The following is a 57,671-nucleotide window of genomic DNA, read 5'->3' as shown; positions in this document are numbered from 1 at the left end:
GACGAGCAGCCGGGCATTGCGGCAGCCGCTGCCAAAGCGTCGGTAGTGACGATCACGTCCGACCAAGCCTGCGTGCAGGCTGCGCGGTGCGTTGTCGGCATCACCAGTAAGCCACGCGTGCAGATTACCGTCAGCAAGGCTGCTGCCCGCGCCACCAAGATCCGGTTTGGAAGCGCTTTTCTGATGTTGGTGAAGGAAATCTAATCATGTTCTCCCGATCCTTCACCGCGCTTCTTTTCGCCGGCGCCGTAGCACCTTCTACTGCCGTAGCGCAGGCTGTGGACTATTCGGCTCTGAGCGAAGTTATGGGCGAGCCCGTAACTACTAGTGTCACTGGCAAACCTCAGCGTGCGTCCGAGCTGCCCGCCAGCACCGTGATCGTGACGCGCGAGCAAATCGCGCGATCACCGGCACGCGATGTGCCCGGGCTGCTAAAGAGCTATGCCGGTGTAGACGTGAATCGCTGGACGGCGGGCCAGAGCGATGTCGCAGTAAGGGGCGGCGTACAGACCTATAACGCCCGGCTACTGGTTCTGGTCGACGGACGACAGGTTTATCTCGATCATTATGGCATGACCAACTGGAACTTGCTTGGCGTGTCTCTGGAGGACATTCAGCAGATCGAGCTGGTTCGCGGACCAGCGAGTGCATTGTTTGGATTCAACGCGGCCAGTGGTGTTGTGAACATCATCACGCGTAAGCCGAAGAACGGCCTTATGCTGAATGCAAGCGCCGAGCTGGGCAGCCACGACTATAGCCGATTTGCGGGAACGCTGATGGTGCCAATCACCAATCAGGTTAGCATCAAGCTCGATGGGAGCCGATTGCGGGAGGACGAGCGTGACATATCGGCTCCTCTGCTGTCGCCCAACAATGTGCCGGACGTTCAGGCGCATCACGTCTCCGGAGCTGTGATTGCACAGCTAGACCGGACGGAATTGACGCTGGACGGAGGCTACGCTGACAACCGTCAGATCGAGTATCTGCCAAGCCAGTACCTCTCAAACCAGCACTATCAAACTGGGCATGTCGCAGTAGGCGCACGGCGCGACACTGACTGGGGTGGCTTGTCATTTGGTACGTATGCCAACTGGCTAAAGGCGGACTATGGCTTGAGCGAAGGCGCGCCAAATGGGGAGCTGGATCCAGCCCAGGCAACATCGTTCGACAACCGGATCATCGTGGCTCAAGGCTCGGCGCTGATCCGTCTGAACGGTACAGATACACTACGAGTGGGGGGCGAGTACCGCAACAATCGCCTTCGGTCTGCAGCGCAGTTCTCCGAGGTTGTCTCCTACGACGTAGGATCGACCAACTTGATGGTTGATCTCCATCCTATCGAAGCAGTGGCAGTAACGCTCGCCGGGCGGTACGAACGTCTTTGGCTTGGGCAATCCGGTAAGATCGCACAGCCGGCCTTTGACAATGCTTCACATTTAGATCGAGCCTTCTCACGCTTCAGCTTCAATGCTGGAGTGGTGGTACAGGTTGGCCTAGGCGGGCAGCTCCGGGTAAATGGAGGCCGCGGCTACCAACTGCCGCCGCTCGCCGATTATGGCTTGCGTGTCCCCATACAGACGCCGTCTCCAGTACCAGTCTACATCGCGGGCCGGCCAGAGATCCGCCCCGTTCCCGTGTGGAGCGCGGAAGTTGGTTTCAACCGATCGATTGGCGCAGTTGAATTTGGCGCGACCGGTTTTTGGACCCGGACGGAGGATGCGATCGCCACGCCAGGCGACGGCCTACGTCTTGACCTTTTGCTGACGCCCGCACCCGTGCTGATCTCCCGCATCAGCGCTGTAGGCCATTATACGACCTACGGGGCGGAAGTGGCTGCTTCTGGCAGCCACCGCATGCTGAAGTGGCGGGCTAACTACAGCTTCACGCACACCGATCAGTCACTACCCCCGATCACTTCGCCTAGCCCGTTCGCCCTTTCGCCAGAAGCGACGACGCCGCGCCATAAGGTTAATGTGGAGGTCGGCTATGATGCAGGCGCATGGTACCTCACTGCGATCGGCAGATACACCTCATCCACACGGCAGTTTGCATTTACGAGGGCACCTCAGCTGCTGCTTGTCGAGGTGAGCGATGCGCTGGCCGTGGACGTGAGGTCTGGGGTTCGGCTGAGCACAGGTCTGGAGCTTTTCGCCTCGGCCGAGAACCTCACTCTCACTGGCGGTGCTGCTGTGTCACCGATACCTGCCGACCGGCGGGTTCGAGGCGGGCTGAAGATCGCGTTGTAGAATGCTGACCAGGATTTCTGACGCGCTGGAGCGTCGCTTTCGCCTTTCGGATCGACCCTTCGTGGTTAAGGTAGCGGCGGCTCCGGTCCTGATGCTCGTGCTGTTCGTCATCCTGGCGGCCTTCAGCACAGCGGGCCTCTTACTGACAACGCGCAGTATAGATCAGATCGTAAGCCGTGACATGCACGAAGTCGCGCGCGTGAATGCAGTAGCGTCCCGCTTCGAGCAGGCCGAATCCGACCTTTACCGCCTACTCGTGATCAAGGCGGCCTCGCCAAAGATCGACGTGTCGTCGCAATCGGACATCGTCAAAGCCCAGCTGCAAACGGTTCGGCGGGAACTCTCCACGATGCGCGACGCTTCAGACTCGTCTATACGACTGCCGCTGATCACCGCGCTTACTGAACTAGATCATTACACAGCATCGGTGGACGTGGTCACCTCAATGCTGGAGGTCGATTTTGCAAGCAGCGCAAACATGCTTGCGCCGTTCCGCGCCAATGCCAGAAAGATCGAAGCTCAGATCAAGCAGGTTTCAGAACGAGGTGTGGAGCGTGCGAATGCCAGCGCCGCAAGCACCGTATCCAGAACACAGTCTTTCCTGGTCTTGCTCATCTTTGCGAGCATTGCCGCCACGATTTTAGGCCTGTTCACAGCCTATGCCGTGGGCCGAAGAACAGTACGTTCAATCTCGAATATCGCAGAAGCGACTGCAGCCGTCATGCGCGAACAAGAAGTGGATTTCGGTCCTTTGCGGCGCCAGGACGAGTTGGGTGGGGTGGTTGCCGCACTAGAGGCACTGGTAAACCAGAGGGACGAAACGCGTGCGCTTGAACAACGTACATCCGCCCTACAGCACGGGGCTCAGCTTGAGCAGCAGCGCCGCGCAAGTGCTGTCGAATCGGCGCGCAGAGATGCTGAGCAGGAGCGCGAGGCTACGCTGAAGGCTTTGGCCGACGCTTTTGATCTCAAGCTTGCAGCGGTCATTCGTTCGGCACAGGAGGCAGTAGCTAATCTGGAGAACAACGCTGCGACGTTGGACCACACGGCTGTAAGCAATCGCGAGCTATCCGAAGAGTTGGACGGTGCCGCGAATTTCTTCGCGCGTGAGATGCAAGAGGCGAGCGTAGCCGCGCGATCTTTAGCCGGGGCGTTCCAGGATATCGATCGCGAGGTGGCTAGTACCAGTCAAACAGCGCATTCCATCCACGTGCATGCGCAAAGTGCCAGCGAAGCAGTGAAGCGGTCGCAGGATCAAGCGGCGGCTATTGAAAAGATCGTGGACGTGATCGCCGCTGTAGCACAACAGACAAACCTCTTGGCGTTGAACGCTACGATAGAAGCCTCCCGCGCTGGCAAAGACGGTTCAGGATTCGCGGTAGTGGCTGCTGAAATCAAGCAGCTGGCGAAGCGCACGGCATTGTCGACGGACGACGTTCGTCGGCAAATCGAAGCCGTTCAGCGGCAGATTGAGAATGTCGTCTGCAGTACTACGAGCCTAAGTTCACTCATCACCAGTATGGACAGCGCGTCCGAGCGCGTCGTACAAAAGTCCCGTGCTCAAGCCGGTTCGACAGATCAACTCGATGGCTTGATTAACGATGCCTATGATCGCAGTCAGACACTCGCGCGGGCTAGCAGCAGCATTAGCGATTCTGCACAGCAGAACATGATGGCGGTGCAACACGTGCGCAGAGCCAGTGCCCACCTCAGTCAAACACTGAGCCAACTCGCAAGGGACGCTCAGGATTTCACACGGAAGCTGAAGGCAGGTTGAGAGCGCGCTCAAGTCTCTGTTCCCGCTAGCTAGGTAAGTTGCTACTCCTGGAAGAAAGCGCTGGTGCCAACGACGCTCTGCCACGGGCGCACAGGACCAGGGCCGGATACCGCCCGTTGTTGCAATTTTGAGCTGCTCGCCCGCTCCCCCGGAGCCCTGATTTGTTCAGCGTACTCGGGCTCGTTCTTTCAGGCTTCAAGTCTCCGTCCATCCTCTGTCCAGCCCGGAGGAAATTTTGCGCAACATGTTATGTGGCAAGCACAGGGGCCCATGCGGCAAGCTGCCGCCAGCGAAGAAGCGCTGCTTCTCTCCGCTGAGAACGATCGTTCCTCGACTCGGCCCTTTTGGCCATGGAGAACGAGGATGGGAACGTCGCAGTATGATCCACGCCCGCCTGATCGGCGTGCCTGGAACTCAGGATGGAAGGTCGGGGCCAAACGAGCGCTCAAACCAAAGCAGGTGTGGGCGATCCGCTTCTTCCTGGACCAGCACCACCGGATCCGAAATCGAGCACTGTTTGACCTTGCGATCGATAGCAAGTTGCGCGGCTGCGATGTGGTGAAGATAAGGATCGGAGATCTGGTAGCCAGCGGGCAAATCCGCAGCCGCGCGATTGTGGTGCAGTCCAAGACTGGCAAGCCCGTGCAGTTTGAATTGATGGCTGATGCTCGTGCAAGCCTGCTTACGTGGCTCGAAAGGCGCGGCGGCACTCTAGCCGACTACGCGTTCCCAAGCCGTCTTGACTACAAAGACCACCTGAGCGCGAGGCAGTATGCCCGCCTCGTTCAAGAATGGGTGATGTCCATCGGCCTCAGGCGTGAAGAGTACGGTACGCACTCGCTTCGTCGCACCAAGGCTTCGATCATCTACAAGGCGACCGGGAACCTCAGGGCCGTACAGATACTTCTTGGACACAGCAAAATCGAGAATACGGTCAGATACCTTGGCGTTGATGTTGAGGATGCGCTGGCTTTGGCAGAGAACACCGAGATCTAGGCTCTTTTCCGGTCCGGCGCTCTTGCGCTGGACCGGGCTGATAAGGACGTGAGTGGGGCGAGGATTGGCCGCGAAGCGCCAGTATCTGCCCTTCGGAGGCAGCACGCGCGCTTCCCGTTTCCTGCCGTTCGTTCACCTTGCCACCCGGCAGGGGCCATTCTGTAGTGATCGCCGATCAGCTACTAAGTGCAGCTGAGGGACACGGGCGCGGAAGTTATTCTGACGTTCGAAATCGGAAAATGGCGTCCGCGGTTACCTACCACTGGCGCCGAAGCGTTCGGAGACCGTCCAGGCTGTCGATGCGCGCGCGACGCGAGCCTTCCTTCGGCAATGCCGCAGGGGACGGGGTGCGATCCCTTATGGAAACCTGCCGAGCAAAAACGAAATCCGACTTGCTGTAGGCGCCTGCGCCCTCACTCCCGACTGAGGCTGGTGAACCTTGGCTCACCGCGCGAGAAGATGTGGGTAGAACAACCCGAGCGACGACATGCGGGCGCGCTCCTCGAGAGGCAACCTCAACGCGGGCCCTAGACTGCTCTGTGGGCTTTGAAGATTTTCGACCGATCCGTGCAACATGAGGATGGGAGGAGTTGCTGATCGTTTGCTTCGTTGTTCCCGCTTCGCGTACGTTGCCTATCGGGGGGCTGCGTGCAATCTGGCTGTCGTTCAGCCCCGTTAGTTTGGCGGCTGCCACGTCATTGTTTCCTTCGTTGCGGACGATCAGAGGAAATCGATGTGGAAGAAGGCAATCGGATAGCGCTTGAAGCGCTGACGCTTGAGAGTGTCGCCTTCGATGTCGAGCAAGCGGGAGATGCCGTGCCGCTGGGGGCCACGATGCAACGCTGACCGGGTCAGATGCGGGATCGACGGCCGCAACGAATACAGGCAGTCGTCCAGCGACAGCAGGGTGTGCCCCCGGAACGCCACAACCATTGCCTGCGCGGCTTCGGTCAAGGTTGTCGAAATGAGAGGCCTTTGGCCCGATCTTCAGATCCTCGACACACTCCGCTACGGTCTTCGGGTTGATCCCCAGTACACGGCTCAGCGTCGCGAGCGAAGCTTGTGATCGCTGTATTGCTGCTCGGACGCGTGCGTGGCCGTGGCGCTCCCGTAACGCACCTCTCCCAGACGGCTTCCTTTCATTTCGACGAAAGGAGTCGCACCATCAACCTTGGATCAAACACCTAGAGGGCTGCCCGCCTTTTCAGAACGATCAGCCTGATGATGATTCCCCGAAATGCCTTCAAGGGCGCCGGATGACGATCTGCTTGCCTTGGTACACCACCGCCTGGACGCCAGCTTCGAAGCTGAGCGGCATCGCACTGCCCGGTCCATAGAAGCGGACCGAGATGGTGCGACGATCCGGCATTGCAGGATAGCGCCCCTCACGGGTTCCGAGCGTGAGTGTGCCGCTCGCATCGTTCCATCGCACGGGTATGCGTGCGAACCGGCCCTTCTCGTAGTCGCGACTGGTGCCATCATCCTCGTAGATCGAGAACTGGCCGTCCGCGCCAGTATAGACGTGGAGCACCAGCGGCCCGCCCTGGTTCTGCGCCGTATACTGGATGTCCGGTCCGGTCGGCACGATCGCACCGGCACGGACGAACACCGGCATGCGCTCGCGCGGCGCTTCCGCGGTAATGGTCTGCCCACCCTTGTAGAAGCGGCCGCTTTCCAGAGCGTACCAACCTGTGCCAGCGGGAAGATAAACGCTGCGCGTACGCGCCTGGAACGCCGTCACAGGCGCGATCAGCAGCGATGGGCCGAACAGATACTCGTCGTCGATATTCCAGACTCGGCGATCCTGCGGGAAGTCCATGACCAGCCCGCGCATGATCGTGCCGTCCTTGAAGTGCGTGTCGGCACCTACCGTGTAGATATAGGGCAGTAGGCGGTAGCGCAGCTTGTTGTACCAAAGCATCGAGTCGTACATCGCCGGATCGCCCTTCGCGATCTCGTAGATCTCGCGGAACGGCGTTTCGCCATGGCTGCGGAACAGCGGCGAAAAGGCGCCGAACTGGAACCAGCGCAGGTTGAGCTCGCGCCATTCCGGCACCGCCTCGGGCAGCTGCTTGGTATAGCGCTCCTCGACCGAGAAACCGCCAATATCGTGAGTCCAGTTGGGGATACCCGACATCGACAGGTTGACGCCCGCCGAAATCTGGTCGCGGAAATCCTCCCAGCGCGCCGCGACGTCGCCCGACCACAAAGCCGAGGACGCACGCTGCGTGCCGGCGAAACCGGAGCGAGTCAGGATGAAGGGGCGCTTGTTCGGCTCGGCCTTGCGCAGCCCCTCGGCAAAGCCATCGGCATGGACCAGCGGGAAGGAGTTGAACAGCTCGGCACCCGGGCCGATCGCCGTCGGCCCCATCCGCTCCTTGCGCTGGTCGATCGAGAGGTTGGAGTGGATGTCGGGCTCGGTCGCGTCCATCCACCATGCGTCGAAGCCTTTGCTTACCAGCTTCTCACGCACCTGGCGGAAATAGATCTGCCGCGCTTCCGGCGCATAGGGATCATAGTCGGTGTTCTCGTACCCCGGGCCGACCCAGTCCTTTTCGCGCGCATCTAGATTTCCGCGATACAGGTAGCCCTTGGCTGCCAGCTCCTTGGCATTGTCGGTGTTCGGATAGAATTTGGGCCAGACCGAGATCATGATCCGCGCGTTCATCTTGTGGACGTCGTCGACCATCTTGTCGGGATCCGGGAAGCGCTTCTTGTCGAAGTCGTGGCTGCCCCACTGGTCCTCGGGCCAATAGAACCAGTCCTGGACGATGTTGTCGAGCGGGATCTGGCGACTGCGATATTCGCGCACCACGCCGACCAACTGGTCCTGCGTCTCGTAACGCTGGCGGCTCTGCCAGAAGCCGTACGCCCATTTGGGCATCATCGACGCCTTGCCGGTGAGATCGCGATAGCCGGCGATCACGTCGTCCATGTTGCGGCCGCCGACGAAATAATAGTCGATCGAATGCCCGACTTCCGACGACATCCATAGCGAGTTGCGGTCCTGCTTGGGCAGCGGATCGCTGTGGAAGAGCGCGAGATAGCCTGCGTTGGGCTCCCATTCGATGCGCAGGTTGACGGCCTTGCCCTTGGTCATCGGCAGGTCGATATTCTCGAACCAGGGGTTCCAGTTCACCCGCCAGCTGTCATAGACCAGCTTGTTGTCGGCAAAGACCTTGATGTAGCTCGACGAATAGAGCCGGAACTTGTGAACGCCAGTGGCCTCCGGGTGGATAGTGCCGGTCCACACGACGTTCTGCTTACCGACGACGACGCCAGCCGTGTTTTGTCCTGCATTCGCCGAAGCGACCGTCTTGGCCTTGGCCGCCGCAGGCCAGTTGGCCTGGTCCTTGATGAACTGATAGTCGATGAACGCTTCCTGGCGGGTGACTGCGGGCTTGCCGTCCAGGAAATACTCCGCCTTCCAGCCCGGCTTGCCGCCGCTGGTGACCTTCAGCCCCTGCCCCACATGATCATAAGGCCTGGGATTGCCGAAGCGCGTGATCGAGTTGTTGTCCCATAGCAGCCCGTAATTGCGCGTGGACACCAGGAACGGGACGGCGATGTCCATGTTGTGCTGGGCCAGTTCGACGTCCTGGCCGTTATAGTTCATCTGGCGATATTGATGCTGGCCCAGACCGTAAAAGCCTTCGTCGGTGCCGCGGTTGAACTGCTGGTGCGTGGCGACGAACGGCTTGTTCTCCACGCTCACCGGCGTGAAGCCACGCTGGGTCTCACCGAGAACCACCGTGCCGGCAGCATCGCGGAACTGGACATGGCCGTCGCGCAGCCGGATTTCGGCGGAAGCGCGCGCCGCCTTCACGGTGACCATGCCGTTCGCTTCGGTAACGCTATAGTCGCCGTGCGGCTTGGCCACGACCATCAGGCTGGTGGGCAGCTTCAGCTCCTCGGCGGGCGACGCCGTCACGCGGAAGCTGTCCTCGCCATACACGAGCACGCGGACGCGCTTGGCCGCGCCTTCCGCCGGGGTCACCAGCACGCCGCTCGGCACCCGCTCGACGCTCTGCGCGGCGGCGAGACCAGGGGCCAGGGCAACAATTGCGGCAGCGCCGAGGAACCAGTGCTTCACGTCTTCAAACTCCTTCGTTCGTTCCATTCGCCGGCCAATCGGCTCAGCGATAGGTCCCCATCGTCACCTTCAGCAACACGGGCTTGTCGGTGAAGTTGAACCCATAGTCGATCTGGTCGCCATTCCAGCGACGCGACATCCGCCACTGGCCACCGACGAAAGTGCCTTCCTCGGCGCTGACGATCTGCGTAGCCTGCTTGCCCTGCGCCAGCCCCAGCCGCATGCGGACATGGCGGCCGGTCAGCAGGAAGGTGTCCGGGCCAAGCTGCGCGACCAGGGCGCCGCCCTCGGGCTGGTCGGCCATCGGGTGCGGGTCCTGCTTCAGCCAGGTCCAGCTCCTTTCGCCCATCTGCCAATGGCCATATTGCGCCGTGACGCGCCAGCGGCCCAGCACCTGCGACTGGTCCTTGCCGTCGCTGCCCTTGGTCGTGCCCCAGGTCGGGTTCTCGAACGCGATTCTGGCCCAGTCGCGCGCGATCGGCCGCAAGAGCCCATAGGGGTCGGCAAAGGCGGCGACGGTCTTCTCGTCAAAGCTCTTGGCGCCCAGCGGGTAGTTGAAGAACCCGGTCTCATCCATGCCGAACGGTGCAAAGCCGATCGCGCCACGGCCCAGCGCCGGCCACAGGAAGCGCCCATATTCCGCGGCATTGCCGATCTCGGGCACCATCAGCGCGTTGTTGGGCTTGGCGTACTGGTCGAAGAAACCGGTCACCTGCTCGGGGTTGCGGTTGTAGATGTCGGGTGCGATCAGATCGAGCGCGGGCGCCGCCGCTTTCCAGATCGGCATCACGTCCCAGTTGGGACCGCCGGAGGGCCCTGCCCCTTTGGCCGGATCGAACGCGTCGCCCAGTGCCGCATTTACATACATTGGCAGCGGCTTGACGGCTTTGCCCGCCGCGGTGATCTCGCCAATATATTTGGCGTAGTACCAAGTGTTGAAATAGCGGTCGGCATTGGTGCCGAACACCTGGCTCCAGCTACCCGGCTGCTTGTTCATCGCCTTCAGGAGCGGTGCAGGAACGGGTTCGGCGAACAGCTTGCGCGCTTCCGGCGCATGATCGCGGTCCAGCCCATAGCTGCCGCTTTCATTCTCCGGCTGCACCATGATGACGGTGTTCTGCGGATCGATGCGCTTGAGGTGCGTCATCAGCGCGACGAATGCGCGCTTGTCGGCCTCCAGCGTAGCCCGGCCATGCGGGCTAATCACATAGTGCAGGCTGCCATCGGGCTTCTGCATGCGGGCGAACCGGCGCGTGTCGGATTTTACCCAGGCCGGGGCATAGGTGTTGCCGGTGTTCTTCCAACTGGCGAACCACAGCAGCACCAGCCGCATGTCGTTGGCGCGCGCCTGCTCGACCAACGTGTCGACGAACGAGAAGTCGAACTGCCCCTCGACAGGCTCGACCTGCTCCCAGGCGACCGGCATCTCCAGCGTGTTGGCGTGGATCCGCTTCAGGAACGGCCACACCTTGGGCAGCGCGTCGGGATAGTTGCTCGAATTGTTCGCCTGTGCGCCGAGCATCAGGAACGGGGCGCCGTCGACCATCAGCGCATGCTTGCCGTTGCGGTTTGCGATGCGCGGCACGTCCTGCGCCGCCGCCGCGATCGGTGCGGCGGCGAGCACCAGAGGAAGAAGGGCCGAGCCCAGGCGATAGAAGGACTTCATCAACTGGGCTCGGCCTTTTTTTAGTTGCGGATGCGGAAGGTCAGGCCCACCCGGCGATCTTCCAGACGGATGAAGCGCGGGTTGGTCTCGACATTCTGGTAGCTCTCCTGCCGCTGGCGCAGCAAGTTCACCGCATCGATCGTCAGCGACACCTTTGGCGAGAAGTCGTACGAGATCGACGCGTCGAGCTGGCCATAGGCCTTGCGGTAGATCGGCACGCCGCCGGTGCCGTTACCCGCCACCGTCTCGAGATAGTCGTCGCGCCAGTTATACGCGGCACGTGCGGTGAAGCCGTACTTCTCGTACATGCCGATCAGGTTGTAGCTCCACTTGGAAAGCCCCTGAAGCGGCGTCGAGACGCTCTCGCCATCCTGCAACGTGCCGCCGCTGCCCGGCGCATCGGAGTCGGCATAGGTCAGATTGGCCTGCACACCGAAGCCAGACAGTGCGCCCGGCAGGAAGTCGAAGAAGGTGTTGCCACCGATTTCGAAGCCCTTGACTGAGCCATTGGTGCCGTTGAGCCGCCCGGTGTTCTGGAACGTCACGGCGCCCTGACCGGGAACGTCATACGTAACCGGGAAGACGCTGTCGTAGATGAAGTTGGTCAGGTCCTTGTAGAACACGGTACCGTACAGCAGCGTGCCTGGTTTGGCATACCATTCAAGTGCCGCGTCGAGCTGCTTGCTCTCTTCGGGCTTGAGGAACGGATTGCCGCCCGATCCGGTCTGGTTATCGTTTTGCCGGTAGCCGAGCACCGCGCCAGTGGCGGCGTCGGTAACCTGGGTGTAGCTCAGCGACAGCGAACGGATCGCACGGAGGTCGTAAAAGGCAGGCCGGGACATGGCCTTGCCTGCCGCGAAGCGCGCTTGCAGCGTGTCGGTGATGTGCGCGCGCACGTTCAGCGTGGGCAGGACCTTGGTATAGTCCTGATCGCCACTGAACTCCTGATCGACCGTCAACGGATCGGGACCCGGCAACAGGTTCGGACGGTAGGTCAGGCGGAAGCTGCCGAGCGCTTCGCTATGCGTCTTGATGACCCGCACGCCGATATTGCCGTCGATCGGACCTGCTTCGAAGCGCGCCATGACATAGCCGGCATAGGTCTGCTCTTCCTGCGTGTTGATGTCCTGGGGGCCGTAATCGGTCAGTCCGCGGCCGACCACGCTTTGGAACAGCCCGGCTACGTTGCTTTCGTTCAGCACCGACATGCCGACGAACGGCACGTTGCCAACGCTGGTATTGTCGCCGTGGAAGAAGTCGCCAGCGTACGGATTGTTGATCGCGTTGAACCGCGAATCATCCAGCCCGGCGGTGCCGACCGCCCCCGACCAGCTGTAGGGCGTGGCACGGTTGATCGCGCTGCGGTCGGTCACGCGCCCACCCACCGAGATGCTCTTCAGAAAGCTTTCCTCGAAGTCCCAGGTGAGGTCGGCGCGCGCGGTCTTCTGCTCCGCGTCGCTGTTCTCTTTGCGATCCATCAGCGCGGTCACGCGGTACGTGTTGATGGCGCTGAGCGGCGCAGACCCGGGCAGGCCGCCAAAGGTGATCTGTGGCATGTCACCCGCCAGACCGATGGCGTAGGATGCGAGGTCCCGCTGCGCAAACGCCGTATAGCTGCGGTTCTCGAAGTTTGCCTTCACATACTGAAGGTCGACGTTCAGCCGCAGCCGATCGTTGATCTTCCACTTCATGCCACCCGCGAAATCGGTCGTAGCGCTCTGGTTGTACGAAACCTGGCTGTTGCTGGCGACGTTGAGCTGGTTGCGGTTGTCGTAGGGATCAATCGACCAGTCCGGTATGAAGCCCGAGAACCCACCCGATTGGAACACGCCGTCTTCGTCGAATTGGAAGCCCGGCAAAGGTGCAAGGCCGGCGAGGCCAATCGCGTCGGTACCGCGGGTGACGAACGAGGTGTAGTTCGGCGTCTCGATATAATATTCCGAGCGCAGGCCGGTGGCGTAGAACTCAAGATCTTCGTTCGGTGCCCATTGCAGCGCACCGTAATACCCCTTGCGCTCGCGCTCGCCATAGGTGACGCCGATACCGGCGCCCACCGGGACCGAACGGCTGGTGCCATCAATCGCGGTCGTGCTGCGATACGGCTCGACCACCAGTTCGTCGGTGCGAAAGGCCCCACCGAAATAGGATGCATCGAACAGGATGCCGATGTCGCCGATCCCGGTGTTCCAGCGCTTGCTGACCAGGCCCGAGGCATTGAACTTGGTGTCGTCGACCAGGTCGTAGTTGTTGGCGCCCATGGTGACTGCGACCAGCCAGTCATTGCCGCGCTCATCGAACGGCATGCGCGTACGCAGGTTCACGGTGCCGCCGATGCCACCCTCGATCAACTCGGCCGAGGGGTTCTTGTAGACGTCCACGCCGGCGAGCAGCTCCGAGGGCACATCCTCGAAGCTCAGCGAGCGGCCGCCCGAGCCACTGAACGCGTCGCGGCCGTTGATCTCGGTCCGCACCTGGGTGAGACCGCGGATCGCAATGCCGGAGCCTTCGCCGCGGTTGCGGGTGATCTGAATACCGGAAATGCGCTGCAGCGTTTCAGCGACGTTCTTGTCAGGCAATTTGCCGATGTCGATCGCGGTGATCGAGTCGACGAACTGGTCGGCATTCTGCTTGATCGCCTGCGCGGACTGGAGCGACGCGCGAAGCCCCGTGACGACGATGTCCTGCTCTTCGCCAGCAGCTTCTTCCGCGGCTTGCCCGGTCTGCGACGGGACGTCCTGCGCCCATGCAGCGGGTGACAGCCCAAGCGAGAGCGTCGAAACGCCCAGCATCAGCGCGCGGCGAAGCGCGGTGTTCATCGAAACAGTGTCGGTAGCGGCAACGGAGCCGATCATGAGCTAACCCTCCCCAGTGCTCAGGCCCGCCGCGGTCGGCAGGTCCGGAGACAGATTGAAAGAGAAACGAGCGGCCTTGCGCGTGCGGCCGCTATCAGGTGCTCGCCTCTCCTGCCCGCTTTCTCTCTCAGCACGACGACGTGCAGCAGCGGAAAGCTGGGTTAAGGGGAGCGCTAACATGCACAAAAAAAGCCGTCTACAAAAAACAGACACAAATATGAAAATTGACGGCGCAGGTGGCGCTGGGCACAACCACGACGAAAGGAGAGGATCATTGGGCGTCGCGCCGATCAACAAGCTGCTCATTGTCGGCGGCGGCACCGCCGGCTGGATCGCCGCCGCCAGCTTCGCTCAGTTGCTCCAGTGGCAGGAATGCGAGATCCACCTAGTGGAGTCCGACGACATCGGGACGGTAGGGGTCGGCGAAGCGACCATTCCGCCGATCATGGACCTCAATCGGGTGCTCGGCCTGGACGAGGACGAATTCGTCCGCCGTACTCAGGGGACGTTCAAGCTGGGCATCGAGTTCATCGACTGGAAGGCGCAAGGCACCCGCTATTTCCACCCCTTCGGAAATTATGGCGCGGACGTCGGTCATGTCGACTTCGTCCATTACTGGCGGCGCCTGCGGCACGAACTCGGCGAGACGGCGGGGACGCTGGAGGAGTACAGCCTCTCGACTCTCGCAGCCAAGGCCGGCAAGTTCATGCGGCCCGATGCCAACCCCCGCAACGTCCTGTCCAAGATCGCCTACGCCTTCCATTTCGATGCGGGGCTCTATGCGCGATACCTGCGTGAGTACGCCGAGGAACGCGGCGTCATCCGGCATGAAGGAAAGATCGTCGACGGCGTGCTCGACGATCGTGGGTTCGTGGAAGCGGTGCTGCTCGACGATGGGCGCAGGCTGGACGCGCAGTTCTTCATCGACTGTTCGGGCTTTCGCGGCGTTCTGATCGAACAGCTGCTCAAGACCGGGTATGAGGACTGGAGCCATTGGCTGCGCTGCGACCGGGCCGTCGCCGTGCCGTCCGGGAATGTCGGCCCGCCCTCACCGTTCACCCGCTCCACAGCGCGCGAGGCCGGCTGGCAATGGCGCATCCCGCTTCAGCACCGCACCGGCAACGGGTATGTCTATTGCAGCGACCATGTCAGCGACGATCAGGCGATCGCCACGCTGCTGGGCAATCTCGAAGGCGCACCGCTGGCCGATCCGCGCCTGCTGCGCTTCACCACCGGCAAGCGCCGCAAGTTCTGGAACAAGAACGTCGTCGCGCTGGGACTGGCGAGCGGCTTCATGGAGCCGCTGGAATCCACCAGCATCCACTTGATCCAGACCGCGGTCACCAAGCTGATGACGATGTTCCCCGACACCGGCTTCGCCCAGCCCGACATCGATCACTACAACCGCGTCACGGCCACCGAATATGAGCGCATCCGCGATTTCCTGATCCTGCACTATGTCGCCAATCGGCGGCATGGCTCGCCGTTCTGGGACGAATGCCGGACCATGCCGATCCCGGACACGCTTGCCGACAAGATCGAGCTGTACCGCAGCCGCGGCCGCTCTTTCCGCCTCGACGACGAGCTGTTCACCGCCACCAGTTGGCAGGCGGTATTTGAGGGGCAAGGCGTTGAGCCTGAGGGGTATGACCCGATGGCCGACGCGGTGCCGTTCGACAAACTGCACTCCACGATGGACCGTATGCGCGAAACGCTGCTGCGCGGCGCGGGAGCCATGCCGACCCATGCCGATTTCATCGCCCGGCATTGCGCCGCCCAACCTGTCCGGACCTGACATGCGCCCCCTTCGCGTTCTCGCCGCAACGCTGGCATTGTCCGCCCTGGGCGCCGCGCCTGCGTCCGGTCCAGTTCCCTATCGCTGGCAAAACGTCGTGGTTGGGGCCGGCGGCTTCGCGCCTGGCATCGTGTTCAGCCCCGCCGCGCCCGGCATCGCCTATCTGCGCACCGACATGGGCGGAGCCTATCGCTGGGAGGATAGCGCCGGCCGCTGGGTGCCGCTGATGGACGGCTTTGGCGAGAGCAGCTTCTATGGCGTCGAAAGCATCGCCGCAGACCCCCTCAAGCCGAACCGCGTCTATGCCGCGGTGGGTATGCACGCCCGCGGTGCCTCCGCCATCCTCCGCTCGGATGACCGCGGCACCAATTGGGCAACCTTCCCCGTGCCGTTCAAGATGGGCGGCAACGAAGACGGCCGCGGCCTTGGCGAGCGGCTCGCCATCGACCCGCATCGCTCGGACACGCTTTTCTTCGGCTCGCGCCATGACGGCCTGTGGCGGAGCGACGATGCCGGAGCGCATTGGGCTAGAGTCGCCGCCTTCCCCTATGCCGGTGCCAGACTCCCCGCCCCACGCACCACCCATGGCGGCGTCGGCTTCGTGTTGTTCGATCCGCGCCCGGGTTCCACCCGCCTCTTCGCCTCGGTCGCTGACAAGGGCGTGCAGGGCCTCTACCAGTCAGCCGATTCAGGACGCATTTGGACACGCGTCGCGGGCGGCCCTGCCGAGCTGCTCCCGATAAAGGCCGCGCTCGACGGCGCGGGCACGCTCTACGTCACCTATGCCGATGCCATTGGTCCCAACGGCGTGCTGCGCGGCGCCGTCTGGGCACTTGATGCCGAAGGCTTCCGCGACGTCACGCCACAAAAAGGACCTGACGCACCGGAGGGCGGCTATATCGGCGTGACCGCGGACCCGCACCGCAGCGGCATGGTCTATGTCTCCACCTTCAACCGCTGGCAGCCAGGCGACACCATCTGGCGCTCGCTCGATGGCGGAGCGCATTGGCGCGACCTCGGCCCGGCCAGCCGCCGCGACACTCGCATCAGCCCCTTCCTCAAGTGGGGCAGAGCGGAGGCGGAGTTCGGCCATTGGATCGCCGGCCTCGCGCTCGATCCGTTTGCGCCGACGCGGCTTGCCTACACCACCGGCGCCACCGTCTACGTCACCCGCGACGCGCCGCGCGCGCGGCTAAACTGGTCGCCCTGGGTGAAGGGGATCGAGCAGACCGCGATCATCACCCTCACCAGCCCCACCGGCGGCGCACACCTCGTCACTGGCTTCGGCGACCTGGGGGGCTTCGTGCATAACGATCTCGCCAAGTCGCCACCGGGCATGCACCTCAACCCGCGCAACACCAACACCAACACGCTCGATTATGCGGGCGCGACGCCGCGCGTCCTCGTGCGCAGCGGCAATGTTCACGCCGAACAGCATTTGGAGGGCGGCCTCGGCTGGTCGCAGGATGGTGGCCAGCATTGGCGCCCGCTTCGCACCCCCCATTGGCGCGGCGACGGCAGCTCGCTGGAAGAAAATGGCCGCGCCCCAATCAGCGTTTCGGCGGACGGCACCCGCTTCTATGTCGCCGCGGAACGGCCGTTGCTTTCACGCGATCAAGGTGCGCATTGGATTGAGATATCCGGGCTGCCGGCGAACGCCCGCGTGACCGCCGACAAGCTGGACCCGCGCCGCGCCTGGGCGATCGACTATAGCGCCAACAGGCTGATGCGGAGCATCGATGGAGGTCTCCACTTCAAGGCGGCGCCCGCGCATGGAGTTTGCGACAATCTGGGAGCGAGCCGCCCGCGCAACCGCGAAAGCCAGGCCGCACTGCTCGCTTCACCGTTCGCCGCCGGCGACCTGTTTCTTCGATGCGCCGGCGCACTCTACCGCAGCAGGGACGGCGGCGATCGCTTCGCTCGAATCTCCGCCGATCTCGACATCGCCTTGTTCGGCTTGGGGCGCGGCAGGGTACAAGGCCAGCCAGCGATCTACGCCGTGGCGGCGCGCGACGGAGTCACTGCGATCTGGCGAAACATCGACGGTGCGCGCTGGCAGCGCATCAACGACGATGCGCATCGATGGGGCAACCGCTTGCGGGTGATCTCAGGAGACCCGCGTCTCTACGGACGCGTTTACATCGGCACGGACGGACGCGGCGTAATCTACGGCGACGAACGGCCATGAGCCGCGGCTCGCCTCCGACATGCTCTCGCGCTAATTCATGAATACGGCTTTCAGCAAAGTTCGTTCGACTTACAGTGCCCCAGATACCGTTATGCGAGCGACGCGCGAGGTTCAGGAGAGCGATACCATGACACGACAATACGTCCCCTGGAGGGCGCTTCTGACGCTCGCAGGTCCTGTCGCGGCGCAGAACATGGTCCCGGGTGAACCCTACGCCACGGATCCCGTCGGCATTGTCGCAGATCCCTGCCCCAGCCATTCGCCGCCGGCCGGTGGTGATGGAGGCTGGTAGATGTGGAACCCTCAAGTGCTCACGCGCGATTTCGGGCAGCTTTGCCGCTATCGCGACCAGAATGCCGAGGTGAAGGCCCAGAAGGTCCGCATCGTCTTCATGGGCGGTCCCATCACCGGAGGTTGGATCAACTTGGATGGGGGCTTCTTCGTGGTCGGCCTGGTCTATCGCGGCATTAGCGGGCAGACCACGCCGCGGATGCTGGTCCGCTTCCGCCAGAACGTGCTCGAGCTGAAACGGCGCGCGGTGCACATCATGGCCGGCACCAACGAAATCGCCCGCGCAAACAGTATTAAGGTGATCCTCGCCTCCATCCCGCCCGCCGGCGCGTTCCCCTGTGCCAAGGACGAGCGGCCGGTGCCGAAGATCTCGGCGTCGAACGCTTGGGCACGCAGCTATGCGCAGGCGAATGGCTTCACCTTTGTCGGCTATCATGCCGCGACGGCGCAGCCGGGCGGCGCGATTGAACCGGGGCTGTCCAGCGACGGCATGCATCCCACCGCACCGAGCTATGCGGTAATGCGGCCGCTGGCAGTCGCCGCCATTGCCAAGACGCTCAGTAAGTAAGGACATGCCCATGCAGATCGAACGCCGCGCCTTCCTCGCTAGCGCTGCCGCGGCCGGCATAGCCCGGGCAGCCCGGGCGGCCAGCCCCATGGGCCAGGCACGTGGGCCGGTGCAGGCGAACTGGCCCTCGCTGGTCGACCACTATCGCTATCCCGACTGGTTTCGCGACGCCAAGCTCGGCATCTGGTCGCATTGGGGACCGCAGGCGGTGCCCGAGCAAGGCGACTGGTATGGCCGCTTCATGTACATGCAGGGCCACCCGATGTACGAGCATCACGTCCGGACCTATGGCCATCCATCCAAGTTCGGGATGAAGGACATCCACAATCTGTGGAAGGCCGAGCGCTGGGACCCCGAGGCGCTGATGAGCCGCTTCGTGAAGGCGGGCGCGAAATACTTCATGTCGCTGGGCTGCCATCACGACAATCTCGACTGTTACGACAGCCGCTACCATGCTTGGAACGCCACTCGCGTCGGGCCGAAGCGCGATGTGGTCGGCATCTGGGCAAAGGCCGCGCGAGCGGCGGGGCTGAAGTTCGGCATCTCCAATCACGTCGCGCATGCCTGGCACTGGTATCAGCCGGCCTATGGCTATGATCCGGTTGGGCCCCATAAGGGCGAGCGCTACGACGCCTTCCGCCTGCGAAAGGGGGATGGTGCCGGGCAGTGGTGGGATGGGCTGGATCCGCAGGAGCTGTACACCGGCCCGCACGCGGTGATGCCGAACGGCATCGACAGCGTCGAAGCGATGAACAAGTGGCACGACGCCAATAACGGGCAATGGGTCGAGCACGGCCCACCGGGCGATACCCGCTTCGTCACTAACTGGCTGCTGCGCCAGACCGACATGATCGAGAAGTACCGGCCCGACATGGTCTATTTCGACGATTACGGCCTGCCCTTCGGTCCCGTAGGGCTCGAAGCGGCGGCGGATTACTACAATCGCTCGATCCGGTGGCACGGCAAGATTGACGTGGTGCTTACCGCCAAGCAGCTGAAGCCGCATGAGCGGTTCGGCGTCGTGCAGGATGTCGAGCGCGGCTTCACCGATCGGCTGTGGGATGAGCCCTGGCAAACCGACACCTGCATCGGCGATTGGTTCTACAATGTCGCGCGGCTGAACGATCGCAGCTACAAGACCGCTGAAATGGTGATGCAGCGCCTGTGCGACGTCGTGTCGAAGAACGGCAACCTGCTGCTCTCGGTGCCTCAGCGCGGCGACGGATCGATCGACAGCGAAGAGGACAAGATCCTCGACGGCATGGCTCGCTGGATCGCGATCAACAGCGAAGCGATCTATGGCTCGCGCCCATGGCACCGCTATGGCGAAGGCCCCACGGTGCTCACCCCGGGCATGCAGAACGAAGGCAACGCTTCGGCGTTCAAGGCGCAGGACATCCGTTTCACCACCAACAAGGGCGCGCTCTACGCGGCGATGCTTGCCTGGCCCGAAGGCCCGGTGACCATCGCTTCGCTCGCCCGTGGCAAGTGGCACGGCGAAGTCGGGGAAGTCACGTTTCTTGGCGGCGGGCCGGTACGCCACCATCGCGATGCCCGTGGCCTCCACCTGACTCTGCCGAGCAAACCTATCGGCGGCTTTGTGCCGGTGGTCCGTATAGACGGTCGCGGGCTCTAAAGTGTTGGGCTAGGAACGTCAGGACGCGATGAGTGATGATCGGCGGGAACATATTTCGCAGCGCCTTAACAACTGGATTAGCAAAGACGTACTAGGACACTCATGGGTCTAGCGATAAGACATCGATGCCACTGAGGTAGGTGCCTATCTTCGCCATGCACGCGCGCCATTTTGTTGAGTCTGCGGAGCGGGTTTGAGGGTGTGCTCTGCCCGGCACTTGGGCTGAGTATGCCGCAGGGGAACACTGGGGTAACTCCGCGGAGGCCGCTGGCAAGGGCCGATGGTAGCTAAGCGCCCGAGCGTGTTGAAGAAGTCGGTCGTGGCTGGGGACCAAGGCTGTGGCTGGGTGGCACTGAAGAAGCCCTGACCGGCTCAAGCGAGTCGCGGTGGCGCCTGCATAGGGATCAGCTTGGCGAGCTTGCGGAGGCTCTGGGCGGTAGGGCGAGGTAGAACTCGTCTTTGGCGCCATTTGGTCCTCTCAGGCGCAAGCGGTCGAGCTTGAGGATGCGTTTGAGGTGCGCGAACAGCATTTCGACCTTCTTCCGCTGGCGGCGTGAGGTGACGTAAGCGTCGGTGGTGGCGATGTCGCGCGCGAGATCGCGGGCGCCTTCGTGTATTGAACGCGTGACCTTGCGCGCCGGCATGTTTGGCGTGCAGCGCTGCCGCAGATCGCAGCCGGCGCAGTCCTGCTGGCGGGCGCGGTAGCGGATGAAGCCGCCCTGGCCGACATCGCTGCGAGGGTGGGCGAAGTTGCGGTTGCGCGGGCGCAGGCGGTTTCCGCCGGGCAGACATAGCTGTCATCCTGGTGGTCGTAGGTGAAAGCGCTGCGCTCGAACGTGCCGTCGCGCCGCGCCGACTTGTCGAACACCGGGATGTGCGGATGGATGTCGCGCTCGTGAACCAGCCAGGCCAGGTGCCCCGCATCGCGATAGCCGGCATCTGCCGCGAGCCGCTCAGGCCACAGGCCGAAGCGCTCGTGCGTGCGCTCGATCATTCGGCGCTCGGCAGTGACCTCGGCCTGGCGGATCGCCGAGGTTGCCTCCACATCGACGATCACGGCATGGTCGAGATCGATCAGGTGTTTGTCGAGTAGGCAAAGAACGCCCGCTCGCGCGACGGGCGGTCCAGCGTGCGGCCGGATCGGCGACCGCCAGCTGCTTGGGTGTGACCGGCGTGGCAGTCCCGAACGCGGCATCGTCGAGAACGGCGAGATACTCGCGAACGGCGTGGCTGCCGCTTCCCGGCAGCAGGTCGTCATGGCGATCAACCGTGTGCTGTCGGCTGACATCGGCCCGGATCAGGCTGGCATCGACTGCGAAGCCCTCGCCGCCGACCAGACCTTCGGCCATGCAGCGCGCCACCGTGGTCTCGAACAGCGCGCGCAGCAGATCGCAGTCGCGGAAGCGGCCGTGCCGGTTCTTGGAGAAGGTCAAATGGTCGGGCACATCGCCCTCCAGTCCCAACCGGCAGAACCAGCGATAGGCGAGGTTGAGATGCACCTCGTCGCACAGCAGACGCTCGGACCGGATGCCCATGCAATAGCCGATGATCAGCGTCCGAATCATTAGCTCCGGATCGATCGAAGGTCACCCAGTTTCGCTGTAAAACGGCCGCAGCTGCTCGCGAATATCTAACAGGTCTACGAACCGGTCGATCGAGCGCAGCAGATGATACCCCGGCACATGCCGCTCCAGCCTGAAGCTGTAGAACAGCGCCTTCTGCGCTACCGTCCGCTCGCCCATCATCGGCTCGTCTCCCGTATCCTCGGGATCCTTGAATCAGTAGCCAGCGACTACTTCAAGCCTGCCTTTTCCAACACAATCGGGGCTGAAGCTGCCACAAGCAGGGCTGCTGAGCGCCAACAGCTGCCGTTCAAAGGGCCTGAGGCTCTTCCCAAAAGCTGCCGTAGGTTCATGCCCCGACGCATCCAAAGACTTAACCTCGAAGTGGTATTCAGCTGCTGCGGGGCGGGCAAATGGACGATTGTTTCAGTGAAATGCGAGCTTGATGGAAGCGTTGAGGCGCTAGGTCGCTACGAGCAGATGCTCGAGAGTTCTGCAACTGCCGCTATCTGTGCCGGACCAGATAACCTCATCGTCGCGTGGAACACGGCAGCCGAAAAGCTCTTCGGGTTTAGTGCGCGGGAAGCTCTAGGGCAGCCTCTCTCGATCATAATCCCCAAGAGGCATCGTGCGGCTCATGTCGCCGGGTTGGCACGCGCAGTGCTTGTGGGGCGTGCCCGACTGGCTGGGCGGTCGGTGGAGATGTTGGCACTGCATGCGGATGGTAGAGAGCTCCCAGTGGATCTGTCACTGTCCATGTGGTTTGAAGGCGGGCAGCCGATGTTTGGTGCCCTTCTTCGCGACATCACAGACAGGCAGGCGGCTGCCCAGCGTCTTGAACATCTGGCACATTGCGATACGCTCACCTCACTGCCGAACCGCAATGCTCTACGCGCGAGACTCGCGGCGGAAATTGAACGTGGAACCTGTTCACTCCTCCTGCTTGACCTTGACGGGTTCAAGCACGTGAATGACACTTTAGGTCACTCTACAGGCGATGAACTTCTGGCATCAGTGGCCGCGCGGCTTGCGGATGCAGTCGGCACCGGGGGCTATCTTGCGCGCCTTGGCGGAGACGAGTTCGCCATCCTGCTCTCCAATTGTGGTGATCCACTCCAGATTGACGACCTTGCAGGTCGGATCTTCAAGGCTCTTCAGTCCCCGTTCGAGCTCGCCGGCCAGCTAGTTTACGTTGGCACCAGTATAGGTGTTGCCATCTCACCCAAAGACGGGGCGAACGTGGAACAGATGCTGTCCAGCGCGGATCTGGCATTGTACAGCAGCAAGAATGACGGTGGCGGTATGCGAACGTTCTTCGCGCGCGCTATGCAGAATAAAACGGAGCAGAGGCACCGCCTTGGAATCGAGCTGCGTTCAGCTCTGACACGCAACCAGTTCGAGCTCTGGTATCAGCCACAGATATCCTTGGCAGACCACGCATTGGTGGGAGCTGAGGCCCTTTTGCGGTGGCGGCATCATGACCACGGCCTTCTCTCTCCCGAGGCATTTCTGAAAGTTTTGGAGGAGACCGCAATCGCAGAGGAGGTCGGAGACTGGATTGTCGATCACGCCTGCTCGACTGCGGCCGAGTGGAAGAAGGCTGGACTTGGGCGCCTCAGGGTGGGGGTCAACCTGTTCGCAGCTCAGCTGCGCTCGGGGAGACTATTCTCCGTCATATCATCCGCCATCGAACGTCATGGGCTTTGTCCGACCCAGCTAGAAATCGAGATCACGGAGACAACGGTTCTTCGACACAGTAATCAGTCGACGAAGGCTCTCAGAAGGCTGAGATCCCTGGGCGTCGGAGTTGCCTTCGACGACTTCGGGACCGGTTTTGCTTCCCTCAGCCTTCTGCAGAAGTATCCGCTAACGCGCTTGAAAATCGACCGGAGCTTTGTTGCCAAGGTCGACCGCAAAGTCGGCGATGCCGCCATCGTCCAAGCGGTGATCGCAATGTCTCGTAGCCTAGGTCTCAGGGTGATTGCAGAAGGCGTAGAAACGGCAGAGCAAGAAGCGACTCTTGCAGGTCTGGGCTGCGACGAAGCTCAAGGATGGCGGTACGGACGTGCCATGCCTGCCGCCCAAATGGCTGCTGCTTTCGTTCAGCGGCGTCGAGTCGGTTAGATGGAGAGGTCGCCTAAGCGCCAATTGGTGCCTTTGCGGGTATCCGCCGCGCCCCCTATGGCCTGCCATTCATTCATCATCTGCTACGAGTGGGCGCTAGAGGAGTGCGAGCCCACCTCGGCCGATCCGCACCTTTGACGGGTCTACCCCCAGCAGCTCTCGCAAGTAGCTTCCGCCTGCGCGGCGCAAATCGGCGGAGCGGGCTTGGGAAGGGCGTGCTTTGAGCGCTTCGCGGGTGGCTGCAAGATAGGTGGCGAGTATAGCCATCGTGACCTGCGCCTCGATCGCCGAGCTCTCAGTTGCAGCTGCAGCGACCGGCGCACGCATCTGAGCATAGAGGCTGCGGAACTCAGCCTCACCAAGGTCGGCGTTGGCGTAGGCCATGTAGCTCGCTGCGATGAGGGCAGCGGTCGCACCCGCGGGATCACTCGGACGGACACCTAATTGGCGTTCCAGCTGGTCATACTTGGCATAAAGCTCGACAAAAATGCGCCGGGCCTTGTTCCGGTCGTCGGCGGCGAAGCTGCTGGATAGCTGGTTGGCGATCCTCTGTACCTGATCCTGCGTTATCTTAGGTGCAGGCGGAAGAGGCGCGTCGGGAGGCTGTCGGCGGCGCAGTGTCTTGACAACGTCCCCACGGAAGATTTGCTTCTGCGAGCGGCGCAGCATTTCAGCAGCCTGATTATTGAAGGCCCAATTGTCGAAGTAGCCTGGTGCAAACCATGCCTGCGCATTCGCCGGAGTGCTTGCCAAAAGCAGCGCTGTGATCGTTGCCAATCCTGCTTTCAAGCTAAACGCCTCCTTTGGCCCGTTCGCTACCAACGCGTTAGAGGTACGATGTGTCTGTGCTTTGCAAGCCGAGAACCGGCGAAGCGTGGTGCGAGCGCGTCAGTCGTTGATGTGATGTCGTGTGAGGTGCCGAGGGCGGCACAGAATGGCTCGATAAGCCTCAGTAGGTGAGGCAGTGGTAGCTGAGCGCCAGCAGCTGCCGTTCTGAGCGACTATGGCGCTCCCCAATACCTGCCCTCCGTTCATGTTGCAGGACCAAGAAAGCGACGAACGGCAGCGTCGAAGGTAGCTATCGGAGCCATAGTACTATCCGAGTCTTTGACGACGCGAGCCGTGTATCCGCCGAAAATGGAAAGTTTCGGTGGATGGGCTAGACGGCTGGGTGTCTCAAAGACGCCCGATGCGGCCGTCGGCACCTCTAATCGCCTACTCGAGGCGGTTTTGAATTCTGAGGGCCAAGGTAGGCAGAAGAAGCCCAAGCAATTGGTGCTGGCGTTGCACTCGCAGGTGAAGCGCGTCGCATCACCTGCATTGGCAGTTGCCGGCTGGAACCATCAATTGTGGAGAGCTGTTTTTGATGCTTAGCGGGGCCTCTGGTCGGCCGTACGACCGCGTCTGTCGGTACCTCGAGGGCGGGTCGACGAAGGAGATGTTTGTTGGAGGCGTTATCCAGGTCAGAGTTCGAAGAGCCGGAGTGGAATGAAGCGCAGCTAAGGCTGGCGATCGAGTCTGCTGGCGTTGCGCTGTGGTCCTGGAACGTCGAGGACGACTGCCTGCTCATGGACGGGCGCGGGTATGCGCTGTGGGATCTCCCCAATGGCAGGAGGGTGACATTCGCGAAACTCTCCGAAAACATCCACCCGGCAGATGCTGACCGCGTTCGAGCTGCGTTCGCCGGCACGCGTGCTGTACCAGGAAGCTACGAGATCGACTTCCGGATCAAGCTCGGCGACGAGGTGCGATGGATATCTGCGAGGGGCAAAGGTGCCGACGAGGGCATGTCTAACGGTGCTATGTTTGGCATCTTTCTGGATGTGACGGATCGCAAGCTGGCGCAGGAGGGAAGTGAGCTGCTCGCAGGAGAGATGAGCCATCGCGTGAAGAACCTTTTGGCGATTGCTGGCGGCCTGACCCACCTCTCGTCACGTTCCGCATCTTCGGCGAAAGAAATGGCCGGTGAACTGACGAAACGGTTAAGCGCTCTGGGCCGAGCGCATGACCTCGTGCGCCCTCTACCGGGGGAGCAGGGGACGGCTGCATTGCTCGGCGACCTGCTGGCCGTCCTACTTGCGCCGTACGATGATACCGCTGCCTTCAGCGGCCGCATTCGGGTAGCAGTTCCGCGCATGGGCGTCGGCGAAGCCGCCGCCACGACCTTGGCCATGGTCGTGCATGAACTCGCGACCAACTCTGTCAAACATGGCGCGTTGTCGTCGGACTCGGGCTCGCTCGATATCTCCAGTCGATGCGACGGAGACGACTTGAAGCTGATTTGGGCAGAAACAGGAGGCCCGGAGATCGGCGACGAGCCGCAGATGAACGGCTTTGGAAGCAAGCTGATCTCCCGTAGTATGGCAAACCAGTTTAGCGGTGATCTACACTATGAATGGAAGCCCAGCGGACTTGTGGCGACGCTTCGTATGCGGACGGACCGTCTCGCCACTTGACGACCTTCGGCGGATTCAGCCCTCGGCAGCAAAGCGCCGAAGTTTGCCAATCCAGAGTGATCGAGCGCCTTCGATAGCTGCCCTCCGTTCATCTTCGGTGCAGGCCGAGGTTCCTGTAGCATTCTGGTGAAGCGCGGAACGGCCTCTTATAGGTCGGAAAACCGGAAAGCGGTCTCTCATTCAAAAGTATCATCGGACCAGCCTAGTCCGAACGCATGTAAGGGTGCAGAAAGCTTGGCCGAGCTATGTTGGGGGCATGGACCACCGTTCTCTCCTGGCCGCCGTGAAACAGCGGATGGACCGCACCGCTGCGGTGATAGAGCAAACGCATCACCCCATCGCGTCTTCAAAGAAACGCATGGAACAATGTGAGGAGGTAACGCATGTTACCTTCGATGAGCCCCGAGAGCCCCGGACCACCGCCCGAGAAGGCGAACCGACCTAAGCCGGGTGATACGGCGTGGGAGGAAGAGCGTCAGCATCGCCGGGGTGCCTCCCGGCAGCGGCGACTGGCCGCTATCGCTGCGTCCGCGCGCGGTGATGCACTCATCCGACAGTTCGATGTTCGAGATCTGCGTGCCGGGCATGAACAGCTGTGCGTTGGCCAGGGACCATTGGCTCTGCGAGCGATACCCCGTGTAGAGCCCGTCGGCGTAGACCTGCAGACTGTCGGACGCCTGCCATTGTAGCGAGGCATTAGCCTGTGGCCGCTCATACCAACCATAGTCGGAGTGGCTTTCGACCACATTTGGCAGCAGCACACCCGGCATGTTGAAAGGGATGCCGGTGCCCTGCGCCGAGCGGCGAACGCCTTCGCGGGTTCTGGGATGGTTGAAATGGGTCTTCGACCAGCTGACGTTCACTAGCGCGCCGATGTCGCCGATGCCGGTTTGCCAGGTGTCGGTCGCAAGAATGCTGAGCTGCGGATCGAGACGTTCGGCCTTGAGGCCGTAGTTGCCCCGCGCGTTGACGACCACTGTCGGGCGCTTGAAGTTGAATGGTTTGTTGAGCTGGAGGTCAATGATGCCAGCAATACCGCCCTCGATAAGCTCGGCGGTGTTCGACTTCACAACGTCAACGCGCGCGAGTGCGTCGGCCGGAACGTCCTGCATCGAGAAGGTGCGCCCCGTGGTCGTGATGATCTCCCGTCCATCCACGGTGGTCAGGATGTCGCCAAGACCGCGGACGCGGACGTTGCCGATCTCGTTCGAAGCGGTAACCGAAACCTGCACGCCTGGCACGCGCTGGAGGGCCGCGGCGGTAGTCGGATCTGGGAATTTGCCGATGTCTTCGGAGACAATGGAGTCGACGATCTGCGTGGAGTTTTGCTTGATTGCTGCTGCCTTTTCCAGGCTCCGGCGGATGCCGGTCACGACGACCTCTTCCTGGGCGTCGGCGGGTTCCTGCATAGGCTCAGGCCCGGCGCTTGGAGCTTCCGAGGTCTGGGGAGCGGCCTGCGGGGGCCGGGCCTGACCGGGAGCCGATGCATGGGTGGCAGGGGGCAGTGCAGCCAGGATGCGCTGTGCGCCGCGCCGCTTAAGCACGATCTTCGATCCCGAGGTGGTCGGCACGATGTCTGTGCCCCGCAGGAGGGTCCGCAGTGCGGCCGACACATCCATGACGCCGCTGACTCGGTTCACGGCGACGCCATCCACCGCTTCACTCGTTACTAGGATCTGCACGCCGGCCTGCCGAGCGAACTGCGGAATGCCGGTGCTTGCAGGCTGTGAAGGAACCTCAAACCGGCGGACCTGCGCGCTTGCCGGCGTCGCGCCGCAAATGATCGCTGCGCTTGCGAGCAGCCAAGTCTCTCCTGGACGCATTTCATCCTCCCCTAAGTTTTGTCGGCGCCTCGTATCGGCGCTCTAAACTCTAGGAGCTGGCTATCGGCGTTTTCCGTCAGCTGGCGCGTCGATTTTTCGCGCTATCCGGATTTCTGCCGGGCTCACCGTCACCTCCACATCGAGCGACGTGCTTAGCATCGTCGCGAAGTCTTCAGGTTTGTCGATTTTGAAGAGCCCCACCAGTCGTTCGTCGGCCAGTGAAGGATCGGTAAGCACCAGGCGCTGACTGTTGTAACGATTGAATTGTTCGATGGCGTGCGAGAGCGTCTCGTTCTCGAGTGATATCTCGCCGTTGCGCCATGCCAGAGCACGTTCGATCTCGTCGGGTGCCGAGCCTACGACCGGAGCGGCCGCAGGGGCGCGAAAATTGGCGAATTGACCAGCCTTTAGGATGGCCATCAAGCCGTCAGAGCCGCTGGGCCATACGGCAACGGTTCCCTCAGTGACGGCGACCTGAACCCCGTCCTCCCCACGAACCACGGAGAATGCCGTTCCGATCGCCCGCGCCTGGGCAATGCCCGCATCCACGATGAAAGGTCGAGTTCGGTCCTTGGCTACCTGGAACCACGCCTGGCCGCGCGCGAGTTCGATGCGCCTGCCGGCAGGGTTGAGGGAGATGCGCAGTTCGCTGCCGGTGTTGATGGTCGCGATCGAGCCGTCTTCCAGAGGAAGACGCCGTATCTCTCCGCGCGAAGTGGTGACGTATCGGCCGCCGAGCCGCTGCCACCCGAACGTCCCAGCCACCGTCGCTGCGATCGCCCCCCCTGCCGCCGCGATCACCCGACGCCGATTGGGCCTTGCCGGTAAGGAAGATCGGGTCGATCTTTCCGACATGTCGGACGTGAGTGCCCGCTCTACCGCACTCAAACCAGCCATCGCCCGCAGCAGGGCGCCTGCATGGCGCGGATCGCGCCGAAGCCATGCGTCCATCTCGGCCTCTTGCCTTGAGTCGAGCGGGTGACGCACGGCCCAGATGCTGGCTTCCTCCTCAACGTGATCTTGCATGGCGGCCTCCGACGGACAGGTCCTTAGTCATGTTCGCATCGGTCGCGTTCATTACTTTCAGCACGGTTCGAAGGCTTCGGCTTGCGTCGTTCTCGACCACGGCTTCGCTAACGCCCAATGTGCTCGCGATCTGCCTCTGGCTCATGCCGTCGATCTTGCGCATCACGAATATTCGCCGTGCGCGCTCGGAAAGAGTTGCCAGCGCTGCCTGGAGTCGAACCACCTCTTGTCGACCAGCGGCGATCCGCTCCGGACCCGGCGCGCTGCTCTCAAGCTGCTCCTCGAGCACTGCCGAGTATGCCTCCAGCCGCACCACCGCCGCGCTTCTGCGTTGCTGGTGGACAAGATTGCGCGCCATTGTGAAGAGGTAGGCGCGGGGCTGGGTGATGTGGGACACCTCAGTGAGCTGCGCGAGGCGACAGTAGCATTCTTGAACAATGTCTTCCACGTCCGCTGGTGTTATGAGCCGCCGCTGCAACCATGTGCGCAGGTCGTGCTCATGCGGCAGGATCTCCCGGCCCACCCACTCCGCTAATGCCGCTCTGGGATTGGTCATTTTCTCCTCACATTCCCTAGAGCACGTGGATCAGCATTTCCTTCAAGCCCTTCAGAGATATTTCGGATGGCGTTGCCAACGACATGGGCTCGGACTGCTCCCAAGGGGCGCAACCGGGTCCGGTCCGCGCTCAATTGATGCCGTTCCGGGCTTCTGCTTCGCTTCCGCCAATCTGCCGTTCATCCAGCTAGAAAATCTTGCAAGTCTGACGTCGCATTCTGCCGAAGGGGTAAGCTACCAACTTGTACTGGCGGTTGCCGTTGGCGGTAGTAGATTATTGCACGCAGGCCTGGCGGCTGGCAGACTCGTGGAATGAGCTTCTACCGTCGTGCGTGCGTCATCACCACCGCCCTAGCCGTCACCTTCTTCGGAGCTGCGAACTCGGATGTGACTCCGCGTAATCCCATCGTCGCGGGATGGTATGCCGACCCGGAGATCCGCCGGTTTGGCGGGCAATACTGGATCTACCCCACCACGTCCGAGGCTCCTAGCGACGCCCCCCAGCCAAATCTGAACGAGGCGCAGCGCAGGATGCGCCTCGCGCCGAACATTCGGCCTGCCTTTCTGACGCAGACGTACCTGGACGCCTTTTCCTCACCGGATCTTGTGCACTGGACCAGGCACTCGCGTGTTCTCGACACGAAAGGTGTTCGGTGGGCAGCGTACGCGATTTGGGCACCTTCGGTAATCAGCGCCAATGGGCGTTTCTACCTGTTTTTCAGCGCCAATGACGTCCACGAAGGCGAGACGGGCGGGATCGGTGTCGCTGTAGCGAGCACGCCGCGGGGTCCATTCCACGACCTGATTGGTAAGCCGCTTATTGGCAGCATTCACAACGGTGCGCAGCCGATCGATCAATTCGCCTTCCGCGACGATGATGGCCAACTCTACCTCTATTACGGCGGCTGGGGACATCTTGACGTAGTACGGCTCTCACCGGACCTGAAGAGTCTCATGCCGCACTCCGATGGTACCACCTTTCGCGAGATCACGCCGCCTGGCTATGTCGAAGGGTCATTCGTCGTGAAGCGGCGCGGAATCTATTATCTGATGTGGTCTGAAGGCGGCTGGACCGGACCGGATTACCGCGTCGCCTACGCTACTGGTCCGACAGCTCTCGGTCCCTTCACCAAAAAAGGTACGATACTCGCACAGGACAACCGAGTTGCCCGTGGAGCAGGGCACCATTCCGTCATCAAAGAGCCGGGCGTCGACAAGTGGTGGATTGCTTACCATCGTCGACCACTCAGTGAGACTAAGGGCGACCATCGGGTACTGGCCGTTGATAGGCTAAACTTCAGCGCGGACGGTACGATTGAGCCGGTAGTGATGACGAAACAGTGAAGCCAACGAGGCGCGACACCCTTGCCGATGCGGTCTGGTCTGGTGGATGCCCCGCTCGCTTATGGAACTCAGGTTCGCGGGCGGCCATGTCCATGAAGGACGCCGCGGCAGCTACGCGCCAACTGCTGCCATCCTGAGGGGCTCACGTCCTTCCCAAAATCTGCCCTTCGTTCACGTAGGCACCTTGCGTCGTGTGACCGAGCGAAACTTGTGCCTCTGGCGAAGATTGCGCCCCTCCGGTAGACCGATGGTGACCCGGATGGTGGACCTAGCTGATCCGGGTAGTGTCGGAAGGATCTGAGCATATGAAGCACTTCGCCTACGTTGCCGCCACATGGTTGACGTGCTCGGTTGCTCTCGCACAGACACAGGACGGACTCACGTCGGGCTCCGCCCCGGCGCTCGCTTCCCCCTACGCTACTCAGTCGGTGGCTCACAGCCCGAAGGTCAAGCCGTTTCCAGGGGGGAAGATGCCGAAAGTTCCGGAGGGGTTCACGGTGAACCGTTTCGCCGATGGGCTGGACTCGCCTCGCAATGTGCTGGTCCTTCCGAACGGTGACGTACTGGCAGCCGAGGCGAAGACCGAGCGCAAGTACGACGATCCACAGTACCGCGACGCGGGTGCCAATCGCATCACGCTCCTTCGGGACGCGAACGGTGACGGTGTCGCTGAGACGCGCTCGCTTCTCCTTGCTGGTCTGCGGCAGCCTTACGGCATGGCGCTGCTAGGCGATCGATTGTACATCGCTGACACTGACGGCGTGTACTGGGTGCCCTTCAAGCTGGGCACAACAAAGCTCGACACCAATGTGCGGAAGACCCGCATCGCGTCCTTTGAAGCTGGTGGCTATAACAATCATTGGACACGCAATATCATACCGAGCGCCGATGGGCGCTCGCTGTTCGTTGCCGTAGGCTCCGCAAGCAACGTCGGTGAGCACGGGATGGCGGCGGAGCATCGACGTGCAAATATCCTGCAAATCGACCTCGCTTCTGGAAAAGAGATCGTCTTCGGATCAGGCCTCCGGAACCCGGTAGGAATGGCAATTGAGCCGAAGAGTGGAGCTTTGTGGACAGCGGTTAACGAGCGCGATGAGCTCGGCGACGACCTGGTGCCTGACTACATCACGTCGGTACGAGCCGGAGGCTTCTACGGATGGCCATACAGCTACTACGGGCAAAATGAAGACCCACGCCTCAAGGGGCAGCGCCCTGACCTGGTGGCGAAAGCACTAGCGCCCGACTATGCAGTTGGTGCTCATGTGGCGGCACTCGGGATTGCCTTCGGAGAACGAAGTAGCTTCCCCGCTTCGTATAAGAGCGGTGCCTTTGTCGCACGTCATGGATCATGGAACCGCTCCAAGCTGGCTGGGTACGACGTTGTTTTCGTCCCGTTTGCAAATGGCAAACCTTCAGGCGCTCTTCAGCCGTTCCTAACAGGCTTCATCGGAAGCGAGGAAGAAGTCTACGGGCGCCCTCGCGGGGTCGCTATCGCTAAGGACGGAAGCCTGCTGGTGGTGGACGATGCCGGGGGAACTCTGTGGCGTGTTGCCGCTGTTCCTCACCGCGCTAATTGACTGCGGCTTTATTCCGCTCTGCAATTGGCTGGCCCTATGTAGTTTCGGCCTGAATCGGGACCTGCTAATCAGGATCACAGAGACCGGCCGCGGTGGCAGCGGAGCGCCAAACTCCGCCACTGCAGCGTGCGTGAGCGCTCCCTGTTTCCTGCCATTCATTCATCTTCCGCTACGAGCAGTCCCGGTGTCGGTTGGTGGGCCACCGGACGAGCAGGCGCTCCTTATCAGTGGCCGCCCTCAACCCAGGGTATGCCCGCTTTCTGAAAGCCCTCTGCTAATCCTGCCTCTAGCTCGAGCGATTCCCAGCCAAGCATTGGATTAAGGTGCTCATACAGATTTGGGAGTAGGCTGATCCCATACTTTCGGACAACGCTGCTCGCCTTGTACCCGCTCTTGTGTTGATCGAAGCGCCAGTCTGGGTCGCGAGATGTCTGCCCTACATACAAGCCCGATCGACCGCCACGCGCACCGTCGTGCAACAGAACGACGTAGACGGAGTGTGTCGCCCGCGGCGCTCCGCGCGTGCTTGCTCCAAAGGAATGAACGACCCTCTCCGCCGTTCTCATCCAATCAAGCTTAATCATCAGTTCAAAACTGCCTGCCTCGTTCAGCATCAATGGTCGCCTACTGATGCGGTACGGACCCACACGGATGGCGAGCGGCTTACCCTTCCAGCTTAGTTGCACAACACCCTCCGCCAGGAGCTCGTCGATGGTTGCATGAACGGCCGGCATTGCCCCGCGCCATTCCCCTGCCGCCGCTTCACCTTCTTCGAGCGTCAGAATGCATGCCCGCGCGACTTCGCTGGGACAGACTGTTGCTCCCGTAGACCTTGCAGCAAGCAGCTTTAGCACTGTCGTGCGCACAGTGAATTTGCTAACATTCATGGATTCAGAACGGCTGACGAGTCGATCTCCACCGCAGCTACCGCGAAACCGCCCTACCCCTCAGCATACTCCAGCTGCGGCTCTAGTACCTCCGGGCCATCCGAATGTACGGTGACCGGGATCGACTTGGCCGCCGGGGTCTTACTTCCAACGGCATAGTGCCAAACCGGCATCAGCACGTTGCATTCGGGATAATAGCCGCCGATGCAGCCGATCGGGATATCGTAGGCGACCACCAGCATGCCCGAAAGATGCCGGTCGACTCCGTCGTCGGCGACCGTCCTCAGCGTCACCGCCTGACCCACCTTCAACCCGAGCCGATCAATGTCCGATCGGTTCATCAGCACTGCCTTGCGCGTGTTCTTGATGCCCCGGAAGCGGTCGTCGTACCCGTATACGGTGGTGTTGAACTGATCATTACTCCGCAGCGTCATCAGCCTGAGAACGTCGCGACCCGGGGCAGGCATGTCCAGATCCTCGTCCAGGGCCTTGGGCGTCACGAAGTTGGCACGACCGGTGTCGGTGTGCCATTCCCGCTTCTTCGCCGGCAGTGGCCGCTGGAACCCGCCTGGCTCCCACATACGGCGCTCATAATCCCAGAAGATGTCCGGCAGCGTTTCGCCAATCTCGCGACGTATTTCGGCATAATCCGACATATACGCGTCCCAGCGCATGCGCGGGTTGGGGTCGAGCACCCGCTGGGCCAATTCGCAGATGAGACGCATCTCGCTGATCAGGTGCGGCGATGCAGGTTTGCGCAGCCCGCGGTTGCCATGGATGCAGCCAGACGTATCCTCCATCGACAGGACCTGTTGGCCGGTCTCCGTCTCGTCAATTTCGAGGCGGCTAATCACCGGCAGGATGTAGCTGATCTCGCCGGGCAGGAGGGCGCTGCGGTTAAGCTTGGTGATGACGTTCACCGTCAGCCGGATCTTGCGCCAGGCGGGCTCCATCTGTCCGTGATCCGGGATCGCGCGGACAAAGTTGCCGCCCAGCATTATGAACGCGCGGACATCGCCCCGCAGCACCGCCTCGCAGGTGTCCACCGTGTCGTAGCCGCGCTCTCTTGGCGGCTCGAAGCTGAACTGCTCACCCAGACGGTCGAGCGGGAACAGTTCAGGCTTTTCCGTGATCCCCATCGTGCGTTGCCCCTGCACGTTGGAATGACCGCGAACCGGGCAGATGCCTGCGCCTTCGCGACCGATGTTGCCGCGCATCAGAAGGAGGTTCACCAGCATCTGGATGGTTTCCACTCCAGCCTGATGCTGGGTCAGGCCCATGCCATAGATGCCGATCGCGGCCCGGGCTTGACTATAGACCTTTGCGGTTGATTCCATGTCGCCGCGGTAGAGGCCGGAGCGGCGCTCGAGCTCATCCCAATCCTGCGCACGGACCCAGTCGGCGAACGTCTCGAAACCCGTAGTGTGTTCGGCGACAAACGCCTCGTCGAGCACGGAGCCGCCGGATGCTTTCGCCTCGTCGTGCAGGGTCAGCACCGCCTTGCAAATCCCGGCCAACGCCGCGAGATCGCCGCCGGTCCTCACCTGATGATATTGCGAGCTGATCCGCGTCTCCTTGCCGGTCAGCATCTCTGTTGGTGACTGCGGGTTTACGAAGCGTTCCAGCCCACGCTCGCGCAATGGATTGTAGGTGATGATCGGCACGCCGCGGCGGCTCGCCTCTTGCAGCGGGTGGAGCATGCGGGGCGAATTGCTTCCGGGGTTCTGCCCGAAAAACATGATACACTCGGTCTTGGCGAAGTCGCCCAGATCAATCGTCCCGACGCCTTGCCCGATGCTGATCGGAAGTGCCACCGAGGTGGTTTCGTGGCACATGTTGGAGCTGTCAGGCAGGTTGTTGTTGCCGTAAGCTCGGGCGAACAGCTGATAAAGATAACTTCCTTCGTTCGACAGCCGGCCGGAGCTATAGAAGACCGTGCCCTTCTTCCGATCCTCAACCGCCCGCATCTCGCGCGCGATCTCTTCCATCGCGTGTCCCCAGGAAACAGGGACGTATTTGTCGCTCGCTGCATCGTAGCGCAGGGGGTGAGTCAACCGGCCGGGCTGCTCCAATTGGTACTCATCCCAATCGCGGAGCTCGCTCACCGTGTGCTGCGAAAAGAATTCCGGCGTGCAGCGATTGGCTGTCAGCTCCCACGCGACCGCCTTCACCCCGTTCTCGCAATATTCGAATGGCAGCGGGTTCGCCGGTTTCACCCAGGCGCAGCTGTTGCATTGATACCCGTCCACCTTGTTGTGGCGGCTCAAGGCAAGCGGCACACTGCCTAGCACGCCCTCACGGCGGATGATGTTTCCTACGGAGCGGGCCGAACCCCATCCGCCGGCGGGAAGGCGGTACGGCTTATATTCAGGCTTTTTCAATGAGGTTGCTCCGCCAGCGGTGGAACGAAAACACCTCGCACGCGGAGTAGGTTGCACCGGAACCTGCCGCGTGACGATCTGTTCGTTTGGAGTGTCCTGACCCGCCATGGAGGCCAGCGTGCTCGTTGACCGAGATTACCTGCTCAAGAAGCCATCCGGCCCGTCCGCGCCGAAGCTGTTCCTAGACACGCGCATCGTGCCCGCAGGCGTGAATGCTCTCGGTAGCGTGGAAGTCGCGCTCAGTCGCCTCGCGGCACGGACTGGTATCAGGCCCGCGTTCATCCTGGTCGGCGCTGGCGGGATCCTTGCCTGCGCGCTGTTGCACCTTGCAGACAGACGAGCCGGGAGCCGCAGCCACAATCAGCGAGCATCGCTTTAACTCGAACTTGCCGAGAACAGCATGAACAGCAGCTCGGCTTTATCCGCTTCTTATCAGATGTTTGAACGGCCTGCTAAGCGCCAAGAGCTGCCGTTTAGGGCTGCCCGCGCGCTTCCCGAAAGCTGATGGGGTGGACGCCCCCCGACGGCATCGATGTGCCAAAGTGGAGGTGTTGATCACCACTTGAGGGAGGCGTCCGTGTTGGAAGTTAGCACAATCGGTCTGGATATCGCCAAGAGTGTTTTTCATGCGCATGGGGCGGATGAGCGGGGTGTGATGGTGTTCAGCCGCAAGCTGACCCGGGGCAAGCTGCTAGAGTTCTTTGCAAGGCAGCCGCGGTGCACGGTGGCGCTGGAGGCATGTGGAGGCGCGCATCATTGGGCGCGTGAGCTGCAGGCGATGGGACACGCGGTGCGGCTGATTCCGCCGGCGTACGTCAAGCCTTTCGTGAAGCGGCACAAGAATGATGCGATCGATGCGGAGGCGATCTGCGAGGCGGCACAGCGCCCTGGAATGCGCTTTGTTGCGGTGAAGAGTGAGGAGCAGCAGGCCGCAGGGCTGGTGTTTCGCACGCGCGACCTGATCGTGCGTCAGCGCACCCAGCTCATCAACGCGATCCGGGGTCACCTGACGGAATATGGCTGGGTGGCACCTCGCGGTACGGCGCACATGACCTTGCTGGCCGAGATGCTGGAGGACGATGAGATGGCCTCATCGCTGCCAGCTGAGGCGCTGCCGATGCTCAGGCTGATGGTTGACCTGCTAACCGAGCTCGACAGGCGCGTCGCCACGCTTGATCGCGAGATCGCACGACGTGCAAAGGAGGACGAGGCAGCACGCCGGCTGATGACCACCTTGGTATTGGGCCGATTGCCGCCACGGCAATCCTGGCACTTGCTCCGCCCATTGAAACGTTTGCCAGGAGCCGCGACTTTGCCGCCTGGCTCGGGCTTGCGCCACGGCGGCAGGCGTGTCGCCGCGGTGCGCCTGCAGGCTCGTGGCTGTAGCGGATGCTCGCACGTAAGCCGCGCATGCTTGTCTCGGTGGCGCTCGCCAACAAGATAGCGCGCATGGTCTGGGCGCTGCTCACGAGGAAAGAGGATTACAGAGCTCCGGCAGTGGCAGCGGCATAAGCCGCGGCGGCAGCCGGAGGCGTCGGGGACGTAGGCGGATCGAAGGAGGGTATGGCACAACAGTAGGCGAGACGGGTCCGGAAGAACCAGTCATACGGCAGAGCGCTACCCAAGCGCGCAAAGCTGAAATGGATCCGGTCCGCGAACTCCCATACTGGCCCGCAGCTATGGCGCTGCTCATCGAGGCCGGACAGATGACAGCATCCGACTACGTGCCAACATGCCCCGATTTACCGCTTGCATCCGAAGGGGCGTCCACAGATGCCGTAGGTTCACGTTCTAACCATCGACCGCCGACCGACGAATTTTGGGTGGGAAATCTCCGGCACCTTCGCGACCGCAAGGGCCCATATATGGACGTTCAGCAATGTTGGGCGCTCTCCAGAGGCGAAGATCCATTCAGGTCCGAACTGCAACCTCCTCGCCCCAGATCTCTGCCGGCGCCCCTCTGTCCAAATATGCCGGATCGCAGTCGTGAGACGGGTTGCAGCGGCAGGCTGATCGTCATGCTGCCGCTACTCAGGAGGAATTGTTGATGGAGCCGGCGGCAATGGCACGGGCGAGGTGCAGCCGATCTCGGAATCAAGGCTGCGGAAGGTCGCCGGATCCGCCATTGGAAAGAATTTCAGCCGACTTCGCAGAACAATGTGGTTGAGCGGAGTTCGCCCTTCGCAATAGCTCATCCTGCGGCGTGCTGCCTGGTCGAAGACGAAAGTGCTTACCCGGCCGTCGGCGAGCGCGATAACTTTCCAATAGCCCGACGGAACTCGCGCGAGTTCCGGCCCGGCTGGGAGCGGCGCCATCAGCCGCTCGAACAAGGGGCCAGTATATACGTAAACAGCGGTGTTTAGCCGCCTCGCGAGCGTACGCTCCTGCTCCTCCAAGGCGTTCCACGGCCCCTGGTTCAGCGCCGACGATTGAGCCGTGATGTTCGACAGAACGTTAGTCTCACTCGCGAATGGTGTGCCGGAAAAAGCTGCAAGTGGTGCCTGGTGGCCGCGGTCGACGTGCAGCGCTCGGTTGGCTCCATCATAAGCAGATGGCATCAATGTCTCGTCAGCCGACAGCCAAGGGTCCGCCTGCCACGCGCGCTCACCTGACGTCCCGATCGAGGCCGGGGTTACCCGGTACGCCACCCAGTCCGCCACCTTGGTCAGATCGTTTGACGACAGAGTATAGATCTCTCGCACAATCGTGTCATTGGTGGATGGCGCACCGAGGGGGCAGCCGAACAGGCAGTGAAAGGTATGCAGTTCACCATCACTGGCGGCCGAAGCGCCTGCAGATCCGAGCACGAGCGTGAGAGCGAGCAAACCTCCACCGACCTTCATGGCACCATCCTTAGCTACCCGTTCGTCCGCACGAAGTGACATGAGAACGCATGAAAAGCGGCGTATACCACCTTCGGGAACTGCAGCGACCCGTATCCGGGCAGTGCTCACTATCAAGCGGGGAAAACGCTCGTGGAAACCGAACAGCCACTGCCGTCCTATACCGCCGAGTTGTTCGCAAACCCGCCAGAGGAGTGCGACATCGTCTTGAAGGGCGGTGTGACGAGTGGCTTAGTCTACCCCTACGCTGTTCTTGAACTTGCAACGCGATATAGGTTCCGCTCGATCGGCGGCACCTCAGCCGGGGCGATCGCAGCGGCGCTCGCGGCGGCGGCCGAGTACGCGCGCACTCATCGTGACGACCCGTCGGGCTTCGTACGCTTGCAAAAACACTGCGATAAACTGCCCCAGATGCTGCCGAACCTGTTTCAGGCTCGGCGGCGGTATCGTCCGCTTTTCGCGTTCCTGATGCGCGCCCAACGCGGCGGGGGAATGTTGAGTTTGCTCCTGACGATACCGGCCATTGCGCCGCTGGCAGCGGGTGCAGGCGCCCTGGTAGGCGGGCTTCTCCTTTGGTTGCTAAACGGCGGGATTGCCGGGACGGTGCTTGGCGCGCTGGTCGGGTGCATCGCCAGCATCGCTTTCCGGTTGATCAGGCTCGTGCGTCACGAGCTTCCCGGTAGCGACTTTGGACTATGCCCCGGGCTCGATCAACCGGGCGGCCAAGGGCCAGCACTGACCCGGTGGCTGCACGAAGCGCTGCAAGACGTCGCCTTCGGTCCTGACGCACCATCGACGCCAGCTCTGAGCTTCGGCGATCTCAGAGGAACGGCGGCTGACCGGCAGATTGACCTTCGTGTCGTCACCACGAACCTCGGTATGGGACGGCCGCACACGCTGCCAGTACTTGGCATTACCGCAGCATACAGCGAGGAGGAATGGCGCGACTTGTTCCCGTCAGCAGTCTGCGATCAAATGGCAGCGTCCGCTACCGATGTCGCACATATGCCGGGGCTGCTTGCGTTTCCGTCTCCTGATCAACTCCCCGTCATCGTCGCGGCCCGCATGAGTTTAGCGTTTCCGCTGCTGTTCAGCGCGGTACCGGTCCACGTACGCGACTTCGCAGGTGCCGAACTGCGCCGCGCTACGGGAGCCCAGCCAGTGATCGAGAACAGGCGCATCCTGTTTGCCGATGGTGGGATCAGCAGCAACTTTCCCATCCACCTGTTCGACGCGCTCCTTCCGGAGCGACCGACCTTTGCGCTTAGCTTGGACGATCTACCCGGCGATGATGCGCTCGGACCCGAACGCGTCTTCATTCCCTCCACCGCGCGGCACGGCTTTGGACTTCCCTCAGGCGAAGTACACTCGGTCAGCGCCTTTCTTGGCGCAGCTTTGATCGCGGCAAAGGATTGGCAGGATCAGTTGCTTAGCACCATGCCTGGCCAGCGCGAGCGGATCGCGCGCGTGCTGCTTGGCCCCGGCGAGGGAGGGTTCAACCTGACAATGTCACCCGAACTCGCGCGCAGCCTAATGCAGCGCGGGCTTGAAGTGGGACGACGATTCGCAGGTGGCGAGCTCAACTTCGATGAGCACCGCTGGCGCCGCTCGTTGGTCGCCTACGAACAGCTCGAACGCACAGTGGCCGAATTCCACCGGACCTGGATGCACGGCTTCGGGGCTTGGCTCGCATCCTACCTCACGCAAGTCGACAGCTACAAACGACTGAGCAGAGCGGAGCGCCACGAGATTCACAAACGGCTCGACGCCGTTGCCGCCCTCCACCAGAATTTCGAGCCACCGATTGCCGATCAGACTGGCAAGCTGCCTCGCCCGACCGGAGTGCTCCGGGTCAATCCACGATATTGAACCGCGAAGGTGACCGTCTTGAAAACCGCAAGCACCTACCGGTGTTCTCTTTCTGTTCTATAGCGCCTTCCTGCATGATATAACTGGCCCAAGCGAGTCGAGACGAGTTTGGGCCATGGAATACGGATTGGTTGGGGCGAGAAGAACCAGTTGGCCCGAAGGCCTTTCGGATAAAGAAGCTACACAGCGCTTGCGAACCTTGTGCTTAGGAGCGTGCGACGGGATTCAGGATCTCGCGGATGATAGTCGCTACAAGGCACTGCGACGCGCGTTGCTGAACCGAGCAGACCTGCGGCCCCTTGCGCCGGCGTTCGTCGCCGCAGAGGCGAACCTGCCCGCCGTCGTTCGAAATCTGAGGGAGACAGCGGACCGCAACGCGCGTCGTGATCTGGTCCGTGCTGAGTTCGAGCCGCTGGTCCTCAGAGTGGCTGGCGCCTTGGCAGCTGCTTCCTCGTCGTGGACCGGTCGCATGTCTGTTCGCGAGCAAGCAATGGTCGTGCGGGCGCTAGGACCCTCAGCCATGCTGGCGGTTGAGCGCCTCATCGACGACGAAGTGCGTCTTTTCGATAACGGCGGACCAGTAGACAGCGTCAGTGAGGAGGCCGTTTCTCATTTACGCCTGCTGCACCAGGCCCTCGGCGAATTGATAGAGCTTGCCGAGCGCGAAGCCCCACTTGATGGCGTTCTCGGCAAACTGAAGTCGGTTCGACAGTCCGCGAAGGTGACGCTTGGCAAAGCTGCAGCTGCTACACCGGTCACGGCCTCGGCGTTGGTCGCCTTTGCCAGCGTGGTGGGCATCGCAGACATGTTCGTCGGGAACGTCGTCATCTCGCTTGCTGCCGGAGCCTTGGCCGGCAACGCCGTCAAGGACGCGATGTTGAAGTCCGACAAGAGGGCTTCCTAGCGGGTTCGGATGAACACGTCGGACCGCGCCAAAAGCCATCCAGGTCCCCTGCCCAGCCCTCAAGTTCGACCGTCCATTCACGTCGACCTGACGGCTGTTTGATCTCACGGTTGCCACAGACTTCAACCGCGTTGTCAACGGCAACACCGCCGCACTAGCGCACGATACACTTCCATCCTGCCGAGGTGGTGATTGCCGTCTGCTAAGGCAGACGTCTGGTCGTGCTGCCGATTGCTTCCGCTGGGGTGGTCAATCGCCGTAATGAGCAGGTCACACCGCAGTGCAATGAAGCGTCATGCCGATTACGCAACGCGCCCCACTGTCAGGCACAGCCGTGATCCGCGTGATCATGGTCGTCGGCGGCTCTTTGATGGTGTCAGGAGCTTCAGCCCAGACTGGACAGGCTTCCGAACCATTCGACTGGGTGACGCTGGCAATGGGGGCGATCGGCGGGTTGGCACTGTTTCTGTACGGCGTAGACATACTCGCCACTGCCCTGAAGCAGACCCAAGGTGGGCGCTTTCAGAAGCTACTCCAGCGCTCATCTTCGAACCGCTTCGTAGCGCTGGCAAGCGGAACCGCAGCCACCGTGGTACTCGACTCTTCGTCCGTGGTGATCATCCTGCTGATGGCGATCGTGGATGCCGGCTTGATCTCGTTCGCCCATTCGCTGCCCTTCATCTTGGGCGCGAATATCGGCACGACCTTTTCCAGCCAGGTGTTCGCCTGGAACATCGACACCTATGCGCCGCTAATCATAGCCGCCGGCCTGCTGTGGAAGGGGCTCGGAAAGTCCGACAAAGCCAAGCAACGCGCCACCATCCTTTTGGGGTTGGGAATGGTGCTGTTTGGCCTGAACATCATCGGCATCGCCGCCGAGCCGTTGCAGGATCGTCCTGAAATCATCGGAGTGCTGAGGCAGCTTGAGAACCCGCTTCTGGGCGTTTTCGCGGGGGCGCTGGTGACAATCGCGATCCAGTCTTCTTCCGCGATGATGGGGATCGTCATCACCCTCGCCGGCGGCGGGCTGATCACGCTTCCCGCAGGTGTGGCCATGATGCTCGGCGCGGAGATCGGCACGTGCGCGGATACGCTCGTAGCGACGGTCGGCCGATCACGCGCAGCGGTGAAGGCAGGTATCTTCCACCTGGCGTTCAACATCATCTCGGTCGCTATCGGCGTTCTGTTGGTCGATCAGCTCGCCAGCTTCGGCAAGGCGACCGCGGGTGACACCGGGCAAAGCATCGCCAATGCGCATGTCCTGTTTAATATCGCAGGAGCTCTGCTAGTGCTTCCATTCGTCACGGTCGCTTCCAAGCTTATCGAGCGCATGGTGCCGGCGAAACGGGGCGCCGAGCCTTTGGCGATGGCCAATCCCGTGTCGGCGCAGAGAGCCTGAGGCAAGTATCGCCTCAATCTGCGCGCCGGATACAGCCGCTGGTACGATGCCCTCCGAGAGAAGTGCGTGCAAAGCAGCGATGTGTTCATTGTCCCTCGCTCCGCTGGGCATCTGAGGTCATTATCACCGTAAGCGCCAGGTCGGGCACGACGTGATTCATCTGCCCACCATAACCCTTCCAAGCCAGTCGATATTTAACGATCAGTAGTAGGCGAACATCTCTGGCCCCGTGCGTGCGGCAGCTCGGCGCCAGTAGCTGCCTTTCTGAGCCCTTGGCCGGATCCCCGATATTTGCCGGTCATTCATCTTTCGCGGCGCATGCGTCTGGCCAGCTCTCCAGGAGTTTGACCCACGCCCGCTCTAGGGAAGAAGCGCCTTCGTGCAGCAGAGGTCGATGCAAGGGGTCCCGATCTTTGCGCCGCTAGGCGGTGAATCAGCGGCGGCGTCCCACGAGGCTATTTCATTCAACGGCTTGGTAAATCAGGGAGCGTACCTTTCCGTGGTCGTCGATGTCTCCCGCAGGTAGTAGTTGGGTCATGTAGGCGACGGTTAGCCCTTCCTCGGGATCGACCCAGTAAGTGCTGTGATATGCGCCACCCCAACCGAACTCGCCTTCCGAACCTGGCTGGCCCGCGGCTCCCAAATCCATGCGGATCGAGAACCCCAGGCCGAAACCCATACCGGCGTTGTATTCCACGGCGCCGAGATGGTTGGAAACCATGAGCTCCACCGTCTTGCGGCTCAGATATCGGCGCCCGTCGAGCTCTCCGCCTCGCCGAAGCATTTCAAGGAAGCGGCTATAGTCAGTGGCGGTGGACAGCAGACCTGCACCACCTGAGTATGCGAGGCGGGGCCCGCCCAGATAGTGCCCTTGACCGAAATGGCCTCCTTCGTTCCAGGAGCTCGCATCGTCGGCACGCTTAAGCTTGCCTCCGTCCGCTTCATACACGACCGCGAGCCTGCCGACCTTCTCCCGGGGGAGATAGAATGAGGTGTCCTTCATTCCGAGCGGCTTGATTAGGCGCTCGTCTAGGAACGCCTGCAGCGACTTGCCGCTGAGCTTCTCCACGACGACGCCCAGAATGTCCGTGTTGTAGCCGTAAACGAACTTCTCGCCGGGCTGTGCCGCCATTGGCAAGGTCGCCATTCGTGCGACATAGCTCGATACGGGCTGACTTCGGTCTGCGAAATACCACCCGGATAGACCAGCCTGGCGCCACTCCTTATCAGCAGGCCCGGAACCGTAGGAAATCCCCGCTGTATGAGTGAGGAGATCCCGTATCGTGATTGGTCGCTTGGCGGGCACGGTCTCGTACCCGCCCTGCGCCTTCGCCACCGCTACCGTCGTCTTCGTCCATTCAGGCAGATGCTTAGCGACGGGATCATCGAGCAGCAGCTTGCCTTCCTCCATCAGCATCATCACCGCAACGCTGGTCAGCGCCTTGGTCTGGGAGGCGATGCGGAAGATGCTATCCTCACGCATCGGATCACGCGTTTCCCTGTCGCGCCACCCGACGGCTTCAGAGAACACCACCTTGCCGCCTTGCTGAATCCTAACGACGACGCCGGCCAATCTGCCTTCGTCGACATACCGTTGCAGTTGAGCGCGCAGAGAGCCCAGCCTTGCTGCGGAAATTTTTGAAGCCGCCTCCGCCAGTGGTCTGGGCGATGTCTGAGCGTTCGACACACTGCTGAACAGAGCGGTCGAGACCAGCAGGCCTGCAGCAATCCTCGCCGTAAACTTCCTCACTCGTTCTTACCCCTGCTCCGCAACGCAGTCATAGTGCGCGTGAGCCCTCCGGGAGGTCAAGCGAACGGCTTCGCAGGTCTTTTCAGAAGCAGGCGCATATGGCGGCACAGCGGACGTGTTGATCTCGCAGAGAGCCGTAGCTGAACGCCAGTAGCTGCCTTTCCTAGCCCCTCCCCTGCTTCCTATAACCGGCCGTTCATTCAGCTTAACTTTCGGCAGGTCGGACGTCAGTGTCGGATGGATAGCGGCCGGTCCGCTATTGGACTGCGATCCCTCGTAAGCAGACGTTGATTCAGCCGCAGATCGACGGCGGCTACGCGCGCCGATTTCGCTCATCCGAGCGCTTGGTCGCCGATCCGGTGAGCGAACATTCTGACACTGACTTCTGACACGCTGGAACCCGCAGAAGAGCGTGCGTCAGCTACGGTGCCAAAACCGTCCGGTTTTGACACCGGGAGCTGCTCAGGTCACGCGCGAGCCTCCGCGGAAGCATCGCTAAGGATCGCGAAGTAACCCGGCAGCACCTCGGCAAGTTTGCTGCGTCCGTTCTGGGTCAATGCGACACGCTTGAAACGTCCGTCTCCCTCGCCCGCCTCCACCCGCACCAGCCCTGCTGCCGCAAGGCTCTGGAGGGTGCGGGTCGTCACCGGGCGCGACACGTCGAGCCGCTCGGCAATTTCGCTTGCCGACAAGCTGTCGCGCTCGGGTTCACGATCGATGACGATCAAGGCAAGGAAGCGGAGTTGGGAAAGGTCGTGCTCGGCGAAGAAACTCTCCAGACGACGGATCAGAAGGCTGGCTCGCCTCATCATCTGGAGAGTAGCGAGCACGGTGTTGGTATCGGCCTGGGGGTGGGCCACCGTGTAGCCGTTGATCATCCGCCGGCTGGGCAGTTCCTTCAGGAAGAACACTGCTCAGGCCACGGGTGTGAGTTCAATCAGCCGGACAGGCTCGGCAAGCCACTCCTCATAGCGTCGGAAGACGTGCTGGGTGTAGGGCTGCTCATGATGGTAGCGAAGCGCCTCCGCGTTAGCCCACTCCTCGTAAAGGTGCAGGCTTCCGTCCGTCACGTCCTCGTTGACGCGAAACTCCAGACAGCCAGGTTCGGCGCGGGTTCTGTCTACAATGGCACGGATCGCCTCACGGGCGTCCTCCAAGTGCTCCGGACGCGGCAGAACCCTAGCGATTGCATGTAGCCGCTTATTCATCAGTCAGTCTCCATACGGTTACCATGCTAACTATCTTGGGGAGACGGTTCGGTCAACGGCAACCAAGCCAAAGCGGCGAGCGGCGCCTAGCTTGTGATTGTCCGCCTGCCGGTTGCGCTGCCAAGCGCCCGACCGGTCTTTGATATTCCGAAAGGGAACGGCGATCGAGACGGTCGAGGCCTCCCATCGGGATGATATCGGCGAACGCGCTGGTCTCTTTAAGACGTCGCATCAATGTGTCCTGATCGACAGCTCTAAGTCGGACGCTGCGAGAAGACGCAGAATAGGGACGTGCGCTGAATGAATGGCTGCTTCGGGGCTGCGGATAACCGACCCGGTCGTCCGGTTTGGGGCGGCAGCGGCCGGGCTCGCTTTTCGCACCAGGAGCGGACCGGTGGCTTTCGCACGGGCTGGCGGTAGCCAGATCCCAAGTCAGTCGCCGTAGAACAATCAGCAATGGGCAAACACGCCGTCTGGCACCGTACTTGCGGCAGCTCGGCGCCAACAGCTGCCGTTTAGGGCTGCCCGCGCGCTTCCCAAAAGCTGCCGTAGGTTCATATTCGAACCACCGGCCGCCGACCGACAACTTTTGGGTGGTTCTCAGACAGGCAGCTTTTAGGCGCAGGTGGGCGAGAGCGGACGTTCACTCATCTCGCAAGGGTGCCGCTGTTAGACGCGGTTTGCCGATGACGCATCTAAGTGGCGAACTTACATAGTGGTCCGCCCAGCCGCTCATTCACTGGATCAGTCCTCCGCGCTAAGCGTCGTTCGTCGGCTGCGGCTCTTGAGGAGACGGACATGTTCATCTCGCGCATCAGGATACGAATTGCCAAGCCAAACAAGGATGCCACCGGAACCCACCAGGTGCTCGTAGCTTTTCCGTCAATGATTGCGATGAGTCTAATCACGGCCAGCGAGTGTCGCAGATGTGCATTGAAAATGGCCTACTTTCACATCTGACATTCGCGACAGCGAGGCCGTCAGCCGATCACGCATGAGCCTAAACGGCATTGCGTCCGAGTGCCCTATTGATCCACATTTCGCACATGACTCAGTACACACAAGCCGACGTGGATATGGCAGATCGGCACATCGCTCAGGGAGAGCGCCACATCGCGCAACAGGAGGAGCTGATAACGAGGTTGCGGGTTCAAGCGCACTCCACCCAGGAAGCCGAAAACCTACTGGCGCTATTTAACTCAACCATGGTTGAGCATCGCGCGCATCGTGCGGCAATCATCGAAGCCCTGGAAGCCAGACAAGCAACGTGAGCCAACCAAGATACGGCTATCGATTTCATACGAGGATTGGCCCAAGGTAGTGTAAGGTGACTCATCGCCGGCCTACTGTGGGCATGCTGGCGACTGAAGGCATCTGGAGAGCCTCCGCTTTGACGGGAGGCTTTATGTCCGATGATGTTCAGTATCATGAAAATCGTGCAGCTCAGGAGTTGGCGCTTGCGTCCTCTAGCGCGACCAGTGAGGCGCGCGAGCGCCACATGGAGCTCGCGGAGCGGCATTCGAGCCAGGCCCGGGCATTACGTGCTAATCGGGCGGGCAATGCAGCTAGAAGTGTCGAAGATAGCACTTCGACCGCGATCAACTTATCTCGCGAACTAATTCAGAATTCACATCGCATTCTAGCCGACAGCCGAAAGAATGTCTGACGATCGCGATCGTCTAGGTGTAGCTGGCATAAGGTGCGGAAGTGCAACGTGATCGAGGGCGAGAGCAGGAACTGATCATGCTCGCTCAGCAATGCCGCAGCCTGAGCGCGGCGTTAGGAGCAGGTCCTGCTCAGGACCAGTTTCTAGCTATGGCGCAGGAGTGTGAAGCAGAATTGGCCGCTCGCCTTCGAAATGTGTCGAGCAGCCCTAATCGTCCCGAAGCGCGATAGGATCGTCATGAACGAGATTGGGCTGCAGGCTTTGCCACGATCAGTGGCGAAGTCCTCGCTCAAGCATGCGCCGCCTTACTGATCGATCGAACCACTTGGGAGATCTGCACAGGCTTTTCGCAGCGACTCACTTTGTTGAATCGGCTCGGGATCGCCGACGCGTCGTACCCGGTTGTGAACACGAACGGCACTCCGCGAGCCATCAGCTCATCCGCCAACGGAAAGACGTGCTCGCCGCGCAAGTTCACATCAAGAATGGCGCCGTCCAATTGCTCAGTGTCTCTGAGCAGCCTCAAGCCCTCCTGAACCGTTGCGGCGGGTCCGACGATGGTCGCCTTCCAATCCTCCAATTCCGAACAAAGATCCTCCACAAGAAGATATTCGTCTTCAACAACGAGGATCGTGCGGCCCTGTAGCGAATGCTCGGTCATAGGGTGGTCCTCGAGACTGGTATATCGATTACGCAGCGTACTCCGTCCGGTTCCATTACGTAACTTGTCTTTGCATCCAACTGATATGGCAAAGCACGCTCGATGAGCTCCCGGCCTTGGCCGGTCCCCCGAATAGTGCCGGCCGCTGCCATATCGACGCCCTCCTCCTTCCAGACTATCTCAAGCCGCTGATCGCCCGCGGCATCATTGATCATGCGCCAATTGATGTTCAGGTGACCACCTGAGTCCCTCAAGGCACCATATTTACTCGCATTCGTAGCAAGCTCATGCAGGCCGAGCGCGAGCGTCTGTACCATGCTCGACCGAAGTCGGATTCCCTCAGGTCCTTGCAGAGAAACTCGCTCGTCGCCGTCCTCCGACACGCCGTGTGCAGCGAGTTCGGTGTGTATCAACTCGTCGAAGCTAACGCGGTCATGTTCATCCAAGCGTGAGAGAAGTCCCTGCACGCGCGCCAACGCACCGAGACGTTCTCGGAAACGCTCCCGGAAGTCCTCCAAACTGCCTGCGCGCCGCATCGTCTTCTCGGCCATTGAGCGCACGACACCGATTAGGTTCCGGGTGCGGTGCTGTAGTTCGGCTACCAACACTTCTTGCCGCTGCAGAAATTCGCGCGCGTCCGTCGTTTCTACCATCGCGCCGATCATGCGCACGGGCGTGCCATCGTCTCGGTACAAGAATCGGCCGCGGGCCGAGAGCCAATGCACCGACCCGTTTGGATGCAAAGACCGGAACTCGTGGACATATTCCTGATGCGTCTCACGTGCGTTCCGCAGCGCCGCTTCGGCCGCTTCTCGATCCTCTGGGTGAATGCGCGAGACCCAAGCTTCGTGACTTGGACTTACCTCCCCAACTGCGTAGCCGTTCATCCGAAAATGCTCATCCGACCAGTTGATCTCGCCAGTGGCGACGTCCCAATCCCAGGTGCCGACCCGTGCGACTTCGATCGCGCTTCGTAGCCGTTCATCGCTGGCGCGCCGCATCGCTTCAGACTCGTGCGCAGCGGTGACGTCGCTGGCCGCGCCGAGCCACTCTACGATGACCCCGTCATCATCCAAGATCGGCACAGCTCGCGAATGCGTCCATCCAATTGTGCTGTCAGCTCGGTAGATGCGATGCTCGAGTTCGAATACATTCTTCAAGCGGACCGCTTCGTCTATGCGTGCACGTACCCACTGCTGCTCGTCGGGATGAATGTAGGTCTCCATCCAATCTTGAGACGGCGACGTAGTACTGGGAAGAAACTCTCGGCCATCCATTTCCCACATCTCAGACCAGTCGGAGTTCATCCGATAAATGGCATCAGAGCTGGCGGTCACAAAGGCGCGATACCGTTGCTCGCTGTCCCTCATTGCGCTCTCGGCCCTGTGAACGGCGGTCAGGTCCGTGAAGGTAACCACCGCACCGCTGATGTAGTTGTCTGTGCTGCGGTAGGGCAGAACGCGAGCGGCATAGTAGCGATCGGCGTGGCGATCGACGATCTCACGTTCGATCGGTGTTAGTGTCTTCAGGACCCGACGGACATCGTCCAGAAGTTCGGGGTAGTGAACTCTCGAGACGACATGATCGAGCGGCCGACCAATGTCTGTCTCAAGCAGGTGGAAAATCTCAGTAGCTACGGGTGTGAAATTGCGGACCCTAAGGTCATTATCTAAGAAGACGGTCGCAATCTGAGTGGATTCCAACAGATTTTTCAGGTCTGAGTTAGTTCGACCGATTTCCAAAACTCGGTGGCTTAGCTCACCATTTACAGTCTGCAGCTCCTCATTGACGGATTGAAGCTCTTCCTTGGAAGTCTCCATCTCCTCGCTGGCAGACTGAAGCTCTTCGTTTATGGATTGATACTCCTCATTGGAGGATTTCAGCTCTTCGTTAGTGGACTCCAGTTCCTCAATCGTCGCTTGTAGTCGGTCCCGGGTGATGCGGAGTTCGGCTTCGACCCGTTGAACATGATCATCGCCCGCAAAGCGGCCGCTTTCTGCGCCGCCCGCCTCGTGCACTGGCCCAATATCCTGAAACAGAACGACCAGCGTGCTGCTGCTTCCGTCAACGGGTTCCACCACCAGGTTCACGCCTCGGGTGCGGTCGTCGTCGTGAATAGTTAAACCGGCCAGTTCGACCCGCTGGCCATCACTTGCGGCGCGACTTAACGCCGAACGAACGTCCGACCGCAGGTCGCGGTGAACGAGGCTCATCAAATTCAGCGTAGCCGCGCCGGCGCTGGGTTCCAGGTAACGACCGGTCCGGCCAGAGAAGTGGAGAACGTCATACTGCGCGTCCACCACCACGTAAGCGGGTGCATAGCGCTCAGCAATAGCTTCCGCCTGCCGGCTCATTCGGAGGGTCAGCCGGCCTTCATGCATCGCGGGCAGAGATGGCAGATGTTGCGGCTCTGGAGAGCGCACCCGCGTGGAGAGCGGGAAGTCTGGGATGATGCGCGCTGCCGTTTCTAAACGGCGGAAGACCCGGTTCTTACGGTCTACGGGTGCAAACAGCCTTTGGTGCCGCGTCACGTTTTCCGACGAGCCGAGGAACAACACGCCGCCGGGGCGAAGCGAGAAGTGGAAGATGGGTATTACGCGACTCTGAATTTCGGCATTCAGGTAGATCAGGAGGTTGCGACATGACAGGACGTCGATCCTGGAAAAGGGCGCGTCCTTTACGATGTTATGCGGCGAGAAGATGCACATCTCGCGCAACTCCTTGGAGACGCAATAGGTGTCTCCTTCACGTACGAACCATCGCTCTAGCCGGTCTGAGCGCACCTGATCGGCGATGGCATCTGTGTAGCGTCCGGCGCGCGCCAGATTGAGCGCACGCGCATCTAGATCAGTTGCAAAGATCTGCGCATCCGGTGGATTGTCCAGCTTCGCCATGTGCTCGCGCAGCAGGATGGCGATCGAATAGGCTTCCTCACCAGTCGCGCAGCCCAGGACCCATACCCGCAACTGCTCGCCGGCTTCTTTGCCCTCGAAAAGTCGAGGGATCTCGCGCTCGAGGACCTCGAACTCCTGGGGATCGCGAAAGAACTGTGTGACGCTAATCAGCAGATCCTGGAACAGGTGCTGGACCTCTTCCCGGTCCTCCCGTAGCCGCGTCAGGTAAGCAGTGACGGAGTCAATCTGCGTCACCTGCATCCGTCGGTTGACGCGCCGAATGAAGGTACCGCGTTTGTAGCCGTGGAAGTCGTTGCCTGTAACGTTGCGCAGGATGGTCGTTATCTGCGTAATCTGCGCCTCGATCTCAACGGCGCCATCATAGGCGTCGCCACGCTCGGCTAGGCTGGCGATGTTTCTTGTGTACTGCGCGATTTGAGAGGCGATCGCGTTCACTGGCAGAAGCTGGTCGACTACGCCAAACGCTCCGACACCTTCCTGCGTGGTCGCATCCTCACCCTCGACGCGTTCCGCGATCGAAAGGCCACCAAACTTCTTGGTTGCGGTGATGCCCGCCGTTCCATCGGTGCCTAGCCCGGCTAACAACACGGCGACGGCTCGCTCCTGCGCATGTTCGGCAAGCGATATGAGCATGGAGTCGATCGTGCCCCGGTGCCCCACCGGTTCGATCGCAGGGCGAACGTGAATATGTCCGTCCTCAAGAGTGATCATGTCGTCCGGGCCGCCGACATAAATGTGATCCGGCTCGATCGAGTCGCCGCTGCTTGCGATCTTCACTGGAAGAGAGGACTTGCGCCTCAGAAGGTCGAGGACGGTGTCGACGCTCAATCCCTCTTTCTGCCGCACTGCTATCAGCCAGGCGCCACCATTACCCGCACCGACACCGGCGAATAGCTCATCAAGGGACCCGAGCGATGCAGCGCACACGCCAACGCCGACCACTGGCATCTGCTGCGTCGATTTGGCCAAGCCTTCCTCGTGCGCGGATTCTTCAACTTTCTGATTATTAGTCGCCACCGCGTTCCATCCCGAGCTTCTCCACCATAGATAAACCGCGATGGCCTAAAGACGAAGTATTATCAGTCAGATATCTTGTGCACGCGGTGCTCGGCCAAGCCGCAACGATGCGACGGCCGCATCGCGCAAGGTGGCAGCATAACCACGATATTCTTCCGCCCGCGCTTCATACAGTTCGGCAACTGCAGCGCGGCCTGTCTGTCGGGCATCCAGTGCCATGCGCTCGACCAGCGTGACTCGCTCTTCCATGACCCGCATCGCGACGCGTACCGCTTCGTCGACCTCATCCCCGCGCGAGACAAGCACATCGGCGGTGTAGGCGTGACCGATCTGACAGCGATAGCGCAGCGGCCGAGAGTTGTGGATTTCAGAGAGCACGCCGTGACAGTCTGGACAGGACAGCGCACTGGGAGACGCGATCTTCCGGAGATTTCCGCTGCCAAGCCTCACTCCCGCGGCGATCTGAACGTCAAGCCTCAGATCTTCGCTCGAACCGCGCTGAGGTCCTGCTTCAGTTCCAGCGATCTTCACCAAAAGCGCGGCTAGATCAGCAGAGGGCACTACGTGATCGACGTCCGTCGCCTCTAGCGCCGCGACCGGCATCTGCTCAGCCTCGGCGTCCAGGGGGCTTTGCACCACGGCAGTACCGCCGCAGGACTTGATTGCGTGAAGCCCTGAGGCCCCGTCGTTCAGCATGCCTGTCAGCACCACTCCCACGACACGCGAACCATAGGCAAGCGCAGCCGAGCGGAACAGCGGGTCAATGGCTGGCCGCACCATGTTCTCTCGTGGGCCCTCCCCCAAGCGAATTGTTCCGTCGACAAGCAGGAGATGCCGGTCAGGCGCTGCGACGTAGACATGCCCCCTTTCTATCGGCTGTCCTTCGATCGCCTGTGAGACGGGTATAGCTGATCGGCTCGACAGGATCTCGGAGAGGAAACCAGGCGAGTTGGCAGGGATGTGCGTGCTGACGAACACGCTCGCCGGAAAGTCGGCGGGCAGCGCATCGACCAGCCTCTTCAGCACGGCGCCGCTCCCTGCAGATCCGCCAATGGCGATGATGTCTCTCTTTGCCGAAAACGCCATCGCTTCAACCTTCCCTGGGGAAAAGCACCGACCGGAGGCCTACTCGCATAGTTCCGCAAGCTACGTAATGGACGATTAGAGCCGCCCTCGGCGACTTGATACCGAGGATCGGTTTTCGATTTGCCATACGCGTCATGCAGAAATTGGCCGCTCTTTTCGACGCTGCGACAGTGATCCTTTCCGATGAGTAATCCAGAAAAGTCGGAACTGATCCTTACCTCCAACTTATGTGATTTCGAGAGTTTCACATCCACGGCAATGGGTGTCATCCCGAAGCTTTGGCCTCCGGGTGGGGCGGTCGGATGCTGCTCCGGCCGGCGGTGCCCCCCGGTCGGCCGAACGGTGCTCCGACCCCTCACTCGGACTCGAGTAGCCTGCGACGGTTGCATCTGAGACCCCCGCGCCCTTCAGAAGCTTCTGAGCACAGGTTAGCCTGGAACCGTTAGAGCGGGGATCGAAGGTGGCCCACTGCGTAAAGCGGCAGGCCATATTAGAACTCACGCCTGGGTTTGTGTGGGGGTGTCGCTCGGCGCATCGTCGGGGGCCTCTTGCTCGATCACCGGTGCCTCAGGATTGTCTGGGCCGGGCAGCGACTCTGGTTGATCATTAGGTACTGGCGTCCCGTCGGGCTCGCGGATCGGATCTGGTGCATAGGGGTCTGGTGGAAGCGTCGCCATGTTCGTTCTCCTGGTGATTGATGTCCAACCAAACAGCGCTCGCTATCGATCCGCGTGTCGATCGCCGGCTTTGCATTTGCAGGCAAGTCCGTCGGCCCCGCCGAGGGATTGGGATCGTTGAGCCTGTCCACGGCAACAAGAGCAGCATGAGATGAACCAGATCCAATGCGGTACCGGTCGCAAGTTGCTGCTCGTCCATGGTCTCGGCGGAAGCTGGCGCTCCTGGAGCACCATCCTGGATGCGCTCAGCGCCCACCGGACGGTAATCGCAATCGACCTTCCAGGCCATGGTGACACGCCCGCGGAACACGACAGCGGCACCTTCGACGGGCTGGTTGGCAGCATAGAACGCTACATCGCTGAAAACGGATTAGCTGGGGTCGACGTCGTCGGCAGCTCGATGGGAGCAAGGCTTGTGCTTGAACTCGCTCGACGCGGCTGTGTCGGCAATGTTGTCGCGCTCGACCCAGGTGGCTTCTGGCGAGGGTGGGAGCGAATCTTCTTCAAAACCACGATCGGGCTCTCGGGTCGCTTGCTGCGCGCGATCCGGCCGAGCCTGCCGATGCTGAGCCGCAATGCGGCGTCACGGACTGCATTGCTCGCTCAGTTGTCCGCACGCCCTTGGACGCTCGATCCGCAGGTCGTTGCGACCGAATTGGCAAGTCTCAGTACCACGCCGACCTTCGACGCGCTGGTCCACAGCCTAGCGAGCGGTCCTGAGCAAACCGGGCCGGCCGCCGACAACACCGGCCGGATCATGATCGGATGGGGCAGGCACGACCGCCTCTGTCTGCCGAGGCAGGCCGCGCGCGCAAAAGCTGCCTTCCCATCGGCCTGTCTCCATTGGTTTGCGTCCAGCGGCCACTTTCCGATGTGGGACATGCCTGAGGAGACCGTCGCCATGATCCTTGCCGCAACGCGCTGAGCTTCCCCACGCGTGCGGCCTTGTCGCTGATGTGGTGAGCTTCTGACGGCGTATGCTGCCAACCGCTCGGCTGGTTCGAGGGAAATGCCAGCGGAGCTTGGCACGACCCGCTCCCGCTGGTGACATTTCCTCCGGGCGGGCTGTATCCCGATGTAATGATCGACCGCATCGAGCGCGAAAGGCGCCGATGGTACATCGCCTTCACCGGAAACCGTCTCGCCAGTGTTCTGTCGGCGGTTGAGGCGGGGCTTGGCGTGTCGGTGCTACCGATCAACACTGCTGAGGCTTATGCAGTTGGCGTCAGCAGCATATTTTCGGCAGAGGCAGCTCTCAACCTTTCGGTCTACGCTTGGGGGTCCAGCGGACAGGTAGGCGAGCTCTTAGAGGCAATTATTAGCGTCACCGCGGGCCGTTAGATCGCTTGGATGAACCAAGGACGGGTATTGGCACTCGCCACGATGGCGGTGAACTTCCAGAACTGGGCGGAAGCTGCCGTAAGCAGGGCAGCTCGGCGCCAGTAGCTGCCGTTTGGGGCTGCTCGCGCGCTTCCCAAAACCTGCCGTCTGTTCATGTTCGGACTACCGGGATTGAAGGCTAATATCGTCCTATAATGCTCATGTACGCTGTCGGACACTGAGCCTTGTTACGCTTCCAAAACATGATCCTTGAGATGGTCGCGAAAGGAGAGTCGCTTCAAAGAACGGCGGAGCGACTCTGCTGTGAGGTTGAGGAGCGTGTTCCTGGGGTGATCTGTTCCGTGCTACTCGTAGATGAGAGCGGGACCATACACCCTCTGGCTGCGCCCAGCTTGCCTGACGATTACTCAGCCTCTTTGGAAGGCTTGATCACCGGTCCGCAGGCGGGCTCCTGCGGAAGCGCCGCCTACTATGGTAAACCTGTAACCGTCACCGACATCGAGACGGATCAGCGCTGGGCGAGCTTCAAGGCGTTAGCCGTTCCGCTAGGTCTGGCGGCCTGTTGGTCGAGCCCGATCAAAGATGCGGCCGGACGAGTGATTGGCACCTTTGCGTTCTACTTCAGGGAGAAGCGCGGTCCGAGCCGGATCGAGCGCCGCATTGTCGATACTTGCCTTCACCTCTGCGCGATCGCCATCGAACGCCATCAGCGGGTGCTCGAGCGGGAGCGCAGGGCTTATTTTGACGATCTGACCGGGCTCCCTAATCGCGCGGCGTTCGACGCGGCACTCACTCGATTGTCCTGCCAAGAGTCTGGCTCCTGGGCTTTGCTCGTAGCAGATCTAGATAATCTGAAGGTCGTCAATGACACCTTCGGTCACCACGCGGGCGATCGCCTGTTGCAGGGTGTGGCGGAACGGCTGTCGTCGCTTTCCACGCCGGATCGAGCCTTCCGGCTTGGAGGTGACGAGTTTGCGATCCTCGTGCAGTCACCTCAAGCGCTGTCGGGCCTGGAGCAGGTTGCGGGTAAGATCCTTGAAGCCCTCAAAGCCGAAGTCGATGTGGGCGGGCAGTTGATCGCACCTCGAGCAACCATTGGGGGTGCGAAGCTGACCAGCGGCGATCAAAGCTCTGACATCGTACGGCAGAATGCTGACTTCGCGCTCTACCACGCAAAAGAGACCCGGCGCGGTAGCTTCGTACATTACTGGAAGGGTCTGGGTACGACCATGATCCGCAGGCTCGCAGCGATCCGCGAAGTCGATGCTGCGCTGAAAGACGGGCGTGTCGAGGCGCATTATCAGCCTATCGTGAACCTCGCGAGCCGCGAGATCATCGGGATGGAGGCGCTGTGCCGGCTGCGAACGGACGACGGCGTCCTTACCGCAGGCGAGTTCGTCGACGCCTTCTCGGACTCTCGCATAGCAGCCGAGATCACTGCGCGCATGCTCGCCTCGGTAGCGAAGGACGTGCGGCAATGGCTGGATCGAGGCATCCCCTTCCAGCATGTGGGTATCAATGTGTCCTCAGCCGATTTCTTCGGGGGGAAGCTGGCTGACGATATAGCTGCTGTCTTCGACGAGTATCGCGTTCCGCTGAAACACGTCGTCCTGGAGGTCACCGAGTCCGTCTATATGGGCGAACGCGACGACGGACTTGCAACGGCGATTGCAAAGCTTCGCGCTAAAGGTCTGCTCCTCGCACTGGATGATTTCGGCACCGGCTTTGCGTCGCTGACGCATCTGCTTTCCGTTCCAGTCGACATTCTAAAAATCGACAAGTCCTTCGTCGCACAGCTAGCGCCAGGTGAACCCAGTGCTGCGATCGTCGAGGGTCTTCTTTCGATCTCGAAGAAGCTAGGCATGAGGGTCGTCGCTGAAGGCGTGGAGCACGAGGAGCAGGTAGGCCAGCTACTCGCGTTCGGTTGCACGATTGGTCAGGGCTTCCTCTTCTCCGAAGCAGTCGACTTCCATGCCGCTACAGATCTGCTGGAGCAGTTTGCGCAGCGAGCATCTTCTTCGAGACCACCAAGAGGTGCCCAGAGCCGTTTGCTAAGCGTTGAGGCTGGCGACCAACGTTTTCGACAGACAGCCAAGAGAAGCAGCAAGGTAGGCCTGACCGTCTCATGCCCCGCCGATGATTGCGCCCTTTCCTCCTCCTCGACACGGTTGTTTTCTGCTCACTGACTTCAACGATGTTATCCCGTTCGTCCGACGCTCCCGAACGTGGGCGTTCAATGTGTTGGATGGAGCACCCGTCGTTTCACGTGCGTCGAGCTACGTGTGATCCGAACGATCTTCGTCAGAAGGACTAACAGCAAAATTTCGCCAATGCTGGAGCCGGTTTGCTCCGGGAGCGCCTTCCGGTCGCATCGACGGACAATCAATTGATAGGAGGGGCAGCTGAGCGCCAACAGCTGCCATCTCGGGGAGCTCAAGCGCATCCTGTAAGGTGCCGTCCGTTCATCCTTCGAGACCTCGTACTTGCAGAG

The 57,671-nt window shown here is 61.3% G+C and carries 37 protein-coding genes and 3 pseudogenes (1 of these 40 running past the window's edge); 20 read left to right on the top strand and 20 right to left on the bottom strand.

The features are described from left to right. The 4 genes from FHT02_RS18445 to FHT02_RS18430 form a co-directional block, all read left to right on the top strand. Window positions 1–204: the 3' portion of a YfiR/HmsC family protein gene (locus tag FHT02_RS18445; protein WP_184091172.1), read on the top strand. 150 nt of this gene lie to the left of the window's left edge; 204 of the gene's 354 nt are visible here — the last part of the coding sequence; the start codon falls outside the window, past its left edge; the stop codon is at window positions 202–204. Window positions 205–206: 2 nt separating this feature from the next. After that, window positions 207–2,246, top strand: coding sequence for a TonB-dependent receptor plug domain-containing protein (locus FHT02_RS18440; protein WP_184091164.1), 2,040 nt, complete (start codon window positions 207–209; stop codon window positions 2,244–2,246). 1 nt (window position 2,247) lies between these two features. Then, on the top strand, window positions 2,248–4,023 hold the full coding sequence (locus FHT02_RS18435; RefSeq protein WP_184091162.1) for a methyl-accepting chemotaxis protein: 1,776 nt from the start codon (window positions 2,248–2,250) through the stop codon (window positions 4,021–4,023). Window positions 4,024–4,386: 363 nt separating this feature from the next. Next, window positions 4,387–5,019, top strand: coding sequence for a tyrosine-type recombinase/integrase (locus FHT02_RS18430; protein ID WP_184091160.1), 633 nt, complete (start codon window positions 4,387–4,389; stop codon window positions 5,017–5,019). A 729-nt stretch (window positions 5,020–5,748) separates the two neighbouring features. Here the strand turns inward: FHT02_RS18430 and FHT02_RS18425 are convergent. The 4 genes and pseudogenes from FHT02_RS18425 to FHT02_RS18410 form a co-directional block, all read right to left on the bottom strand. After that, a pseudogene (locus FHT02_RS18425) lies at window positions 5,749–6,147 on the bottom strand (transposase family protein); the annotation flags it as partial. Between the two features lie 115 nt (window positions 6,148–6,262). Continuing rightward, window positions 6,263–9,112, bottom strand: a complete 2,850-nt coding sequence (locus FHT02_RS18420) for a TIM-barrel domain-containing protein (protein ID WP_343056997.1) — start codon at window positions 9,110–9,112, stop codon at window positions 6,263–6,265. 43 nt (window positions 9,113–9,155) lie between these two features. Beyond that, window positions 9,156–10,778: a DUF5597 domain-containing protein gene (locus FHT02_RS18415; protein ID WP_184091157.1), complete on the bottom strand. Its 1,623-nt coding sequence runs from the start codon at window positions 10,776–10,778 to the stop codon at window positions 9,156–9,158. 20 nt (window positions 10,779–10,798) lie between these two features. Next, window positions 10,799–13,630, bottom strand: a complete 2,832-nt coding sequence (locus FHT02_RS18410; protein ID WP_184091155.1) for a TonB-dependent receptor — start codon at window positions 13,628–13,630, stop codon at window positions 10,799–10,801. A 274-nt stretch (window positions 13,631–13,904) separates the two neighbouring features. On the opposite strand from FHT02_RS18410, the gene FHT02_RS18405 reads away from it, so the two are divergent. The 4 genes from FHT02_RS18405 (at window position 13,905) to FHT02_RS18390 (ending at window position 20,108) form a co-directional block, all read left to right on the top strand. Further along, window positions 13,905–15,425 carry a tryptophan halogenase family protein gene (locus tag FHT02_RS18405; RefSeq protein ID WP_246352531.1) on the top strand — a complete coding sequence of 507 codons (1,521 nt, stop codon included), beginning with the start codon at window positions 13,905–13,907 and terminating at the stop codon, window positions 15,423–15,425. Next, window positions 15,376–17,613, top strand: a complete 2,238-nt coding sequence (locus tag FHT02_RS18400; protein ID WP_246352530.1) for a WD40/YVTN/BNR-like repeat-containing protein — start codon at window positions 15,376–15,378, stop codon at window positions 17,611–17,613. Before FHT02_RS18405 ends, FHT02_RS18400 begins: the two co-directional genes overlap by 50 nt. Before the next feature lie 292 nt (window positions 17,614–17,905). Beyond that, window positions 17,906–18,472 (top strand): GDSL-type esterase/lipase family protein, encoded by a 567-nt coding sequence (locus FHT02_RS18395; RefSeq protein WP_246352529.1) that lies wholly within the window; start codon window positions 17,906–17,908, stop codon window positions 18,470–18,472. Between the two features lie 10 nt (window positions 18,473–18,482). After that, complete coding sequence (locus FHT02_RS18390) at window positions 18,483–20,108, top strand: alpha-L-fucosidase (RefSeq protein WP_184091151.1); 1,626 nt, start codon at window positions 18,483–18,485, stop codon at window positions 20,106–20,108. A 372-nt stretch (window positions 20,109–20,480) separates the two neighbouring features. Here FHT02_RS18390 and FHT02_RS18385 read toward each other — a convergent pair. Further along, a pseudogene (locus tag FHT02_RS18385) lies at window positions 20,481–21,853 on the bottom strand (transposase). Here FHT02_RS18385 and FHT02_RS18380 point away from each other — a divergent pair. After that, the gene (locus FHT02_RS18380; RefSeq protein WP_343056996.1) at window positions 21,776–23,794 is read left to right on the top strand and encodes a putative bifunctional diguanylate cyclase/phosphodiesterase; all 2,019 of its coding nucleotides are present in this window, start codon (window positions 21,776–21,778) and stop codon (window positions 23,792–23,794) included. The pseudogene FHT02_RS18385 and the gene FHT02_RS18380 overlap by 78 nt on opposite strands. Before the next feature lie 96 nt (window positions 23,795–23,890). Here FHT02_RS18380 and FHT02_RS18375 read toward each other — a convergent pair whose 3' ends face one another. After that, window positions 23,891–24,616 carry a DUF6683 family protein gene (locus tag FHT02_RS18375; protein WP_184091147.1) on the bottom strand — a complete coding sequence of 242 codons (726 nt, stop codon included), beginning with the start codon at window positions 24,614–24,616 and terminating at the stop codon, window positions 23,891–23,893. A 623-nt stretch (window positions 24,617–25,239) separates the two neighbouring features. On the opposite strand from FHT02_RS18375, the gene FHT02_RS18370 reads away from it, so the two are divergent. Then, a complete protein-coding gene (locus tag FHT02_RS18370) occupies window positions 25,240–26,250 on the top strand; it encodes a sensor histidine kinase (RefSeq protein WP_246352528.1) in 1,011 nt (336 codons plus the stop codon). A 386-nt stretch (window positions 26,251–26,636) separates the two neighbouring features. Here FHT02_RS18370 and FHT02_RS18365 read toward each other — a convergent pair whose 3' ends face one another. Genes FHT02_RS18365 through FHT02_RS18355 form a run of 3 tightly spaced genes read right to left on the bottom strand, consistent with a single transcriptional unit; the run spans window position 26,637 to window position 29,655 of the window. Next, window positions 26,637–28,073 carry a TonB-dependent receptor gene (locus FHT02_RS18365; RefSeq protein WP_246352527.1) on the bottom strand — a complete coding sequence of 479 codons (1,437 nt, stop codon included), beginning with the start codon at window positions 28,071–28,073 and terminating at the stop codon, window positions 26,637–26,639. Between the two features lie 60 nt (window positions 28,074–28,133). Continuing rightward, window positions 28,134–29,024 (bottom strand): FecR family protein, encoded by an 891-nt coding sequence (locus tag FHT02_RS18360; RefSeq protein WP_246352526.1) that lies wholly within the window; start codon window positions 29,022–29,024, stop codon window positions 28,134–28,136. A 58-nt stretch (window positions 29,025–29,082) separates the two neighbouring features. Continuing rightward, window positions 29,083–29,655 (bottom strand): RNA polymerase sigma factor, encoded by a 573-nt coding sequence (locus FHT02_RS18355; protein WP_221239570.1) that lies wholly within the window; start codon window positions 29,653–29,655, stop codon window positions 29,083–29,085. A 312-nt stretch (window positions 29,656–29,967) separates the two neighbouring features. Between FHT02_RS18355 and FHT02_RS18350 the strand changes: the two genes are divergently transcribed. Both FHT02_RS18350 and FHT02_RS18345 read left to right on the top strand, forming a co-directional pair. After that, window positions 29,968–30,999, top strand: coding sequence for a glycoside hydrolase family 43 protein (locus tag FHT02_RS18350; RefSeq protein WP_184091143.1), 1,032 nt, complete (start codon window positions 29,968–29,970; stop codon window positions 30,997–30,999). A 305-nt stretch (window positions 31,000–31,304) separates the two neighbouring features. Continuing rightward, entirely contained in the window at window positions 31,305–32,576 is a 1,272-nt protein-coding gene (locus FHT02_RS18345) for a PQQ-dependent sugar dehydrogenase (RefSeq protein ID WP_184091141.1), read from the top strand. A gap of 224 nt (window positions 32,577–32,800) precedes the next feature. On the opposite strand, the gene FHT02_RS22105 is transcribed toward FHT02_RS18345, so the two are convergent. The 3 genes from FHT02_RS22105 to FHT02_RS18330 form a co-directional block, all read right to left on the bottom strand. Continuing rightward, the gene (locus FHT02_RS22105) at window positions 32,801–33,463 is read right to left on the bottom strand and encodes a DUF3253 domain-containing protein (RefSeq protein ID WP_221239569.1); all 663 of its coding nucleotides are present in this window, start codon (window positions 33,461–33,463) and stop codon (window positions 32,801–32,803) included. Window positions 33,464–33,516: 53 nt separating this feature from the next. Then, entirely contained in the window at window positions 33,517–35,844 is a 2,328-nt protein-coding gene (locus FHT02_RS18335; protein WP_246352525.1) for an FdhF/YdeP family oxidoreductase, read from the bottom strand. Window positions 35,845–36,025: 181 nt separating this feature from the next. Further along, a complete protein-coding gene (locus FHT02_RS18330) occupies window positions 36,026–36,169 on the bottom strand; it encodes a hypothetical protein (RefSeq protein WP_184091137.1) in 144 nt (47 codons plus the stop codon). A 252-nt stretch (window positions 36,170–36,421) separates the two neighbouring features. On the opposite strand from FHT02_RS18330, the pseudogene FHT02_RS18325 reads away from it, so the two are divergent. After that, window positions 36,422–37,356: pseudogene (locus FHT02_RS18325) on the top strand (IS110 family RNA-guided transposase). Between the two features lie 515 nt (window positions 37,357–37,871). Here the strand turns inward: FHT02_RS18325 and FHT02_RS18320 are convergent. Next, complete coding sequence (locus tag FHT02_RS18320) at window positions 37,872–38,687, bottom strand: DNA/RNA non-specific endonuclease (protein WP_184091135.1); 816 nt, start codon at window positions 38,685–38,687, stop codon at window positions 37,872–37,874. A 132-nt stretch (window positions 38,688–38,819) separates the two neighbouring features. Here FHT02_RS18320 and FHT02_RS18315 point away from each other — a divergent pair, with 132 nt between their 5' ends. The 3 genes from FHT02_RS18315 (at window position 38,820) to FHT02_RS18305 (ending at window position 42,859) form a co-directional block, all read left to right on the top strand. Continuing rightward, on the top strand, window positions 38,820–40,556 hold the full coding sequence (locus FHT02_RS18315; RefSeq protein ID WP_221239568.1) for a patatin-like phospholipase family protein: 1,737 nt from the start codon (window positions 38,820–38,822) through the stop codon (window positions 40,554–40,556). A gap of 115 nt (window positions 40,557–40,671) precedes the next feature. Next, window positions 40,672–41,460 carry a hypothetical protein gene (locus FHT02_RS18310; protein WP_184091133.1) on the top strand — a complete coding sequence of 263 codons (789 nt, stop codon included), beginning with the start codon at window positions 40,672–40,674 and terminating at the stop codon, window positions 41,458–41,460. Window positions 41,461–41,755: 295 nt separating this feature from the next. Further along, window positions 41,756–42,859 (top strand): Na/Pi cotransporter family protein, encoded by a 1,104-nt coding sequence (locus FHT02_RS18305; protein ID WP_184091131.1) that lies wholly within the window; start codon window positions 41,756–41,758, stop codon window positions 42,857–42,859. 460 nt (window positions 42,860–43,319) lie between these two features. On the opposite strand, the gene FHT02_RS18300 is transcribed toward FHT02_RS18305, so the two are convergent. From FHT02_RS18300 to FHT02_RS18290, 3 genes are all read right to left on the bottom strand, one after another. Then, entirely contained in the window at window positions 43,320–44,546 is a 1,227-nt protein-coding gene (locus FHT02_RS18300) for a serine hydrolase domain-containing protein (protein ID WP_343056998.1), read from the bottom strand. A gap of 530 nt (window positions 44,547–45,076) precedes the next feature. Next, the gene (locus FHT02_RS18295) at window positions 45,077–45,520 is read right to left on the bottom strand and encodes a MarR family transcriptional regulator (RefSeq protein WP_184091127.1); all 444 of its coding nucleotides are present in this window, start codon (window positions 45,518–45,520) and stop codon (window positions 45,077–45,079) included. 3 nt (window positions 45,521–45,523) lie between these two features. Then, window positions 45,524–45,817: a putative quinol monooxygenase gene (locus FHT02_RS18290; protein WP_184091125.1), complete on the bottom strand. Its 294-nt coding sequence runs from the start codon at window positions 45,815–45,817 to the stop codon at window positions 45,524–45,526. A gap of 1,046 nt (window positions 45,818–46,863) precedes the next feature. Here FHT02_RS18290 and FHT02_RS18285 point away from each other — a divergent pair. Continuing rightward, entirely contained in the window at window positions 46,864–47,088 is a 225-nt protein-coding gene (locus tag FHT02_RS18285; RefSeq protein ID WP_184091123.1) for a hypothetical protein, read from the top strand. A 684-nt stretch (window positions 47,089–47,772) separates the two neighbouring features. On the opposite strand, the gene FHT02_RS18280 is transcribed toward FHT02_RS18285, so the two are convergent. The 4 genes from FHT02_RS18280 to FHT02_RS18265 form a co-directional block, all read right to left on the bottom strand. Next, complete coding sequence (locus tag FHT02_RS18280) at window positions 47,773–48,144, bottom strand: response regulator (RefSeq protein WP_184091121.1); 372 nt, start codon at window positions 48,142–48,144, stop codon at window positions 47,773–47,775. Continuing rightward, window positions 48,141–52,076, bottom strand: coding sequence for a CheR family methyltransferase (locus tag FHT02_RS18275; protein ID WP_221239566.1), 3,936 nt, complete (start codon window positions 52,074–52,076; stop codon window positions 48,141–48,143). Before FHT02_RS18275 ends, FHT02_RS18280 begins: the two co-directional genes overlap by 4 nt. Window positions 52,077–52,142: 66 nt before the next feature. After that, window positions 52,143–53,162: a chemotaxis protein CheB gene (locus tag FHT02_RS18270; protein WP_184091119.1), complete on the bottom strand. Its 1,020-nt coding sequence runs from the start codon at window positions 53,160–53,162 to the stop codon at window positions 52,143–52,145. Between the two features lie 497 nt (window positions 53,163–53,659). Next, complete coding sequence (locus FHT02_RS18265) at window positions 53,660–53,839, bottom strand: hypothetical protein (protein WP_184091117.1); 180 nt, start codon at window positions 53,837–53,839, stop codon at window positions 53,660–53,662. A gap of 151 nt (window positions 53,840–53,990) precedes the next feature. Here FHT02_RS18265 and FHT02_RS18260 point away from each other — a divergent pair, with 151 nt between their 5' ends. The 3 genes from FHT02_RS18260 to FHT02_RS18250 all read left to right on the top strand — a co-directional run bounded on the left by FHT02_RS18260 (window position 53,991) and on the right by FHT02_RS18250 (window position 57,366). Beyond that, window positions 53,991–54,764 carry an alpha/beta fold hydrolase gene (locus FHT02_RS18260; RefSeq protein ID WP_184091115.1) on the top strand — a complete coding sequence of 258 codons (774 nt, stop codon included), beginning with the start codon at window positions 53,991–53,993 and terminating at the stop codon, window positions 54,762–54,764. Window positions 54,765–54,883: 119 nt separating this feature from the next. Further along, complete coding sequence (locus FHT02_RS18255) at window positions 54,884–55,180, top strand: hypothetical protein (RefSeq protein WP_221239565.1); 297 nt, start codon at window positions 54,884–54,886, stop codon at window positions 55,178–55,180. 242 nt (window positions 55,181–55,422) lie between these two features. Beyond that, complete coding sequence (locus FHT02_RS18250; RefSeq protein WP_184091113.1) at window positions 55,423–57,366, top strand: bifunctional diguanylate cyclase/phosphodiesterase; 1,944 nt, start codon at window positions 55,423–55,425, stop codon at window positions 57,364–57,366. The last annotated feature ends 305 nt before the right edge of the window (window positions 57,367–57,671 follow it).

The sequence above is a fragment of the Sphingomonas xinjiangensis genome, assembly GCF_014199255.1.
GTDB classification, from domain to species: Bacteria; Pseudomonadota; Alphaproteobacteria; order Sphingomonadales; family Sphingomonadaceae; genus Sphingomonas; species Sphingomonas xinjiangensis.
Note: the sequence above shows the minus strand (reverse complement) of the source record. Positions and strands in the feature narration are given on the sequence as shown.

Excerpts from the sequence above, each read along its gene's own strand:
- FHT02_RS18440 (WP_184091164.1), top strand. The coding sequence starts at position 207 with ATGTTCTCCCGATCCTTCACCGCGCTTCTTTTCGCCGGCGCCGTAGCA.
- FHT02_RS18435 (WP_184091162.1), top strand. The coding sequence starts at position 2,248 with ATGCTGACCAGGATTTCTGACGCGCTGGAGCGTCGCTTTCGCCTTTCG.
- FHT02_RS18430 (WP_184091160.1), top strand. The coding sequence starts at position 4,387 with ATGGGAACGTCGCAGTATGATCCACGCCCGCCTGATCGGCGTGCCTGG.
- FHT02_RS18415 (WP_184091157.1), bottom strand. The coding sequence starts at position 10,778 with ATGAAGTCCTTCTATCGCCTGGGCTCGGCCCTTCTTCCTCTGGTGCTC.
- FHT02_RS18410 (WP_184091155.1), bottom strand. The coding sequence starts at position 13,630 with ATGATCGGCTCCGTTGCCGCTACCGACACTGTTTCGATGAACACCGCG.
- FHT02_RS18400 (WP_246352530.1), top strand. The coding sequence starts at position 15,376 with ATGCCGATTTCATCGCCCGGCATTGCGCCGCCCAACCTGTCCGGACCT.
- FHT02_RS18395 (WP_246352529.1), top strand. The coding sequence starts at position 17,906 with ATGTGGAACCCTCAAGTGCTCACGCGCGATTTCGGGCAGCTTTGCCGC.
- FHT02_RS18390 (WP_184091151.1), top strand. The coding sequence starts at position 18,483 with ATGCAGATCGAACGCCGCGCCTTCCTCGCTAGCGCTGCCGCGGCCGGC.
- FHT02_RS18380 (WP_343056996.1), top strand. The coding sequence starts at position 21,776 with ATGATACCCCGGCACATGCCGCTCCAGCCTGAAGCTGTAGAACAGCGC.
- FHT02_RS18365 (WP_246352527.1), bottom strand. The coding sequence starts at position 28,073 with ATGCGTCCAGGAGAGACTTGGCTGCTCGCAAGCGCAGCGATCATTTGC.
- FHT02_RS18360 (WP_246352526.1), bottom strand. The coding sequence starts at position 29,024 with ATGGACGCATGGCTTCGGCGCGATCCGCGCCATGCAGGCGCCCTGCTG.
- FHT02_RS18355 (WP_221239570.1), bottom strand. The coding sequence starts at position 29,655 with ATGACCAATCCCAGAGCGGCATTAGCGGAGTGGGTGGGCCGGGAGATC.
- FHT02_RS18350 (WP_184091143.1), top strand. The coding sequence starts at position 29,968 with ATGAGCTTCTACCGTCGTGCGTGCGTCATCACCACCGCCCTAGCCGTC.
- FHT02_RS18345 (WP_184091141.1), top strand. The coding sequence starts at position 31,305 with ATGAAGCACTTCGCCTACGTTGCCGCCACATGGTTGACGTGCTCGGTT.
- FHT02_RS22105 (WP_221239569.1), bottom strand. The coding sequence starts at position 33,463 with ATGAATGTTAGCAAATTCACTGTGCGCACGACAGTGCTAAAGCTGCTT.
- FHT02_RS18320 (WP_184091135.1), bottom strand. The coding sequence starts at position 38,687 with ATGAAGGTCGGTGGAGGTTTGCTCGCTCTCACGCTCGTGCTCGGATCT.
- FHT02_RS18310 (WP_184091133.1), top strand. The coding sequence starts at position 40,672 with ATGGAATACGGATTGGTTGGGGCGAGAAGAACCAGTTGGCCCGAAGGC.
- FHT02_RS18305 (WP_184091131.1), top strand. The coding sequence starts at position 41,756 with ATGCCGATTACGCAACGCGCCCCACTGTCAGGCACAGCCGTGATCCGC.
- FHT02_RS18290 (WP_184091125.1), bottom strand. The coding sequence starts at position 45,817 with ATGAATAAGCGGCTACATGCAATCGCTAGGGTTCTGCCGCGTCCGGAG.
- FHT02_RS18285 (WP_184091123.1), top strand. The coding sequence starts at position 46,864 with ATGACTCAGTACACACAAGCCGACGTGGATATGGCAGATCGGCACATC.
- FHT02_RS18280 (WP_184091121.1), bottom strand. The coding sequence starts at position 48,144 with ATGACCGAGCATTCGCTACAGGGCCGCACGATCCTCGTTGTTGAAGAC.
- FHT02_RS18270 (WP_184091119.1), bottom strand. The coding sequence starts at position 53,162 with ATGGCGTTTTCGGCAAAGAGAGACATCATCGCCATTGGCGGATCTGCA.
- FHT02_RS18265 (WP_184091117.1), bottom strand. The coding sequence starts at position 53,839 with ATGGCGACGCTTCCACCAGACCCCTATGCACCAGATCCGATCCGCGAG.
- FHT02_RS18260 (WP_184091115.1), top strand. The coding sequence starts at position 53,991 with ATGAACCAGATCCAATGCGGTACCGGTCGCAAGTTGCTGCTCGTCCAT.
- FHT02_RS18250 (WP_184091113.1), top strand. The coding sequence starts at position 55,423 with ATGATCCTTGAGATGGTCGCGAAAGGAGAGTCGCTTCAAAGAACGGCG.